This is a genomic window from Corallococcus sp. AB045, from assembly GCF_003668895.1.
Taxonomy (GTDB): Bacteria; Myxococcota; Myxococcia; order Myxococcales; family Myxococcaceae; genus Corallococcus; species Corallococcus coralloides.
On the sequence record NZ_RAWN01000002.1, the window covers coordinates 1 to 56,189 of the forward strand.

The window sequence follows — 56,189 nt, forward strand, 5'->3', positions numbered from 1 at the left end:
CGCCGGTACACCCGCGAGTTGGACGCGCACCACGACGCGTGGGAGCCGTTGCTCGAGGCCGCGCGCCAGGGCCGCGTCACCCTGCTCTACGGAGCCCGCGAGCGACAGCGGAGCACCGGAAGAACCCGCCGACCCCTGGCGCCGCTCCAGCGCCCGCGAAAATGCGTCCGCACGTGACGGCGCCCGCTCCGGCTCCGCCAGGGCCCGTGACGACGGAGCCTCGGGCAGCGGAGGCCGCCAAGGCGCGTCGAGGGCCCGCGCGTGGCAGGCGGACGAAGCCACGCCCCCGCGCGGCAGCCGTGCCGTCGCGGCCGAGCCCGAGGCGAAGGACCCCTGGACGGTGCTGGGCATCGAGCGGAGCACCCCCAAGGACGAGGCGCGCAAGGCGTTCCGCACGCTCATCGCGCAATACCACCCGGACAAGGTGGCCCACCTGGCGCCGGAGTTCCACGCGCTCGCGGAACGCCGCACGCGCGAAATCCTGGACGCGTGGGAGGCGCTGGAGCGCGACGCGGGCTAGTGCACCGTGCGGCGCGGCTTCGTTCGCGCGGAGCGCTTCAGCCGGGCTTCCAGGTAGTCCTTCAACACCACGGCGTTGTTGTGCTCGGTGTCGCGGGCTCCGTAGAGCAGGGTGACGCGGCCCTGGCGCGCGGCCTCGAGCAACGGCTCCCACGCGTCGTGGTGCGCGTCCAACTCGCGGGTGTACCGGCGCCGGAACTCGTCCCAGCGCGCCACGTCGTGGGCGAACCACCGCCGCAGCTCCGTGCTGGGCCCCACGTCACGGGGCCAGCCGTCCAGGTGGAGGTCCACCTTCTTGCGCCCCCGTGGCCACAGCCGGTCCACCAGGAAGCGGGTCCCCGCCCGAGGGTCCAGGCCGTGCTCGTCATAAACGCGCTGGAGTCGAATCATCGTCGCGAGCCTCCGAAAGGACACGCTGCCCACGCGACTCGCGTGCGGGGAGCACCCGCCGGGGCCCCGAATATCCGGTAGCTCGGGTGGTCGACCGGCAGAAGCAACTTGACGGAATCTTGGGGGCGCGCGCATCCGGTGGCTCCGGTCAGGGGCGCAGGGTAAAAAGAAAGACCTCATGGCTACTGCGGACCAGGTTAAAGCGCTCATTCGGAGCCACGCCGATGGCGACGATACGCGCTTCTACGCGATCGCCATGCAGGTGGCCGCGCAAGCGGCGCGGAGCGGCCACGGCAAGTTCGCGCAAGAGCTTCGAGAACTCGTCGATCAGGTAAAGGCGCGCGCGAAGGCGACCGAGCGCACGCGAGGGCCCAAGCCTGTTCCACTGGCCCAGCCCCGCGGCGAACTCGCGGGCCTGCTCACGGTCGGCTATCCGAAGACCCGCGTGAGCGACATGGTGCTGCCTGACCCGCTCCGCACGCGCCTCGAACGAGTGCTCACCGAGCAGCACGAACGCGCTCGCCTCCGCGAGCATGGCTTCTCGCCCATGCGGAAGCTTCTCCTCGTCGGCCCCCCGGGGACCGGCAAGACCATGACCGCCGCTGCGCTCGCGGGTGAGCTCGGTCTGCCGCTCTTCAGCATTCAGCTCGACGGGCTCATCACGAAGTACATGGGCGAGACGGCCGCGAAGCTCCGGCTCGTGTTCGACGCGATTCAGTCAACGCGTGGCGTGTACCTCTTCGACGAGTTCGACGCGCTCGGCGGCGAGCGAGGTAGCAAGAATGACGTCGGCGAGATCCGCCGCGTGCTCAACTCGTTCCTCCAGTTCCTCGAGCAGGACGACTCCGACAGCCTCGTGCTCGGCGCAACGAACCACGTCAGCTTGCTCGATCGCGCGCTCTTCCGTCGCTTTGATGCCGTCCTCGAGTACTCGCTACCCACCGAGGAAGTCGCAACTCGCGTGATGCGGGGGAGGCTGGCGCTCCTCGACACGAGCAACATCGAGTGGCACACGGCGGCGAAGGCGGCAGAAGGCTTGAGCCACGCCGAGATCGCGATGGCATGCGAGCAGGCCGCCAAGAACGCCATCCTCGACCACACGACGGCCGTGCGTGACGCCGAGCTCGTGGCCGCGCTCGAGGAACGACGCAGTACGCACGCTTAGCGGGTACCAAGGGGACTGACGCGTGTCCGCACCTCGCAACCGCAGGCACATCCTCGTCCCTGGCCCACCAACGGCTGAGGAGTACAAGCCCCACGGGCGGAAGATCTCCGTCACCAGGCCCGTGCCACCAATGAGCCGCGCGAAGCACGGCAAGGCGTTGGAGCTCGCGCTCAAGGCAGCCGTCGTCGAAGCGGACAAGCGCCGCGCCGAAGCTGGCATCGAGGTCCACGGCGCGGTGCCTGGCCTCTACGTGCAGTTCGAGAGCCAGCCCGGTGTGCCGCTCCAGGTGACATCGCTCGAGGACTCGCGGCAGGGCATCGAGGTCGTCGCTGTCAGCCACTCGAAGACCGACGAGCCCGAGCCACGCCGCGTCGAGCGCGCGACGGTGTTCGTGCCCGATGGCAAGGTGAAGCACGTCCTCGAGCGCTTCGAGAGCTACGCGAAGACAACGCCAAAGAAGGAACGCGAGCGCCGCTACGAAGACATGCTCGACCCGGTCGCGACGCTTCGCCTCGCGACCTTGCGCAGCCTGTGGACTGACGCGACCGAGGCATATCCCGACGAGAACGAGACGATCTGGTGGGAGGTCTGGCTCCGTCGCCAGGACGGCAACGAGCTCGAGCGCCTGATGGAATTCGCGGCTGCGCAGGAGATCGACGTCGCGCCCCGGCGCCTCATGTTCGACGAACGCATTGTCACGCTCGTACGCTCGACTCCCGCGCAATTCGCCGCATCGATCGACGTGCTCAACGACGTCGCCGAGGTTCGCAAGGCGAAGGAAGCCGCCACGGTATTTGTTGAGATGGGCCCCGAGGACCAGGGCCAGTGGGCGAAGGAGCTACGCGAACGCGTCACGCAGCCACCGGCTGATGCGCCAGCTGTCTGCGTGCTCGACACCGGCGTCACGCGCGCGCACCCGCTGCTCGACGCCTCCCTCGACGTCGACGACTGTCACACCTGCGAGCCTGCGTGGGGAACGCATGACCACCTCGGCCACGGCACGAAGATGGCCGGCCTCGCGCTCTACGGAGACCTCACGCCGGTCCTTGCGGGCACACAAAGCGTCGTGCTCCGGCACCGGCTTGAGTCGGTGAAGATCCTGCCTCCTGATGGGTACCCTGCGAATCCGCCCGAACTCTACGGTGCGGTCACGGCCGAAGCGGCGAGCCGCGCGGAGATCCAAGCACCCGAGCGTCAACGCACGTTCTCGATGTCCATCGCTGCCACCGACGAGCGAGACCGAGGGCAACCCACTTCGTGGTCCGCGGCGGTCGACGCGCTCGCCGCTGGCCGCTCATTCGATCCGGGCACGCAGGGGCTCGACTACCTCGACGAGGGCGACGCCGCAGCGGGACGCCTCTTCGTGCTCTGCGCCGGCAACGTTGACGAGACCGCGCTCTCCGTCGATCACCTCGAACGCAGCGACACCGATCCCATCCATGACCCAGGCCAGGCGTGGAATGCGCTCACGGTTGGCGCTTTCACCGAGAAGGCCGTCATCAACGACCCAAAGTGGGCGAGTTCGCAGCCGGTTGCGCGGCCAGGTGAGCTGTCGCCGTGGAGCACCACCGGCATGACGTTCGCCGACGCGTGGCCCATCAAGCCCGACGTCGTCTTCGAGGGCGGCAATGTCGTGAAGAACGCCAAGGGCGAGGTCGAGTTCCCATGCCCTGACCTCTCGCTGCTCTCGACGTACTTCAAGCCCGCCGCCAAGTCCTTTGTGCTGAGCTGGGCGACCAGCGCAGCGACGGCGCAGGCAGCGCGTCTCGCTGCCCTTGTCTCGGCCGAGTACCCGACGTACTGGCCAGAGACGCTGCGTGCCCTCGTGGTGCATTCGGCGGAATGGTCGGCGCAGATGCAGGCCCACCTGGTCGGCGCGACCGGCAAGCGCGCCCGCGCGAAGCTCGTCCAGCGATATGGCTTCGGCGTGCCCAGCGCCGAGCGTGCCTTGCGGAGCGCGAACGACGCGCTCACCCTCGTCGCGCAGAGCAGCATTTGCCCGTTCACCAAGGGCAAGCTACGCGAGCTGCACTTTTTCGACCTGCCCTGGCCGCGCGACGTTCTCGCGCAGCTCGCCGCGACGCCAGTGCGCCTGCGCATCACGCTTTCGTATTTCATCGAGCCGAACCCCGGCCGGCGCGGATGGAAGAAGCGGCACCGTTACGCCTCGCACGGGCTGCGCTTCGACGTGAAGGGGCCGACGGAGTCCATCGAGGAGTTCCGCAAGCGCCTCAACAAGAAGGCGCTCGAAGAGGACGAGGCCAGGCCCACCACGGGCGGCGGCTCGTCGGAGTGGTACCTCGGCGAGCAGGCCCGCAACCGAGGCTCGCTCCACTCGGACATCCTCTCGTGCAACGCCGCTGACCTGGCCGAGCGCGGCGTCATCGCCGTGTACCCGGTGAGCGGCTGGTGGAAGGACCAGCCCAAGCGCGACCGTAGCGACAAGGGCGCGCGGTATGCGCTGGTCGTTTCCATTGAGACTCCTGGCGTCGAGACCGACATCTGGACGCCGGTCGCCGTGCAGGTCGGCCTGCCCATCGCCATCGAGCCGTAGCCCGGCCACTCGGCGCATTTCGAGCACCAGGGGTCTCGCGCGCCTTGAGTTCGCACCATCCGACGCCGTACGTTGGAATCAGTTGGAAGGCTGTTCCATTCTGCCCCTCGGAGCCGACCCGGATGAGTGATGAGATTCTGACGGTCCTTGAGGTAGCCGCCTTGCTTAAAGTCGCGGACAAGACCGTCTACACGATGGCGCAGAAGGGGGAGATTCCGGCCTTCAAGGTCCGCGGCCAGTGGCGGTTCCGGCGGGTCGATATCGACGCGTGGATCCAGGCCCAGACCACCGCACCGCGTCGTCAGGGAGATGGGGATGCGTAGCCTCGCCAACCCGTCGCTCGCCGTGCGAGCTCCCTTCCTTCTCTCGTGCGCCGAAGCGGCGCCTCTCTGCGGAGACGTTTGAACATGGATCAAGCAGCACACAACAAGATCGTTTCCTTCATCTGGGGAATCGCCGACGACGTCCTCCGCGACCTCTTCGTTCGCGGCAAGTACCGCGACGTCATCCTGCCCATGTTCGTGCTTCGTCGCCTCGACGCAGTGCTTGAGCCGACGAAGAAGCAGGTCCTCGAGACGAAGGCGATTCTCGACCAAGCAGGCATCACCGAGCAGCGCGCTGCGCTCTGTAAGGCGTCTGACCAAGCGTTCTACAACACGTCGAAGTTCAGCCTGCGCGACCTGAAGTCACGCGGGAGTCAGCAGCAGCTCAAGGCCGACTTCGAGGACTACCTCGACGGGTTCTCGCAGAACGTGCAGGACATCCTGACCAACTTCGAGTTCAGGAACGTGCTCGCCCGGCTCTCGAAAAGCGACGCGCTCGGCACACTTATCGAGAAGTTCCTCGACCCCGAGATCAATTTGAGCCCGAACTCGGTGCTCAACGGCGACGGCTCGGTGAAGCACCCGGGGATGGACAACCACTCGATGGGCACCGTCTTCGAGGAGCTGGTACGCCGCTTCAACGAGGAGAACAACGAGGAGGCCGGCGAGCACTGGACGCCGCGCGATGCTGTGCGCCTGATGACCACGCTGATGTTCCGGCCCATCGCCGATCGCGTGAAGGCGGGCTCGTACCTCCTCTACGACTGCGCCTGCGGCACCGGCGGCATGCTCACCGTGGCCGAGGAGACGCTGCAGAAGCTCGCCGCCACCCACAAGCAGAAGGTTGTTACTCACCTGTACGGACAGGAAATCAACCCCGAGACGTACGCCATCTGCAAGGCGGACATGCTGCTCAAGGGCGAGGGCGAGAACGCCGACCATATAGTCGGCGGCGCAGAGTGGTCGACGCTATCGCACGACGCGTTCCCGGCGCAGGAGTTCGACTTCATGCTCGCGAACCCGCCCTACGGGAAGAGCTGGAAGAAGGACCTCGAGGCGATGGGCGGCAAGGACGGGATGCGCGACCCGCGCTTCAAGGTGATGCACCGCGGCGAGGAGCTGTCGCTCGTCACGCGTTCGAGCGACGGCCAGCTCCTTTTCCTCGCGAACATGGCCTCGAAGATGAACCACAAGTCGAAGCTCGGGAGCCGCATCGCCGAGGTTCACAACGGCTCATCGCTGTTCACCGGTGATGCGGGCTCGGGCGAGAGCAACATCCGCCGCTGGCTCTTCGAGAACGACTGGGTCGAGGCGATCATCGCTCTACCGCTCAAGCTCTTCTACAACACGGGTATCGCGACCTATGTCTGGGTGCTCTCGAACAAGAAGAACGAGCAGCGCAAGGGCAAGGTGCAGCTCATCGACGCCACGCAGTGGTTCAAGCCGCTGCGCAAGAACCTCGGCGAGAAGAGCTGCGAGCTGTCCGACGAGGACTTGCAGCGGGTGATGGCGGCGTATGACGCGTTCGCTGAGACCGAGCAGTCCAAGACCTTCGCCAACGAGGCCTTCGGCTACCGGAAGGTGACCGTTGAGCGTCCTCTGCGGTTGCACAGCCAGCTCACGACCAAGGCCATCGAGGCGCTGCGCTTCGCCTCGGGCGACGAAGACATCCGCAGCGTGCTCTACGACGAGCTGGGTGACGCGCTCTTCGACGACTTCGCCAAGGTGAAGGCCACGCTCGAGAAACGGCTCGACGAGTGGGACGCGGGCGATGGAGGCGACGAAGACGAGGGCGACGAGGAGGCCGCCAAGAAGGGGCTGTCCGAGAAGAAGAAAAAGAAGCTGCTCGAACCGAAGACCTGGGACCGCGACGGACGGCTCGTCGAGGCCGCCATGAAGCTGAAGAAGGCGCTTGGTGACGGCGTGTTCGCCGACCACAACGAGTTCCGCCGCCGTGTCGGCGACGTGCTCGACAACGCCGGCTTCAAGCTCGGCTCCGCCGACCTGAAGCAGCTCCTGCGTGCTGTGAGCTGGCGAGACGAGTCCGCACCGCCGGTAATCGCGAAGGTCCACAAGCCGGGCAAGGCCACGTCCGACCCAGTGCGCGGCCGGTTCGAGGCGACCATCGACAGCAAACGCTGCATCGTAGAGTACGAGCCCGACAGCGAGCTGCGCGACAGCGAGCAGGTGCCGCTCCTCGAGGAGGGCGGTATCGAGACGTTCCTCAAGCGCGAGGTGCTCCCGTACACGCCCGACGCGTGGGTCGACGAGGACAAGACGCAGATCGGCTACGAGATCAGCTTCGCGCGCCACTTCTACAGACCGACGAAACTACGGAAATTGGATGAGATCGGTACTGAGCTTCTCGCCGCGCAGCACGAAGCAGAAGGTCTCTTGGCTGGCCTCATCAAGCGAGGTGCGGCGTGATCGACGGTTTGAAGCCGTACCAAGCGTATCGAGATAGCAGCCTGATTGACCGCACCCGTATTCCGCACCACTGGACCACGCTGCGAGCGAAGGGCGTGTTCTATGAGGTCGATGAGAAGTCTTCGTCTGGTAAGGAGACACTGCTTTCGGTTTCGCACATCTCGGGCGTTCGCCGCCGTAGCGACATCAACGCGACTATGTTCCTCGCGAAATCGAACGTCGGGCATAAGCGGTGTCAGCCTGACGACTTGGTTGTGAACACGATGTGGGCATGGATGGGAGCGTTGGGCGTCTCCCCTTACTCGGGAATCGTTAGCCCTGCCTACGCCGTCTACCGCCAGCGCGACACCTTCTCACTGCTGCCCAAGTACACCGACCACCTGCTTCGCACTCCGAACTATATCGCGGAGTACACGTCTAGATCGACGGGGATCCACTCGTCACGTCTGCGAATGTACCCCGAGGCATTCTTTCGCGCGCCGCTGATCATCCCACCGCACGACGAGCAGGCTGCGATCGTTCGGTTCCTCGCGCATGCCAATCGACGGGTCGATGACTACGTTCGCGCGAAGAAGAAGATCATCCGCGCTGCCAGCGATGCTCGCGCATCCGTGACCGACGAGGTCATTCGGAAATACACGGCCCAGACGGCGCGACTTGCCCTTATCACGACGTTGGTCTCGCGCCCGGTTACTCGCGCTCGCGGAGCGTCCTACATCAGGCTGGGGCTGCGAAATCGCGGGCGAGGAATCTTCCACAAGCCGCCACAGCTTGGCGAACACCTCGGCGATTCCGAATTTTTCTGGGTGGAACCGGGTGACCTCATCATCAGTGGTCAGTTCGCTTGGGAAGGCGCTGTCGCGATTGCAACGGAAGCCGATGGAGGAACTGTCGTCTCCCATCGGTACCCGGTCCTTCGCGCAAGGCCTAAGGCAGCACTCACGCCATATCTCTGGGCACTACTTCGGAGTGGGTATGGCGAACTCCTTTTGGACGTGAACTCACGAGGAGCGGCGGGACGCAATCGTCCGCTGAATCACCGCGCGCTCGGCAAGGAGAAGATCCCCGTCCCCCCTCTCGAAGAGCAGCAGCGAATCGCAGAGTTCGTCGCTGCCGAAGCAGACGCACGTCGCTCAGTGGAGCGCGAGATTGCGGCAGTTCAGGAATACCGGGCCCGCTTAATCGCGGACATCGTGACCGGCCAACTCGACGTGCGCGATGTGGCAGCGGCTCTGCCTCCCGTGGATGGCGATGAACCATCCGAGTTGCTCGCTGCCGACAGCGACGACGACCAACTCAACGACGAAGACACCGAGGCCGCATGATCACGGACACCTCCGAGAAGGGCCTTGAGGGCCTCATCGTTCGTTCGATGACCGGTCGGATCGACCTGCTCTCGCCGCCGTACGTGCCAAGCGAGACCTCGACGCCGGTCGCCGGTGGTACCGGCTGGATACTCGGCGACCCTAAAAACTACGACCGTGGCGCCTGCATCGATCTGGTCCAGTTGCGTGGCTTCGTCATGGCCACGCAGCCCGCCCTCGTCGAGAAGCTCTCGCTTGAGACCGACACTCCCACGCGCCGCCAGTTCCTCGCGCGCCTTGAGAAGGAGGTCGGCAAGCGCGGCGTCATCGATGTGCTGCGCAAGGGCCTCGACCATGGCCCCGTACACGTCGATCTGTTCTACGGCACGCCCTCGCCGGGCAACGACAAAGCCGCCGAGCGCTTCGCATGCAACCGCTTCAGCGTCACGCGGCAGCTCGCCTACAGCCGAGACGAGACGCGGCGCGCGCTCGACCTTGGCCTTTTCATCAACGGCCTGCCCATCGCGACCTTCGAGCTGAAGAACAGCCTCACCAAGCAGACCGTCGAGGACGCGGTCGAGCAATATCGCCGTGACCGAGATCCGCGCGAGCCATTGTTCGCGTTCGGCCGGTGCGTCGTTCACCTTGCCGTCGATGACAGCGAGGTACGCTTCTGCACCGAGCTGAGAGGGAAGGGCTCGTGGTTCCTCCCGTTCAACAAGGGTTACAACGACGGTGCCGGCAACCCGCCGAACCCGAACGGGCTCAAGACCTCGTACCTTTGGGAAGAGGTCCTCACGCCGCGCGGGCTGACCGACATCCTTGAGAACTACGCACAGATCGTCGAGGAAACCGACCGTCGCTCGGGCAAGAAGAAGCAGAAGCAGGTCTTCCCTCGCTTCCACCAGCTCGACGTGGTCCGCAGGCTGCTCGACGACGCGCGCAAGGTCGGTGCCGGGCGGCGCTACCTCGTTCAGCACTCGGCGGGCAGCGGCAAGTCCAACTCGATCGCTTGGCTCGCGCACCAGCTCATCGCGGTGAAACAGAGCGACGGCAAGGACACCTTCGACTCGATTATCGTTGTCACCGACCGCCGCATCCTCGACGAGCAGATCCAGGCGAACATCAAGCAGTTCGCGCAGGTGAGCGCGGTGGTCGGCGCGGTCACCGGCTCCGGCGCGTCGAAGACGCAGCAACTCTCGAAGTTCCTCGAGTCGGGCAAGAAAATCATCATCAGCACCGTGCAGACGTTTCCGTTTCTCCTCAACGAGATCGGCGACGCGCATCGTGGGCGGCGCTTCGCCATCATCATCGACGAGGCGCACTCCAGCCAGGGCGGCAGGACCGCGTCGGCCATGAGCGAGGCGCTCGCGGAGACGACCGACGATCCCGAAGACGTCGTCAACGACGAGCTCCAGCGGCGCATGGGCGCGCGCAAGATGCTCACGAACGCGAGCTACTTCGCGTTCACGGCGACGCCGAAGAACAAGACATTGGAGATTTTCGGCGATGCGCTGCCGCCCGACGCCGAGGGCAAGGTCCAGCACCGCCCCTTCCACAGCTACACGATGAAGCAGGCCGTGCAGGAGGGCTTCATCCTCGACGTGCTCAAATCGTACACGCCGGTCAACAGCTACTACAAGCTGGTCAAGACCATCGAGGGCGATCCCGAGTTCGACGTGAAGAAGGCGCAGAAGAAGCTGCGCCGCTACGTCGAGAGTCATGAAACTGCGATCCGGCTGAAGGCAGAGATCATGGCCGACCACTTCCACGAGCAGGTGATCGCGCTCGGGAAGATCAAGGGGCAGGCTCGCTCGATGGTCGTGACCAACGGCATCGCGCGTGCGGTGCAGTACTACACTGCATTCAAGGACTACCTCGCCGAGCGGAAGAGCCCCTACCGCGCCATCGTCGCGTTCTCGGGAGAGCACGACTTCGGGGGCGGCAAAGTGACAGAGTCGTCCCTCAACGGATTTCCGTCATCCGAGATCCCGGACCGAATTCAAGAGGACCCGTACAGGTTCCTCATCTGCGCCGACAAGTTCCAGACTGGCTACGACGAGCCGCTGCTCCACACGATGTACGTGGACAAGGGGCTGTCGGGCATCAAGGCGGTGCAGACCCTGTCGCGCCTGAACCGCGCGCATCCCGACAAGCACGATGTCTTCGTGCTCGACTTCCAGAACGACGTTGACGGGATCACCAGGTCCTTCGCCGACTACTACCGCACGACGGTGCTCAGCGAGGAAACCGACCCCAACAAACTGCACGACCTGAAGTCCGGGCTCGATGGCTGGCAGGTCTACTCGCCGGAGCAAGTGGAGCAGGTCAGCTCGTTGTTCCTCGCCGGTGCGCAGCGAGACCAACTGGACCCAATCCTCGACGCATGCGTTGCCGTGTACCTCGCTCGGCTCGACGAGGACGGGCAGGTCGACTTCAAGGGGAAGGCCAAGGCGTTCACCCGCACGTACGACTTCCTCGCTTCGATCCTGCCGTACTCGAATCCGGGCTGGGAGAAGCTGTCGATCCTGCTGAATTTCCTTATCCCGAAGTTGCCCGCGCCGAAGGAGGAGGACCTCTCAAAGGGGATCCTTGAGTCCATCGACATGGACAGCTACCGAGTCGAAAAGCAGGCGCTGCACAAGCTCCAGTTGCCCGACGACGAGGCAGTGATCGATCCCGTTCCCGTCGCGGGAGGAGGGCGCAAGGCCGAGCCCGAGCTCGACCGGCTGTCCAACATCCTCAAGAGCTTCAACGAGCAGTTCGGGACGCTCTTCGAGGACGCCGATCGTGTCGCGCGCAGACTCCGCGAGGACATTGCACCGAAGGTCGCCGCCGACGCCGCCTACCAAAACGCCAAGCTCAACACGCCCCAGACCGCGCGCATCGAGCACGACAAGGCGCTCTCGAAGGTCATGCTTGAGTTGCTGAAAGACGACACGGAGGTCTACAAGCAGTTTGCTCAGAACCCGTCGTTCAAGCGGTTCGTGACCGACATGGTGTTCGGCCTGACCTCCGGCAGCGTGACATCGACCACGGTGAAGCGGCCCTCGTCGCGCCCGCCCGGCAAGCATCAGCCGCTCGAGGAGCGGCTCGCGCAGTCGTCGAATGCGCGCGACCGCGTCGGCGCCGTGCTCCTCGGCCAACTCCAGCGCAGTCGACGCGTCACGCTCGGCGACGCGATCCGAGCGGCCGAGAAGCTGGGCCTGAGCGACGACGACGCGCTCGCTGCCGTGGAACGCTTGGCTCGGCCGCAGACGGCGAGCCTGCAAAGGTTCTACGTGGACCGGTCGGGCGACCAAGCGCGCATCGTCAGCACAGACGAAGTGCGGAGGCGCTCCGCGGAGGCGACGGACAATCGGCGCGAGTGGACGTCGGCGGTTGAGGTCGTGTGGGCAGTGAATGAGACCGACGCGATCGCTGGAGGCTCGACGTGAAGAAGGTTGACGCGGATGCTTCCCTCGAGCGGCTCCTCGGCCTCCTGGAGGGGCACAACTCCAACTTGAGGGACCTGCTGCTCGCCAAGACCGAGCCGGAGTTCATCGTGGCCACGGAGGGGGCGATCGAGCGCGCGATGAAGAAGATCGAGAACGGCTCGAAGGAGTACTCGACGTTTAGCGAGCCCGGCCTATCCCATCTCCTGGCTGACTTTCTGAGCCTCATGGGTTGGCACGCGACCGCCGAGACGAACAACAACGGCCACGTCGACGTCGTCGTGGAGTGCGCATTCGGCAGGCACTGGAGGTACCTGGGTGAATGCAAACTCCACAAGGGCTACCAGTACCACGTCGATGGTTGCGAACAGCTACTCGGTTACTGCTCCGGCCGCGAGCCGCGCGCGTTTTGCATGGACTTCATCGACACGGCCGATGCTTTCAAGAAGATGAAGAAGCTCCGTGCCGACATGGACAAGCAGCGCCCGCTCAAGCAGAAGGCGGCAGGCGCCGATCACAACATCCTTGGTGCCTTCCTCACGAGTCACGAGCACGATAGCGGCGCGGTGGTCGAGATCCTTCACCTCGGCTGCTCGGTGCCGAAGCCCTGAAGGCCGAGAACGAGTTCACGCAGGGCTTCGTCCAGGGGCTCGGCTTCCGTTCAGGTCACCAGCGCGGGCGTCGGTGCGGCCAGCCGGAAGCGCGCGATGAGCGGCACGTGGTCGGACAGGCCGTGGAAGCGGCTGGTCAGGTCTCCGAAGGGCCGCGTCTCTTCCGTGTCCACCCAGCTCACGCCGCCACCGGAGAACAGGTGGTCCAGGTGCATGCGCATGTGCATGAAGCCCGCGGTGGGGAAGGCGCGGGACAGGGTCGGGTTGATCTGCCCCACCGACGCCTGCGCGCATGTCAGGTGCGCATCCCCCGTGAGATATCGGAACACCGGCGACGACGGCGGCGAGTTGAAGTCCCCGCACACCACGAATGGCTCCTCCTTCGCGTGCAGCCCGATGAAGCCCGTGAGCTTCTTCGCCTCGTGGAGTTGGTTGACGCCGCAGCCCATCTTGTCGCGCGTGGCCCAGAACTCGCGGGCGAACGGCGTAGGCAGGCTCAGGTGCGTGTTGAAGACGTGGAACGCGCGCTGGTCCGCGCGGCGGATGACGCGCATGTGCGCGCAGATGCGGCTCTGCTTGCGCTCCTTGAGGCCCTGCACGTGATGGTGCGTGATGTGCTCCGGCGCCTCCACGTTGTGCCGGTCCACCTGGAGCGTGCGCGTGTTGACGAGCATCGCCAGCCCCGTCGTGTACAGCGACAGCTCCCCCACCTTGTAGTGGTGCGCGCGGAAGTAGAACGCCTCGTAGGGCATCACCCTCCCCTGGAGGGCGAACGTCTCCTCCACGCGCTCCATGAAGGCTTCCAGCTGCGTCTCGCCCGGGCGTGTGGGCCGGTGGACGATGTTGCTGCGCAGCGAGGAGGTCTCCACCTCCTGGAGGCAGACGACGTCCGGCAGCGGGTCCAGGGTGGCCAGGGCGGCCGCCACCCGGCGCTTGGGGCCCAGGGTGCTCGCGAGCCCCCTCAGCATGTGGCCGAAGTAGCGGACGTTGTATGTGACGATGCGCAGCGCTGACGGCTCCATGTCCGGACGCCACCTCCCCATGCCTCGCGGCGAAAAATGGGAAGCCCCGCGACAAACGTCCAGGGCTCCCCACTCTCTTCACCATGGGATGCGTCGGCGCCATCCGCGATGTGCCAACAAGCGGACGCAGGGCTCGTCCGCCTGCCTGCTCACGGAGCGGGCTTCACCCGCACCATCGTGTCCAGCAGGTGCTCCAGCGCGCGGTCGGGGTCGTCACACAGGCCCGCGTGCACGGGGCCCGTCTGGAGCATCGTACTGCGCGGCGCCACCAGCCAGTGCCAGCGCTCCTTCTGCGGCAGCCGTCCAATGGGCCCCGCGTCCTTCCCGCCCACGCACACGCGGCGGAAGCTCTCCAGGTGGCCGCCGAGCAGCTCCACGTCCGCGTCCGGCGACAGCGCCTTCAGCCGCGCCACGTCCAGCTCCACGCGCGCGCCCAGGAAGCGGTGCTGCACGCAGAAGAGGACGACGCCCACGTTGATGAACTCCTCGCGCTCCACGCGAGGCACCAGCCGGATGATGGCGTAATCAAACGAGCTGGGCGTGGGCACGCGTCGCCTCCTCGATGAACGCCGGCGCCGCTTCCAGCCTGCGCATCAGCCACGTCACGTACGCCGCGCGGTGCTCCGCCGTGGACGCGAACGCGGGCTCCTGGCCCAGCCACGCCTCCGGAATGGACCCCACGATGCGCTCCACCACCTCCCGTGTCACGCGCTCGCGCAGCAGGTCCCCGGCCTCCGCCAGCCCGTGCGCCCACGGCAGCAGCACGTGGTCCTTGATGGGCGCGAACCGCGTCTGGCTGCGCTCCTCCCACCCGTCCCACGAGTGGTGGAAGTACATCGCCGCCCCGTGGTCGATGAGCCAGAGGTTGCGGTGCCACACCAGGAGGTTCGGGTTCTTCGGCGTGCGGTCCACGTTCGTCACGAACGCGTCGAACGCCACGATGGCGGACGCCACCTGCGCCTCCGGTACCGGCACCGCCAGCGGATCGAACGTCACCGAGCGCGGCAGGTAGTCCAGCGCCAGGTTCAACCCCGCGCTCGACTTGAGCAGCTCGCGGATTTCACTGTCCGGCTCATTGCGCCCCAGTGACACGTCCAGCTCCACGAACACCAGCTCCGGCACCCGCAGGCCCAGCACGCGAGCAATCTCCCCCGCCAACAGCTCCGCGATGAGCGCCTTGGCCCCCTGGCCCGCCCCACGGAACTTCACGACATAGAGCCCCGCGTCGTTCGCCTCCACGATGGCGGGCAAGGAGCCCCCTTCGCGCAAGGGCGTCACGTAGCGCGTGGCGGTGACCGTCCTGAGCATCACTCGTCCTCGACAGTTCCCGGGCACTCCGGGGGTGGCGGCTGTACCACGGCCCTGCCCGACGGGGGAAACACCCTACACCTGACGGCGCTTCCCCTCGCGCGCCGCCAATTCAGTTGCGCGCAATTTAATTGCGCACTACATATTCCCCATGTCGACGGATGACTTCCTCCGGCTGGACCTGCAGTTGTGCTTCCCGCTCTACGCGGCGTCGCGCGCGATGGTGCAGGCCTACACGCCGCTGCTGGCGAAGCTGGGGCTCACCTATCCGCAGTACCTGGTGATGCTGGTGCTCTGGGAGACGGATGGGGTGTCGGTGAAGGAGCTGGGGGAGAAGCTGTACCTGGACTCGGGGACGCTCACGCCGCTGCTCAAGCGGCTGGAGACGCTGGGCTTCGTACGCCGCGAGCGCTCCAAGGAAGACGCGCGGTCGGTGACGGTGTCGCTCACCGCGCCGGGAAAGGCCCTGCGCCGCAAGGCCGCGTCCATCCCGGAGGCCATCGTCTGTCGCACAGGCCTTTCACTGGAGGAGCTGGCGCGGCTGCGCCGGGACATCCAGCGGTTGTTCGAGAAGGTTTCACGCAGCGCTTGAGACACACGCGGTTTCCACTCACGACGTCACGAAGGAGCAACACCATGGCCCCGGTCCAGATCTCGCCGCTCTACTCCACCACCGCCATCACGCACGGCGGCCGCAACGGCAAGCTGCTCCTGGAGAACAGCCCGCTGAACGGCCTGGAGCTGGCCATGCCGAAGCAGCTGGGCGGCTCCGGCAAGGAGACGGCCACCAACCCCGAGCAGCTCTTCGCCGCGGGCTTCTCCTCCTGCTTCGAGAGCGCGCTGCGCCTGGTCGCGGGCAAGGCCGGCAAGAAGCTGGATGAGAAGGCCGGCGTGAAGGCCACCGTCACCATCGGCAAGACGCCCGAGGGCGGCTTCGGCCTGGCGGTGGAGCTCACGGGCATCCTCCCGGGCATCCCCCGCGAGGAGGCGCAGCAGCTGATGGAGGCGGCCCACCAAGTGTGCCCGTACTCCAACGCCACGCGCGGCAACATCGAGGTGAAGGTCTCCGTCGCGGAGTAGTCCTTCACGCACCCGGAGGCAGGGCTAGACCTTGCCTGCCTCCACCACGCGCACCGTCTCCGCGCCGTCGAAGCGCGCCTCGAAGATGGGCAGTCCGTTGGCCAGGCTCTTGAGCGTGTGGCCCAGCTGCGCGGCGGCGAGCGCGTTCATCTCCGTGCGCAGCGGCTCCACCTGGTGCGGCTCCACCTTCACCCATCTGGGAAGGCGCCGGAAGAACTCCACGTAGTGGTCGCGGTGCTTCGCCGCCACCTGCGGGTGCGCGACGAACACCTGCTTGGGCCCCACGGACGGAGACACCAGCGGGATGGACGTCATGTCCCAGAACTCCTCCTCCACGTACACCGTCAGCACCGCCGCTTCGTCGTGCTCGCCGGAGAGCGTGACGAACTCCAGCTCCGGCACGCCCTGCCAGCGCAGGTCGTGGAACGCGCGCAGGAACGCGCGCACCAGGTCCGGCCGCACGCCGTAGTCCTGGGGCCGCGTGAGCATCAGCTTCAGGTGGCCGCAGCCCAGGTGCGCGGGCTCCAGCAGCTGCTCCATCACCACGGGCCGCGCGTCCACGGGCGGGTGGTCCACGAACGCGTGCCAGCCCGCTTCGTCGTCCTGGCCCGGCTGGCGGTGGCCGGACAGGCGCGGATCCGCCGCGAGCGCGTCGACCAGCTTCCCCCACGCGAGCGTGTCCGTGTGCATGTAGAAGCGGCCGAACACCTCCAGCTCCTGGAAGAGGAGCTCCTCCACCGTCGTGTCATCGAACCGGGCGCCGGTGACGTTCTCCACGGCGGCCAGCGCCACGAGGAACTCGCCCGCGTCGCCGCCGGGCGTGCCGATGACACCCTGCTCGTCACGGCCGTCCACGCACGAGCGGCGTCCCATCATCAGCAGCGCGGACAGCCGCGCCCAGCGCACCTGGCTGGGGTCGCCCACGTGCCGCTCGATGTGCTCTTTCCGCAGCGGCCCCGTGGTGGGCCCTTCCTCCGTCGCGAAGCTGGGCGTGGTGAGGCCGCGCTCGAGGATGGTCGTGCGACGGCTGGTGGAGTAGCCCGCCGTGCGCCACCCAATCATGCCGCCGGCCAGCGCGGCCACGTACTGCATGCCCAGCGCGTGCAGGTACTGCGCGCCCAGCCCTGCCCGCCGGCCGCTGTGGGACACGAGCACCACGGGCACGTCCGGACCCAGCTGCTGGTACACCTCCGCGATGCGCTCCAGCGGCACCCAGAGCGAGCCCGGGATGTGACCCATCATCCCCGTGAGGTCCTCCTTCTCACGGATGTCGATGACGCGGATGGCCCGGCCCTGCTCGGCGACGAACTGCACCGGCACCCGGGGCGTCATCGCGCCGCTGGCGCGCAGCTCCGCCTTCCACTTGCGCTGGAAGATGACGGAATTCGCAGGAGCCGAGGGCTCAGGTGGCGGAGTCGCCATGCGTGCTCGCGGTGGAGGCTGGCAGGAGCGCCAGCAGGTTGTTCTGGATGTTCTGGCAGATGGTGTCGAGCGGCAGGTCGTTGTCGTCCGTGCCGAAGGGGTCTTCGATCTCGACGCCGATCTCCTCGATACCAAAGAAGACATACGCGACGACGAACGTGGCCACGACTGTCACCCAGCCAAAAGTGTCCACCAGCGCGAAGGGCAGGGTGAAGCAGTAGAGGATGAGCGCGCGGCGCAGGTGCACCATGTACGCGAAGGGCATGGGCGTGCGGTGGATGCGCTCACAACCTCCCAGGTAGTCGATGAGCTGGTGGACGTTCTGGTCCAGCTGCATCTGGACGTACTCGGGATAGAGGCCCTGGCGGCGGCCCTCGTCCAGCACGGCGGTCATCCGGCGGGCCACGTTGAGGGGCACGTGCTGGGCCTTGAGCACGTCCGCCACCTCTCCGGAGGGCAGGGCGTCCGTGTGGGGGCCCAGGTGCCGCTGCTGGCCGCGCAGCCACCCGGCAGTGGCGAAGGGGAACGCGGCCGTCCAGCGCACCAGCGTGGCATACAGCTCCGTGCGGCCCAGGAAGGGCTCCGACGCGCGGACTAGGTTGCGCGTCTCGTTGACGATGCCGCCCCACAGCTTCCGGCCCTCCCAGAAGCGGTCATAGGAGGCGTTGGTGCGGAACACGAGCAGGAGGCTCAGCGACATGCCCGCCAGCGTGTGCACCGTCGGGGGCACGCCCACGTTGTGCACCTGCTGGTGGAAGACCACCACGGCCGCGGCCCAGACAACGCACATCAACACTCGGCCGACGATCTCCTTCACCATCGAACCGCGCAGGTAGTGGAAGTAGCTCCACCAGCGATGCGGGTCATACTCAACCATGTAGGGGATACCCTCCGGGACGGGGGGCGCATGCTAACCACACCGCGACGCGTCGCGAGCAGTGCTTTGCGAGATTGCGGATGCCGGACGTTTCGGGTGATGGCCGGGTGTCGGGGGCTTCAGCTAAGGAGGAAGACGGTCTGTCCACTCCCTCGTCAAGGAGGCGTCTTCCATGCGCCGTCATCTCACGCCCCTGCTGGTGTTCCTCGCCGCCACGGCGAGCGGTTGCAGCTTCCTGCGCACGGACGTCCTCCTGGACACGCTCAATGCCCCGGACTCGCCGGAGCCGAAGGACCAGCCGCTCCGGGTGGCGGCGGTGGAGCGCGTGGCGGGGCTGACGCGCGCGCAGCTGACGGACTCCTATGTGGACCCGGCGCGCGCGGGCGCGTGGATGGAGGCGCTGGGCGCGTCTCCGGAGGCCGTGCTGGACATGTCGGCGTGCCTGGTCCAGCACGCGGGCAACGACACGGCGTCCTGCTATGAGAACGCCGAGCGCGCGGGCTACGTCGACCGGACGGTGAGGGCGGCGGCGTGGGGCGTGCCGCTGCCGGCGCAGTCCTTCTCCGCGGCGGCGGCCGAGGAGGAGGTGGACGCGCAGCGCTTCCTCTCGAACGCGATGGGCATCGGCCCGTCGCTCGCGGCGTTGCAGCAGTCGCTGGAGGTACCGCTGACGCGCGAGGTGCTCGCGCAGGGCATCCAGCGGGGCGCGGCATCCGCGGCGGCGTACGTGCGGGCGCGTTCGTGGCGCCGCGACCTGCAGCGGCCCAGCAACGCGGTGGTGCTGAGCGGCGGTGGGGCGAACGGAGCGTTCAGCGCGGGGGCCATGTGGCGGCTGTTGGGCATCCTGGAGCAGTGCCGGGGCAAGCCCGAGCCGGAGGGGTGCGGCGACGCGCGAATCGACCTGGCGGCGGGGACGAGCACGGGCGCGCTCATCAGCACGCTGGTGGACCTGTTCCACACGCCGGGACAGGAGGCGAACGCGCGGCGGCTCCTGCTGGGCAACTACACGTGCACGGTGGAGTCGGACCTGTACTGCGTGAACTCCACGTGGCTGTGGAACCTGGCGGATGACACGCGGGGCCTGGTGAAGTTCGACGGCGTCTACGCGAAGCTGGATCAGTTCATCCATCCGGAGATGCTGCACAACGGCACGGAGCTGGTGTCGGTGTCGGTGGACTTCCAGACAGGCGACGTGTTCGGCGTGAGCGACCAGGATCCGGCGGACTTCAAGCCGGGCGCGTCGGACAAGCAGCGCAAGGGCGGGATGGTGCACGCCATCGTGGCGTCCATCGCGGAGCCGGTGCTGTCGAACCCGGCGGTCAGGCTGCCGTCGGCGACCGGTGACCGCACGGGGACGTACTACGACGGCGGCGTGCGCTCCGGGCTCCCGCTGCTCCAGGCGGTGCAGCGTGGAGCGGAGCGTGTGCTGGTGATTTCGACGGGAGGGATGAACCCGTCACCGTCGATGGATCCGAAGAACGCGATGAGCGTGCTGATGCGCACCATCGACTTGTTCGTGGCGCAGCCGCGCGTGGCGGAGGTGCAGCAGGCGGAGCTGCTCGCGGTGACGCGCCGGCTGGGCGAGTACAACGTCTGCACGCTGCGCGGCGCGACGGAGGACTTCTGCCGCCGCAAGGGCACGGGCTTCCATCCGCGGATGGTGGGGCCGGGGGCGGGGCAGGCGGTGTGGATGGGCTCGGCGCGCTTCGACCAGGTGGCGAGCAGCTGGCGCAGCACGTGGATGTTCAAGCCGGAGACGGGGCTGGCGACGGCGAGCGGCTACTCGTTCACGCCGGAGGTGATGCAGCCGCTCTTCGTGGCGGGCGTGGAGTCCATGCAGAAGCGCTGCAAGGAAGTGCTGTCCCTCTTCGACATCCAGGGCACGCTGGCGGCGCAGGAGTGCGCGCGCCAGCTGGTGGAGGTGGCGGACGAGGCGCGCGAGGCGCTCCCGTCCGTGGCGCAGTGCCGCGCGGACAAGCCGGAGCGCCGCACGTGTGACTGACGCGCGCTACCTGCCGCCGTCGATGACCCACTTGCCCCAGCCGCCGAGCGCGGTCCCGTCCTCGGGCACGCGCTTGCCCTTCGGCGGGGCGCGGTAGACGGCATCCGCGAGCGGGAGGAAGCGGGCCTCGTCCGCGAGCCCGTTCAGCGCGGCGCCCCAGGGGTCGGCGGCGTAGGTGGTGACCTGCACGCGGCGCTCGGCGCCCTCGCCCGCGGGCGCTTCGAGGACGAAGGCGGGGATGGGGTGCTGGGCGACGGTGAACGTCTCCCGGCGCGGCGGCGCGGTGCCGGCGGCGACGGGGGGCCACTGCTGCGGCTGGCTGACGGCTTCGCTGACGGCGTGGAGGAGGGCCTCTTCCAGGGGCTGGGCTTCCGCGTCGCGGAAGTCGGCGCAGGGGGCGTCGCCGGTGGGGCCGGTCCATTCCTTGCGAAGGACGAAGCCGCGCTCGGCGCCCAGGCAGACGCGGCGCACGGAGGACGTGCCGGAGAGGTCCTGGCGCACGTCGTACCAGGTGCCCGGGCCCCAGGGCCGGTCGAGCACGGGCACGGTGCTCGCGGCATCGGAGCCTTGGCGGAAGGACACGAGCGTGAGCTGCTGGCTGCCGCTGGCGCCGAAGCCGGAGAGCGTGGTGCTGGCGTCGAGCAGCCCATGGGTGAGGTACAGCGGGCCGGGCTCATTGGCGTAGAGGCGGTTCTGGAGGGGGCCGTCGCTGGGGCGGCGGTCGTCCAGGAAGCGGCGGGCATCCCAGGTGCGTCCGGCGGCGGTGGTCTGTTCGGCGGAGCGCTGGCCGCGGTGTTCTTCCTTCCAGGGCTGCGTCTCCTCCATGCGCATGGGCAGCACGCGGGGCTGGGAGAGGCGAGGGTGGGCCAGGGGCCTGCCCTGATCATCCGTGAAGGTGACGGTGAGCCACGCCCACGGTGCCTGGACGGCGATGACCTCCAGCGTGACATGGCCGGCCACGCCCACGCCGGTGTCCGCGCCGGGGCGGCCCCGGTGGGCGGAGAAGGCGTACTCCACGCGGTCGCCCACGCGGGCGCGCTGCCACGGTGAGGGCGTGGCGGTGGTGTCGGGGGCGCCTGCGTCCAGCACGGAGGCCTCGGTCGGAGCGGAGGCGTCGGGCTGCTCGGTGGCGGTGGCGGTGGTGCCGTCGGAGGGGGAGACGGCACGGGGCTTCATGCTCTCGCAGCCCGTGGTCAGCAGGAGCGCGGAGCACAGCAGGAAGGGGGCGCGGAAGAGGGGGCGTCGCATGCGGTCGTTAGATACACGGAGCCCCGCGCGGATCCGCGTGAACGGTGTCCGCATGTGCGGCGTCAACGTGCGCTGGTCGACAGCTCGGGGGACTCCAGCCACGTGCCCCAACGGATGAGCCGGCTGTCGGAGCGGTATTCACGCGCTCCTCCATCAGACTGTCGGTACACCCCTTCCGAGAGCCGGTCGAAGCGCACCTCCATGGGTAGCCCCTGGAGAACGGGGCTCCACAGGTCCGTGGGATAGCTCCTGGACCGCATCCAGGAGGCGCCACCGTTTTGAGGAGCAGGGGCTTCTTCGAGGTACGCCACCACGGACGCTTGTCCCAGTTGGACCCGCACCTTCCTGGGGAGCGGGGCTCCGTAGTCACGAGGCTGCCAGGTGGGAATGTAGACGGAGTCGTTGACGAGGTGGATCAACGCATCCTCCAACGCAACGACCTCCGCGCCCTGGAAGTCTTCGCACCGGACTTCGTCCCGCGGTTTTTCCAAAACCTTGCGCAGCAAATAGCCCTGTTCCGCGCCAAGACAGACACGCTTCCTGACGTCACCCCAACTGGCGCGCTCCAGTGTCTCGTACCAGGTGCCCGGGCCCCAGGGGTTGCCCATGACGGGAGGGCGCCCTCCGGAGGTGCCTGAGCCCCGCTGGAATGACACGAGCGCGAGGCGGTGGTGGCTCATCGTGAAGAAGCCACCGGAGAAGGAGACTTCGAGGAGCCCTCGCGTGAGATAGAGCGGGCCTGGAGGCTCCGCGTAGATTCGATGTTGTGTAGGACCGTCCCCCATGGATTCGTCACGGGAGGTGCGCTGTGCCAGCCAACGATGACCGGCGGCGAAGGCCCGGATGCGAACGGGAACGCTTCCCTCGATGCCTGGGGGCGGATGCGCCGGGGCTTGTCCCATCCGCACGGGCAATACGTAGTCGTGGCTCAGGAACGGATGCGGATGGGGCTGTCCGTCATTGCGCGTGACCCGGATGGAGAGCCAGACCCAGGGCGACTGGACGGAAATGACCTCCACGAAGAGCTGGCCCGCTGAAGCGCTGGACCCCCGGCTGGACCCCCCCTGGGCGTAGAAGGCGTACTCCACGCGGTCACCCACGCGTGCGTCCTGCCAGGTGGTGGGAACCTGGACCGAGGTGTCCTCCGTCACATGACGCCTGGCCGTCCCGCAGCCCATGAGCAAGGCCAGGGTCCCCATGGCCCACGCGATGAATCCCTGGTGGAAAGACTGTCGTTGCATCTGGCGGATGCCCCCTGTCTGGCATTGAGCCACGGACTGGCTTCCGGCGCTACTCCACTGAGATCTCCCGGTAGACCACGTCACTGGGGCCCAGCTGGTTCACGGTGTCGACGAAGCGCTCGGAGACGACGATGCGGGTGGTCTCTTCCACTCCGAAGAGGTCGAGGTCCGTGGGGATGGATGCACTGAGCAGCCAGCGCTCCGGTGGAAGCGAGAATCCATGGCGCCCGCAGTAATCGCAGGTGGGCACCCGGTCCCGGTCCTGGATGCACGCGGGATGCAGCTTCACCAGGGGGCGCGCTTCCAGCTCGTATTGCGGCAGCTCCTTCGTGCGGCGGTTCCGCAGCTCCGCCCGGACCGGGATGATGCCTTTCAGCCTGGCCTCTTGAATCGCGGCGAGCGTGTCCTCACGCACGAGGACCTGCCACGAAGGCAGGGCGGTGACGGGTCCGAACCGGCCTATTGCCGTGCCCACCAGTGGGCCGAACATGCATCCCGGCTCAAGCTGGAGTTCTGGAGGAACAAAGGGGCGCACAAGAGCTGCGCGCCGTTGATACTCCTCGCGAGTCTGCGGCCAGCCGCTCTTCAGTTCATCCTTCTCGGGCAGGGCGGACAGGTCCACTGACGGATACGCCGTCATTCCTCCCCAGGCGTCACATCGCGGGCAGAGGATGCTTGGCAGAGCCCAGCGGCGCTCAGCGCGGTACGACCCACTCCAGTGGAAGTTATCCAGATCCCGTGGTGTGGATACCTCGAAGTAGCGCACCTGTCAGTCCTCCACCGATATGGGCGCGAGGTCCACCTGCTGCCAATAGGTCATGGTCAATCCAAAGAGACCGTACTTCTGAATCATCAGGGAGGCGTGGTCGAAGTGCTGTACCCGATCCCGTGTGCGTCCCTGGTCCTCAATGAAGTCTCGCCAGTCCTGGTTCCAGGGTCCGCCATTTGCTCCACGGTGGATGCGTTTGTGCAGGTCCGCATCAATGGCGATGACGTATTGGTGGATGTCGATGTTCTTGTTGACGAAGTGCCCTTTGAACGCCTGCGGGAAGATGTGGTGCCGCTCCTTGGGCCGTTTCGCCCACTCCTCCAGGGCCTTCTGCCGCTTCACCTCGCTGGGCAGCTTCTCGCGCGGATACCAGCGGAACACCATGACGGGCATCGCATCGCCCGGCAGTCCCTGGGCGCTGCCCCACGTCCGCTGCGGCCCACTCCCGGGCGCCACGAACACCGGCGGCGCGAGCGAGGTTCGAGCGCGCACCACGCGGCCCGGCTCCAGGTCCTCGCACCGGAACAGCGCGCAGGTTCCGTCCACGCACCAGGGCGCGAGGCACTGGTCCTCGTCCCCGTCCGCGCATTCACTTCCAGTCTCCGCCTCCGCCCACAAGGCCTCCGGCGAGAACGCCGGAGCGGATGACGTCGACGCACAGCTCCAGAGCAGCCCTACCAGCAGCCAGCACAGTCCGCGCATGCATCCCCCGGGAATGACGCTTCGTGGAGCATGCCAGGGTCGCCACCCCCACCCGGAGTGGAACCGTGTCCCCCGGCGCTGCTAGACCATGGACCCGCAGTCACACCGCACCTGGAGCCCCGCGCATGCCTTCGCCTCTGTCCATCCGCCGTGTCGTCCTCTACAAGCACGGCGTCGGCTACTTCGAGCGCCGGGGGAAGGTGACCGGCAGCGAGACCGCGCACCTGGACTTCAAGGCGCGCGACATGAACGACGTGCTCAAGTCCATGACCGTGCTGGACCTGAACGGCGGCTCCGTGTCCGCCGTGAGCTACGACTCCACCAAGCCCCTGGAGCAGCTCCTCTCCGAAGCCACCATCCGCATCCCCGAACACGGCAGCCTCACCGCGCTGCTCGGCCAGGTGAAGGGCGCCCGCGTCCGTGCCCGCGTCGGCGGCGCGCAGGTGGAAGGCGCCATCGTCGGCCTGGAGTCGCTGCCCGTCGTCCAGGGGGAAGCCAGCGTCGTGCGCCCCTTCCTCACGCTGCTCGTCGGCGCGTCGCTGCGCACCTTCGACGTGCTGGAATTGGGCGAGCTGGAGTTCCTCGACGAGGCCGTGCGCAAGGACCTGGAGTTCTACCTGGCCACCGTCATGTCCTCGTACAAGAAGGACTCCAAGCGGCTGTCCATCCTCACCGCCGGAGAGGGCTCGCGCGAGCTGTTCGTCAGCTACGTGCTGGAGTCCCCCGTGTGGAAGACCAGCTACCGCATCCTCCTGGACGAAGGACAACCGCCCCTCCTCCAGGGCTGGGCCATGGTGGACAACACCGGTGACGAGGACTGGGTGGACGTGGAGCTGTCCCTCATCGCCGGCCTGCCCGTGTCCTTCGTCCACGACCTCTACAACCCCCGCTACCTGCGCCGCCCCGTCGTGGAGGTGCGCTCGGAGACCGGCGTCGCGCCCGTCATCCCCGAGGAGGCCTACGAGAGCGCCGCCGAGCCCCTGATGGAGTCGGCGGACGACGGCTCCTTCGGCTCCGCGGACATGGCGTCCACCATCATGCCCGCCATGGCCGCGGCCCCCGCTCCCGCCCCCCGCATGATGCGGAGCAAGGGCGGCCCGATGATTGGCGGCAGCGGACGCGGCGGCATGCGCGAGGCGCTGGAGCAGAGCACCGCGGTGACGACGCTGACCAAGGAGGTGGGTGACCTCTTCGAGTACGGCGTGGACCGCCCCGTCACCGTACACCGCAACCAGAGCGCGCTCGTCCCCATCGTGCACCGCCCCTTCGAGGGCCGCCGCGTGCTGCTCTACAACCGCGCCACGCGTGAGAAGAACCCGATGGCCTGCATCGAGTTCAAGAACACCACCGGCCTCACGCTGGAGGGCGGCCCCGTCACCATCACGGAGGAAGAGACCTACGTGGGCGAGGCGATGCTCGACACGCTCAAGCCCGACGACGTGCGCTTCGTCCCCTACGCCGTGGAGCTGTCCTGCACCATGTCCGTGGAGGAGGACCAGGAGGACGGCCCGGTGTTCCGCGCGCGGCTCAACCGGGGCACCCTGGTGGTGGAGTTCTTCCACCAGCGCCGCACCAAGGTCCTCGCGCGCAACAAGGCGAAGCGCCCCCAGGTGCTCTTCGTGGAGCACCCGCGCACCGGCTGGGAACTGAAGGACACGGCCACCCCCGCGGAGACCACGGATGGCTTCTGGCGCTTCAAGCGCGAGCTGGCCCCGGGCACCTCCGACACGCTCGTCATCACCGAGCGCACCAAGGGCCACCGTCAGTACTACCTCGGCAACCTGGGGCTGGAGGAGGTCACGTTCTTCCTCGACTCGCGCTTCATCGACCCGCGCGTCGCCCAGGCGCTGCGCGACGTGGTGGCCATGCGCGAGAAGCAGTCGAACGTCGCCCGCGACCTCCAGCGCCTCAACGACGAGCGCACCCAGCTCTTCAAGGACCAGGAGCGGATCCGCTCCAACATCGACTCGCTCAAGAGCGGTGCGTCCCAGCGCGAGCTGGTGGAGCGCTTCGTCACCAAGCTCAACGCGCAGGAGGACCGGCTGGAGAGCATCGGCCGGGAGCTGGAGCGACTCGAGCAGGAGCGCACCCGCCTGCAGGCGGAGACGAACCAGCGCATCGAGTCGCTCTCCTACGAGGCGGACCTGTAGCTACTTCGCGTCCGCGCGGAACACCTCGCGGCCCGCGACCACCGTCAGCCGGACCTGCGCGGTGAGCAGGTCCGCCGGGGGCGCGTCCACGGGGTCCACCGACAGCGCCACGAAGTCCGCGTCCATGCCCGGCTTCAGCCGGCCGCGCTGGGCTTCCGCGAAGGACGCGTAGGCCGCGCCCACCGTGAAGCCCTCCAGCGCCTCTTCACCGCTGAGGCGCTGGTCCGGGTGCCACCCGCCCGGAGGCTGGCCGCTGGCATCCTGCCGCGTGCGCGCCGCGTACAGCCCCGCGAGCACGTCCGGCCGCTCCACCGGGAAGTCGCTGCCCAGCGCCAGCACGGCGCCCGCGGCCTTCAGCTTCTGCCACGCGTAGGCGTTCTGGATGCGCTCCGCGCCCACGCGCTTCTCCGCCCAGGGCATGTCGCTGGTGGCGTGCGTGGGCTGCACGCTCGCGATGAAGCCGTTCGCGCCCAGGCGCTGGATGTCCTCGGCCGTCATGATCTGCGCGTGCTCCACGCGGGGGCGCGCGGCCTTCGTCCCCGTGGCCGCCAGTTCGCGCGACAGCGTGTCCAGCAGCAGCGTGTTGGCGCGGTCGCCAATCGCATGCGTGGCCACCTGGAAGCCGCGGCCCACGAAGGCGTGCACGCGCAAGGCGTACTCCTCCGGGGACAGCAGCAGCAGGCCGCGGTGGCCGGGCTCGTCGCTGTAGGCCGCGCCCAGCGCCGCGCCCCGGCTGCCCAGCGCGCCGTCCAGGGTGAGCTTCACCGCGCGCATCGTCAGCAGCTTGCCCTGGAAGGGGCCGTCCTTCAGGTACTGCACGCGGTCATCCGTCTGGCCATCCGCCATGGCGTAGACGCGCAGGGGCAGGGTGCCCGCCTTGTCCCAGGCCTGGAACAGCTGGAACGTGCGCAGGTCCATGCCCGCGTCGTGCACGCCGGTGAGGCCCACGCGCGCGCAGTGCTCCAGCGCGGCCCGCATGCGCGCCTCGTGCTGCTCCCGCGTGGGCAGGGGCAGCGCCTTCAGCGCCAGGTCCATGGCGTTGTCGATGAGCACGCCGCTGGGCTCGCCCTCCGGCAGCCGCAGGATGCTGCCACCCTGCGGATCCTTCGTGTCGCGGGTGATGTTCGCGCGCTTCAGCGCCGCGCCGTTGAGCCACAGCGCGTGCCCGTCGATGCGCCACAGCACCACGGGCGTGTCCTTCAGGTGCTCGCCCATGTCCGCGACGGTGGGGAAGCGCGGCGTGTCCCAGTCGTTCTGGTCCCACCCCTGACCCACCAGCCAGTCACCCTGGTACGCGGTGGCCGGAGCCTTCTCCAGCCGCTGGCGCACTTCCGCCAGCGACGCGGTGCCCTCCAGCCGCACGCCCGCGAGCGCCTGGCCCAGCCCCGCCAGGTGCCCGTGCGAATCCGTGAGGCCGGGCACCACCGTCGCGTCACCCAGCTCCACCACGCGCGCGGTGGTGCCCGCCGCGGCGAGTACCTCCTCACGTGTGCCCACGGCCAGCACCTTGCCGTCCCGCACGGCGAGCGCCTGGGCGTCCGGCTTCGCGGCATCCAGCGTGCGGATGCGCCTGGCCACGTACACCGTGGGCGCGTCCGCGACCGCCTGCTCCGCGGGCGCTCCCTCTGGCACGCGCCGCGAACAGCCCGCGCCCGCACACAGGACCAGCGCCCCCAGCATCCAACCGAGACGTCCTCGCATCATCCGCGCACCCGCCATGACCGTTCGCCCGGGCAGGAAAGTCCCGGGACATCGCGCGGCACTCTGACGCACGCCCCTCGCGACGGCCAGTCCCGCGAGTCACCGGTGCCTAGCGCCCCACGCGCAGCGTGTATGTGTAATCAATGGGCGCGCCGAAGGGCGCCAGGGCCTGCACGCGCACCACGTGCGCCCCCGGGGCGAGCTGGAGCATCAGCCACCACCCGTCCGTCACGCCGCGCTGCTCGCCTCCCACGAGGCACGGGTCTGGAATCTTCCCCACGAGGCTGGGGTCCGCGTCGAAGGTGAACAGGCCGCTGGTGTGACGGTGACGGCGGGTGTCCACGCGCCGGCCATCCACGGTGACCACCAGGTCCTGCGTGCCATTGTTGAAGTCGATGGCGCCCTGGCGGAGGAAGGCCTCCAGTGACTGGCCCGGCGCCGGTTCGAAGGACGGGTCGGGGCACGGATAGTCATTGATGATGACCCACAGCGGCACCAGCACGGGCCGGTTCCGAGGGACGCGGCAGGTGCGCTGGTACGTGGTGTCCAGGTCATACGTGGGGACGAAGTAGACCGGGCCGTCCTGGTCCTCGTCGCAGTCCTGCTCCAGCCGCAGCATGGGGCTGCGGTCCGCCGGCACGCGGAAGTGCCAGCGGTACCACTCCTTCGCCCATGCGGTGATGGGCCGGCCGTACACGCGGGCACTCGGTGGCAGCACCACCGCGCCCCAGCTCCGCGCTTCCAGTGCTTCATCGGAAGAGGCGGCGGGATCCGGCGTCACCTCGTCTGGCATTGCGTCCGGCGCGCAACCCATGAGCCATCCCGTGAGCACCGCCACCGCGATGATGTGCGTCTGCATGTGTGGACCCCTCCTTGAGAAGAGGGCTCCAAACTACGGATGCACGGGCGCGCGGGATTGTACGTGCTTGCGCGGTCCACGCCCCGCGTGCGCCGCGGCCCGGTACTCGCCGGGCGTGACGCCGAGGGTGCGGCCGAAGTGCTTGATGAGGTGGCTCTGGTCCGTGAACCCGGCCGCGAGCGCCACCTCCGCCATGGGCAGCGGCCCCGCCAGCAACTCCTGCGCGAGCCGCAGCCGCAGGGCCCGCTGGAACACCTGCGGCGTCTGTCCGAACTGACGGTGGAACGCGCGCACCAGGTGCCACGGGCTGAGCCCCGCGACGCGCGCGAGCATCTCCAGGGAGAGGTTGCGCGTGGGATGTGCCTCCAGCAGCTCGCGCGCCCGCTTCACGCCCTGCGCGCACTGGGTCGCCCGCCGCCGGTGGGGCAGGCTCGCGTGCCGGCGCAGCAGCGCCACCAGCAATCCCAGCAGCCGCTCCTCGCGCTCCAGGTGGGAGACGCCGCCGCCCTTCAGCGCGTCGAAGGTGACGGTGAAGCGCTCCAGCAGGGCTGCGTCCTTAAGCACGGGAGACGTGAAGCCGGGCAGGGTGCCCGGGGGCGCCCCGGTCTCCTCCGCCGCGCGGATGAGCAGCGGGGGCGGGATGTAGAGGATGCGATACGCCCACCCGACGCTCGGGTCCGCTTCTCGGCCTTCGTGCATCTCTCCAGGAGGCACGACCAGGAAGCTGCCCACCGAGGCCACCACCCGCTGCCCTTGCAGGTACAGCGACTCCGCGCCCGCATCATAGGCGCACAGCGAGAAGGCATCGTGCGAGTGCTTGGGAAAGGTCCATCGGGTGTATGCCGCCCGGTGAAGCTCCAGCCCTGGCACCTCCGGGGCCACCCAGAAGCCGTCCCTCTGCTTCGTGCGTCGCATGGCTCCCCCCGCTGGCGTGCGCCCTTCCAGGGGAGGGAACGCACGGCGGGTGAAAGCATATCGGACGGGCCAGGACACGCGGCCCTGGAGGGCGTATGGAGCAACGGGTGAGCACTGTCACCCCTCGCGGCATCTGCTTCGACCTGGACGGCACGCTGGTGGATTCGCTGCCGGACATCATCGACAGCTTCCTCCACGGCTTCACGCACCATGGTCTGCCCGCGCCCTCCGTCTCGGAGGTGCGCGCGCTCATCGGCCAGCCGCTGGAGGCCATGTACACGCGCTTCGCGCCCGAGCACGCCACCACGCTCTGCGTGGCCTACCGCGAGCACTATCCGCTGAACTTCCACCGGCGCTCCCGGCCCTTCCCCGGCGTGGAGCGCGTCCTGCGCACGCTGCGCGAACGGGGCTACCTGCTCGCCGTCGCCACCACCAAGCGCGGCGACATGGCGCGGCGCTTCGTGGACGCGATGGGGCTGGGCGGCCTGCTGCACCACGTGCAGGGCACGGATGGCTTCCCGCACAAGCCCGCGCCGGACGTCATCCACCACGCCCTGAAGGCGCTGGGCACCGGCGGCCTGTGGATGGTGGGTGACACCACGCTGGACCTGCGCGCGGGCCAGGCCGCGGGCCTCAAGACCTACGCCGTCACCTGGGGCACGCACGCCCACGAGGAGCTGGCCACCGCCACCCCGGACGACCTCCAGCCGGACCTGGAGCGGCTGCTGCACCACCTGCCGCCGCTCGTCTGAGCCCAATGACACTCAGTGCTGCGTGCGCGGGTGCAGCGCCTGCACCTGGCGCACCTGCTGGCGGCTGTTGAGCGGCAGGGCCGGCAGCGTGAGCTGATCCAACTCACGCGGGCCGATGAGCTGCACCACGTCCTTGCGGAAGAGCAGGTCCAGCGTCCAGCCCATGGCCACGCGCACCTTCGTCTCCAGCTTCGGCAGCTTGAACAGGTAGATGGTGCGCCAGAGCACCCACGCGAAGGTGCCGGAGAACTTCAGCCCCAGGATGCGCGCCACGCCCGAGCGCTGGCCAATCGTCGCCAGCTGCCCCAGCATCCGGTAGCGGAACGGCTTCCCCGGCTGACCCTTCAGCGCCGCGCACACGTTGCGCGCCACCGTCACGCCCTGACGGAGCGCGTGCTGCGCGGTGGGCGGGCAGGGCTTGCCTCCGTTGGTGACGTCCGGCACCGACGCGCAGTCGCCCAGCGCCCACACGCCCGGGAAGCCGGGCACCTCCATGCGCTCGTTCACCTTGAGCCGCCCGCGCTCCTTCTCGCACGGCAGCGTGCACAGCAGGGACGGCGGCGTGACGCCCGCGGTCCACACCACCGTCTTGGTGGGCACCACCGTGCCGTCAGGCAGCTCCACGCCCGCCGCGGTCACGTCCCTCACGTGGACGCCGGTGCGCACCTCGATGCCGTGCTCGATGAGCTTCTTGCGCGTGTACGCGCCCAGGTCCTCACCCAGCTCCGGCAGCACCTCCTTGCCGCCATGCACCAGCATCACGCGCACGTTGGCGTGCTGGATGTTGGGATAGAAGGGCAGGGCGCCGTGGATGAAGTCGTTGATGGCGCCCGCCGTCTCCACGCCCGCGAAGCCGCCGCCCACCACCACGAAGGTGACGATGGCGTTGCGTGCGCCCGTGGCGATGCAGTCCGCGTCCGCCTCCTCCAACCGGTCGACCAGGCAGTTGCGCAGGAGCATCGCGTCGCCCAGCGTCTTCATGGTCAGCGTGTAGTCGCGCGGGCCCGGCTTGCCGAAGAAGTTCGTCTCCGAGCCCATGGCCAGCACCACGGAGTCGTACTCCAGCGTGTGACTGTGGCCGTCCAGCCCGCCGTGCGCCACCGTGACCCGCTTGGACTCCAGGTCCAGCCCGCTGACGTCGCCCTCCACGAACGTCATGCGCGGCAGCAGCTTGCGCAGCGAGATGACGATGGCGGTCGCGTTCAGGTCGCTCGCCGCCACCTCGTGGAGCATGGGCGTGAAGAGGAAGAAGTTGTCGCGGCTGACGAGCGTCACCTCCACGTCGTCCCGCTTCCCCAGCAGCCGCTCCAGGTGCAGCGCCGCGTACATCCCCGCGAAGCCGCCCCCCAGGATGAGCACCCGCTTGCGTGGCGGCGGCGCGTCCACGCAGAGCCCTTCCGACTTTCCGTCCGCTCCCATGCCCGCCTCCTCACGGCGCGAAGAACACCATCCCCCAATGTCGGGGCGCCCTGTCGCATCCGCATCCCGGGCCGGCGCGGGCCTGTCCGCCCGCTCGCCTTACTACGGGTGGTTCGGGTGCATCCGGTGCCGCCACGTCGTGCGCTGTGACGTGTAGCGGGGGTTCTCGAAGAGTTTGATCAACACCATGCCCGCCACGAACCCGCCGATGTGCGCCCATACGGCAACGCCGCCGGACACCTCCGGCCGCAGCGTCATCAATTGCGGCAGGCCGGTGATGACCTGGAGCACGAACCACCACACCAGCACGGCCCACGCGGGGATGGGGAAGACGCGGATGAGGATGAAGATGATGAACAGCATGTTCACGCGCACGCGCGGATAGAGCACCAGGTACGCGCCCAGCACGCCCGCGATGGCGCCGGACGCGCCCACCGTGGGCACCGGCGACGTGGGGTCCACCGCCACGTGCGCCGCCGCCGCCACCAGCCCGCACACCAGGTAGAAGACGAGGAAGCGCAAGCGCCCCATGCTGTCCTCGATGTTGTTTCCGAAGACCCAGAAGAACAGCACGTTGCCCAAGAGGTGCCCCCAGCCGCCGTGCAGGAACATGGACGTGAGCGGCGTGAGGCGGTTGATGGCCTCGTTGTCCACCACGCACGCCAGCCCGTCCCCCAGCGGCACCGCCTGTCCCAGCGGCGCGCGGCCGGTGAGCTCCCCGGGCACCATGCCCAGCTCGCAGATGCTGGTGGCCAGCGCCACCACGTTGAAGCCCGCGCCCTGGAAGAACACCCAGGTGAGCCCCAGGGTCGCGAGCAGGAGGTACGTCATCACCGGGGTGCGCAGGGTCGGGTTGTCGTCGCTGATGGGAATCATGTCCGCCCGCCAGCATGGCCCCGCCCCCGGCCCCCCGGACGGCCTCGTGCGCGCGGATGTGCGACGCCGGACGCATCACCGGAAGGCGGCCGGGCTCTAGCCAAATGAAGGTTGCCTGCTGGGGGTAACCCTCTTTCGGACGGGCCCGGACTTGGCTTCCAGGCCCGCGCCGGGCGAAATTCCGCAGCCGTCTTCCCTTTCATGGAGTCCGGAGCAATGAATCCCTCGAAATCGTCCCGCGCCTCGGCGCTGCTCGTGGTGTCCGCCCTCGCCCTCGCTTTCAGCAGCGGCTGCGCCGCGCGCCGTCAGCAGTCGTACCTGGAGGACAAGGCCATGGGCCACGTCTACCGCAAGCCCATCGCGGAGGTGTGGCCGGCGGCCCTGGCCCTGGTCAAGGAGAAGGGCTTCTCCGTGACGAACGCGCAGACCGGCTTCGAGACCACGACGGAGTGGCTGATGACCAGCGCTCCCTCCTCGCTGGGCACCTCCTACGCGCGCTACCTGGTGCGCGGCTTCGAGCGGGGGCCCGGCCAGTGCGCGGTGGAGTTCCGCCGCCAGGACCGCTCCGAGTCCCGCGCCGCCGACAGCACCGACGGGCGCGCCAATGAGCAGAGGGAGGGCGTGAACGGCGCCGGCAACTCCCAGATGCGGCGCGACTCCGAGCTGGAGTGGGAGCTGCTCCAGAAGGTGGACCCCGACGCCGCCTCCGCCCTCAAGGCCGAGGCGAAGAAGATCGAGTAGTCCCGCCGCACCGTGGGAAGGCCCGCCGCCCGCGCGACACCGGACGTCAGTCGCGCAGCGGCAGCTCCACGGTGAGGCCGTCGAAAGCCACCTCCACCGGCCCCTTGAACGCCTCACGCGCCTGCGTGAGCAGCCGTCCGGGGTCGGTGTCGTGGCGGCTGGACAGGTGGGTGAGGATGAGCCGCTTCGCTCCCGCCTCCCGCGCCACCTGGGCCGCCTCCCGCGCGGTGGAGTGCCGCGTCTCCTGCGCGCGCGCCTGCTCGTCGTCGGAGAAGGTGGACTCGTGCACCAGCAGGTCCGCGTCCTTCGCCGCCTGCACCAGCGCCGGGCACGGCCGCGTGTCACCGGAAATCACCAGCCGCCGCCCGGACCGCGACTCGCCCAGCACGTCCTCCGGCTTCACCACGCGCCCATCCGGCAGCGTGATGGACTCGCCCTTCTGCAGCTTGCCGAAGGACGGTCCCTCCGGCACGCCCAGCTCCCGCGCCTTCTCCAGGTGGAATCTCCCCGGGCGGCCGTCCTCCGCCAGCACGTAGCCCAGCGCGTGGATGCGGTGGTCCACGCCCACCGCCTGCACGGTGTAGCCATTGCGGCGCACCGTGTCCCCGTCCTTCAGTTCGTGGATCTCCACCGGGAAGGCCAGCGACTCCAGCCCCAGGTGCACGGCCTGGTGCAGCAGCCGGCGCGCGGGAGGAGGCCCGTACAGGTGCATGGGCGCGGTGCGGCCCATCATCCCCAGCGTGCGCAAGAAGCCGATGATTCCCAGGTAGTGGTCGGCGTGGAAGTGCGTGAAGAACGCCGCGTCCACGGTGAAGCCCGTGCCGAAGCGCACCATCTGCCGCTGGGTGCCCTCACCACAGTCGAACAGGAGCAGGTCCGCGTCCGCCTTCACCGCCAGGCCGGAGAGGCCTCGATGCAGCGTGGGCTGTGCGGCGGAGGTGCCGAGGAAGGTGAGCCTCAGTAGGGACATGCCAGCGCTTCCCACGTCGAGAGTGGCCTCCTCGCACGCGCGGAGTCTGTCCCGGCGCGCGCGTTCCCGGGGCATTTACCAGGGTGCGAGGGGGCGTGCTATGCAGCCGGCCCTTTCGGACCCTCCCCCATGCCTGATTCCTTGACGGTCGGCCCCACGGCCGACCCCCGCCGGGTGAAAGCCCAGGACGGCCGCCTGCTCACCGTTCCTGACGGCTGGGCCCTCCTTCCCCCCGGCGACGCCGGCCTCACCCGCCGCGTGAAGGCCGCCGGCCCCTCCTGGACCGTGGTGGAGAAGGTGGGCCGCAAGCTCTTCTCCCGGGGCGTGTGGGCGCCGGAGGCCCACATCGTCCACGCCCGCGCCGCCCTGGACGATGAGCGCGCCACCCCCGCCTACGCCAAGAAGCTGGCCCAGGGCCGCGAGCGCCGCGCCAAGGAGCAGGCCGAGTACGAGGTCGACTTCGCCAACGCCGTCCTGCGCTTCCTCGCCTTCAGCCCCGCGTGGCTCCCCCACGCCAAGCGCCTGGCCGTGATGGTCGCCGGCCACGCCACCCCCGTGGGCAGCGGCACCGTCGCCCGCACGGAGCGCATCCCCATTGAGAGGCGCGCGGAGGCCGCCGTCATCGCCTGGATGCGCCACCAGACCACCGGCTACGACGACATGCGCATCCAGCGCGTGAAGGGCGCCCGCCGCGAGGTGCGCCGCGAGCTGGCGGAGGTGTCCCGCGCCATCCTGGACCTGCACCGCCGGGACGCCCCCCACGCCCCGCCCGCATGTCCGCTCTGCTCCGCACTCCTGCGCCCCCCGCCGACACGCCCCTCGGATTCCTGACCCGGCGGTCAGCAACGACTGTTCTATTTCTGACCGGCGGGTTAGGAATGCGTCCGCCATGCCCCGCCCCGCCGACCCGAAAGCCCGCAGCGCGCTCATCGCGTCCGCGCGGGCGGAGTTCGCGAAGCGGGGCGTGAAGGGCGCGCGCATCAGCGACATCACCGCCGCCAGCGGCCTGTCCAAGGGCGCCTTCTACCTGCACTTCCCCTCGAAGGAGGCCCTCTTCGCGGCGCTGGTGGAGGGCTTCCTGGAGGAGCTGGAGCGGCTGGCCACGAAGCGCATGTCCTGCATGGACCGCTTCCGCGCCGACCACAGCGGCCTGCCGGGCCCCGGGGACGTCGCCGTGCGCTCGGAGCGCTACCGCGACTTCCTGCGCATGGAGGCCGCGCTCGACGTGGAGATGCTGGAGCTCATGTGGGAGCAGCGTGAGCTGGTCACCGCGCTCATCGTGGGCAGCCAGGGCACCGCCTTCGAGTCCGTCATGTGGGACGTGGTGGACCGCGAGGTGGAGCGCATCGCCCGGGAGTTCCACCACCTGCGCGGCCAGCATCCGGACACCCCGGACGTGGACCCCAGCCTCTTTGGCTCCTTCATCGTGGGCACCTATCTGCTGCTGGCCCGGCGCATGGGGCGGCTGACGCAGAAGCCGGACCTGGCCGTCTGGGCCGTGGGCCTCCAGCGTCTGATGCACGAAGGCTCGCTGCCCCGCGAGGCCGTGCCCGCGACGCCCGCCGCCCTTGCCCGTCCCTCTTCGCCTCCTTCCACGCGCCGGCGCCACGCCCGCGCGGCCCACCCGCACCGCCCGCCAAGGAAACGCCCGTGAAACCGTCCACGAAGCCCTCTGCCTCCCGCGCCCTCACCGCCCTGGGAATGGCCGCCGCGCTCGCGCTCTCCGGTTGTGACAAGGCGGATGCGTCCTCGCCGCCCGCCGCCGCCGCCGCCGCTGGCCAGGACAAGCCGGCGCCGGCCGTGAAGGTCGTCTCCGCGCGCGGCGTGCAGGCCTCGCAGTCGGAAGAGGTGACGGGCACGCTGTACCCCGCCCAGGGCCTCCAGGTCGGCTTCGAGGTGGGCGGCCGCCTGGAGACGGTGCGCATCCACAAGGGCCAGGCCGTGAAGAAGGGCGACACGCTCGCCCAGCTCAACTCCGAAATCGTGGACGCGCAGGTGGCCGGCGCGGAGGCCGCCGTCGCCGCCGCGGAGGCCGGCGCCTCCATGGCGCAGGACGCGGCCGAGCGCACGGAGAAGCTCAGCACCGGCGGTGGTGTCAGCGACCAGCAGCACAAGAACGCCGTGGCCGCCGCCGCGCAGGCCCAGGCGCAGGTGATGGCCGCGAAGGCGCAGCTGGCGCAGGCCCGCGCGTCGCGCCGCCGGCACGACCTGAAGGCGCCCTTCGCGGGCACGCTCATCGAGTCCCCGGACCAGACGGGCGCCACGGTGGGGCCGGGCTCGCCCCTCTTCACGCTGGAGCAGCTGGACACGCTCGTCTTCCGCACCACCGTGGCGGAAGGGGCGCGCGCGCTGCTCAAGCCCGGCACGAAGGTGCGCGTGGCGGCGCTGGGCAACGGCGCGTCCACCGACGAGGCCGTGGTGCGCACCATCCTGCCCTCCGCGGACCCCACCACCCGCCGCATCCCGGTGGAGATCGCCGTGCCCAACGCGGACGGCCGCTTCGTGGCCCACACCCTGGCGCGCGCCATGCTGAAGCTGGGCGAGACCCAGGAGGCGCAGCTGTTGCCCACGACGGCGCTGTCCTCCTCCAACGGGGACCACGTCCTGGTCGTCAGTGACGGCTCGCTCCAGCGCGTGGACGTGCAGGTGCTGGAGCGCCGCGACCGCGAGGTGGTGGTGCGCGCCGCGGCCGTCCTCCAGCAGGTGGTGGACTTCCCCACGCCCTCCCTGACCCCCGGCACCCGCGTCTCCGTGAAGTAGCCGCAAGCCGCCCCTTTTCGCCGCGGCCTTCCTTCGCGCGCGGCGTGCGTGAGCTCTTCCAATGATTCTCAGTGACGTTTCCATCCGACGGCCGGTGTTCACGGCCATGGTGTCCCTGCTGCTCATCGTGCTGGGCGTGATGGGCCTCAAGCGCCTGGGCACCGACCTCTACCCGGACGTCAGCTTCCCCGTGGTGGTGGTCAACACCCTCTACAAGGGCGCGGGCCCGGGCGAAATCGAGACCCAGGTCATCAAGCCCCTGGAGGACGCGGTCGCCGGCATCAGCGGCGTGGATAAAATCCACTCCTTCAGCCGTGAGAACGTGGGCACCGTGGTGGTGTCCTTCACGCTGGGCACCGCCCTGGACACCGCCGTCCAGGACGTGCGCGACAAGGTGGGCCAGGCCGTCAACAAGCTGCCCACGGACGCGGACGCGCCCATCGTCAGCCGCGTGGACCTGTCCGCCGCGCCCATCCTCACCTACGCCATCTCCGCGGACATGAAGTCCCAGGCGCTGCGCAAGCTGCTGGATGACCGCATCAAGCCCGCGCTCGCGCAGCTGGCCGGCGTGGCGGAGGTGCGCATCACCGGTGGCGACACGCGCGAAATCCAGGTCGACATCGACTTGGACAAGGCCCGCGCGGTGGGCATCGCGCCGTCGCAGGTGTCCCAGCGCATCGCCATGGAGAACCTCAACCTGCCCGCGGGCCGTCTGCAATTGGGGCCCAACGAGCTGACCGTGCGCGCCATGGGCGAGTTCCGCAGCGTGGAGGATTTGCAGAAGCTGCCCATCGCCCGCAGCAGCACCGGCGCGCAGGTGCGCCTGGAGGAAATCGCCACCGTCACGGACGGCGTCGCCGAGCGCCGCACCACCGCGCGCCTCAACGCCCGCGACGCCGTGGTGCTCGAAATCGTGAAGCAGCCGGGCTCCAACACCGTGAGCGTCAGCGACGCGGTGAAGAAGACGCTCGCGGACATGACGCCGGTGGTGGGGCAGGGCTTCCAGGCCACGCTGCTCATCGACCAGTCGGACCTCATCCGCGCCAACACCCACGAGGTGTGGGTCGCCCTCATCTTCGGCGGCCTGATGGCGGTCCTCATCATCCTGATGTTCTTGTTGGACCCGCGCGGCACGTTCATCTCCGCGCTCGCGCTGCCCACGTCCGTCATCGGCACGTTCTTCGTGATGTATGTGCTGGGCTACTCGCTCAACCAGATGACGCTCTTGTCGCTGTCCCTGGCCATCGGTCTGCTCATTGACGACGCGGTGGTGGTGCGTGAGGCCATCACCCACCGGCTGGAGCAGGGCGAGGACCCGATGAGCGCCGCGTCCAACGGCACCCGGGACGTGGGCCTGGCGGTGCTCGCGACCACGCTGGCCCTGGTGGCGGTGTTCATCCCCGTGGCCTTCATGCCCGGCATCGTGGGTCAGTTCTTCAAGCAGTTCGGCATCACCATCTCCGTGGCGGTGCTCATCTCGCTGTTCATCTCCTTCACGCTGGACCCCATGCTGTCCGCGCGCTTCGCCAAGGCGCACAAGCCAGGGGAGCCGCGGCACGAGCCCGCCGTCTTCCGCGCGCTGCGCCGCTTCCTGGAGGCCACGGAGTCCACCTACGCCCGCATCCTGGGCTGGGTGCTGCGCCACAAGTGGACCACCGCCGGCCTCACCGTGCTGGCGCTGTTCCTGTCCTTCGGCGCTGCCAGCCGCCTGGGCGTGGAGTTCATGAGCGCGGAGGACCGCTCGCAGCTCATCGTCGAATTGCAGCTGCCGGACTCCGCCAACCTGGCTCAGACCACGGAGCGCGCCGCGGAAGCGGAGGTGCTGCTCAAGAAGATCCCCGAAGTCACGGACATCTACACGACGGTCGGCCCCAACGGAGACGTCTACAAGGCGCGCCTGCGCGTGCTCACCGTGGGCAAGGACCAGCGCACCAAGAGCATCCCCGTCCTCAAGGAGGAGGCCCGCGCGCTGCTGGTCCCCAACCTGGTCTCCACCGCCATCACCCTGTCGGACCCGCCGTCCATCGAAGGCCTGGGGGACTGGTACCCCATCATGGTGCGCGTGGTGGGCCCGGACCTGAAGCGCGTCAACGAGGAGGCCGAGCGCGTCGCCAGCATCCTGCGCACCCTGGGCACCTCCGACGTGCGCGTGGACTCCAACCCGGCCAAGCCGGAGCTCCAGATTCAAATCGACCGCGCGCGCGCCGCGGACATGGACCTGTCCGCCGGGGCGCTCGCCACGCAGCTGCGGCTGGCCATCGACGGTGACGTGACGGCCAAGCTGCGCGAGGGCACGGACGAGACGGACATCCGCGTGCGCCTGCGCGAGCAGGACCGCGCCACGCCGGAGCGCGTGCGCCAGCTGATGATCGCCACGCCCCGCGGCCTGCACCAGGTGACGGACGTGGCGGAGGTGTCGCTCAAGGACGGCCCCAGCGTCATCGAGCACGAGAACCGCGAGCGCCAGGTGGCCGTCGTGTCCCAGCTGGCCAAGGGCGCCGCGCTGGGGGACGTGGCCACGAAGCTCAAGGCCGCCATCGCCCAGAAGCCGCTGCCGCCCGGTTACGCCATCGTCTACGACGGCCAGATGAAGAGCCTGGATGAGCAGAACGACGCGTTCGGCATCGCGTTCCTGCTGGCCTTCGTCTTCATCTACATGGTGCTCGCCAGCCAGTTCGAGTCCTTCAAGCACCCCTTCACCATCATGGTGTCGCTGCCGCTGGCGCTCGTGGGCGCGCTGCTGGGACTCGTCGTCACGAACTACCACCTCAGCATGGGCGCCATGATTGGCGTCATCCTGCTGATGGGCCTCGTCACGAAGAACGCCATCCTCCTCATCGACGGCGCGCTCCAGCACCTGCGCGAGGGTGACTCCGTGGACGAGGCCCTGCTCAAGGCCGGCCCCCGCCGCCTGCGCCCCATCCTCATGACGAGCGCGGCCATGGCCATTGGCATGGTGCCCACCGCCGTGGGCACGGGCATCGGCTCCGAGTTCCGCGCCCCCATGGCCATCTCCGTCATCGGCGGCGTCATCACCTCCACCTTCCTCACGCTGCTGGTGGTGCCGGTGGTGTTCGCGGCGATGGAGAAGCTGTCCTTCCGCAAGAAGCAGCCCCGCGCGCAGGGCCCGAACGCCACGCTCTCCGTGGACGCGCCCGCGGCGCACGACCGCGCGGCCTGAGGCCTCAGGGCATGAAACAAAAGGCGCGGGTGACGGTGCCGTCACCCGCGCCTTTCATTTGAAACAAGGGGGATGAAACAAATCCCGGGTGGGCCTCTTCCGCTTCGGGCCACCGGCTCCGGGCCTTGCCGGAGACGGGGCGTTCGCGGGCGTCCTGCCCGGGAGGACAGCTCTAGCGCACGGCCGACATGCCGTCGCCGTTGAGCAGGCGCACGCGCGCCTTGGCGAGCTGGTTCTGCGCTTCCTCCAGCGACACACAATCCACGGTGATGTCGTCGTTGGGGGATGCTTCCGACGCCACGCGGGCCGTCTGCAGGCGCGCGATGGTGGAGTCCGACACGTGCGCGCACATCGCGCAGCCATTCTTGCGCCCGTGGTCGACGATCTCGGAGAACAGCTTCGCGGATTCCGGCTCCAGCGGGCGCAGACCCCGCATGTCGGCCAGAACCAGGTGCCGCCCTCCGCCGTAGCTGTCCGTGGCCTTCTTGTAGACGGCCACGTACTCCTTCATTTCGTTCGGCCGCATGAAACCGCTCATGCGGGCAGTGATGGTCCGACGGCTGACATCGTTGGTGACTTCGAACATAGGTGCGCCCTCCCTCGCAGGATCAAAGCCTAACAGACGTCTTTCGGACTTTCACCAGCCCCCCCTTGATTCCTTGGAGGGTGTAAGGTTTGAAAGGAATTGCGTGTTATTCCTTCTGGGTAGGTTGTAAAAATGAAGAAGCCCGGCCCGCGTGAGCGGAACCGGGCTTCCGTGCTCTGGGGTTGACCCGGAGCGGGTTGAGATCAACCCACTGAGCGGACGTTCTGCGCCTGCAGGCCCTTGGGGCCACGCGTCACCTCGAACTCCACCTTCTGACCTTCCTGTAGGGTGCGGAAGCCGTCCATGTTGATGGCGCTGTGGTGGCAGAACACGTCCTCACCACCGCCGTCCTGAGTGAGGAAGCCAAAGCCCTTCGCATCGTTGAACCACTTCACCGTACCAGTAGCCATGAATCGTCTTCTCTTTGTTGGGTGGGGCGTGGCACCCACCGCCCGGGAGCGGTCGGTCCTCTCGAAATGTGAGGGCCTGAGTGCGAACGACAGTCTGCCCGGCGGGGAGGGGTGGGTGGAAGCCCCCTTGCTGAGCAGCCAACAGTTCGTGGGGTAGTCAGCCCCCCCACCGTTGTTGGCACAGGCAGGCGGGCGTGGAGCAGGGGCGGCTCCAGCGCCTGGGTTTGGAGGCGTGGCTACCGTTCCGGGCAAGGCCACGACGGCCGGGAGAGGAGTCACGTCATGTACGAGGTCCGAGGCCCCGAGACCCTGCTGCCCCCAGTTCCTCCGCGCGCGGAGGGCGCCGCGCGCCGCGAGTGGCGCCGGATGAGGGACCACAGCGCGGCGGCGGGCATCCTGTCGCGTCCGCTGTTCGGCCGGCTGCCGCTGCGCCGTTGGCTGTCGCAGGACCTGCACTCGGTGCTGGACTACGTGGGCGGTGCGGCGCTGGTGGCGGTGGGGAGCGCGTCCGGTGACAGCAAGGCGAAGGCGGCCGGCTGGGCGCTGGGCGGGGCCGCGGTGGGCGTGTCGCTGTTCACGGACTACCGGCTGAGCCTCACGAAGCTCATCCCCATCGAGGCGCACGAGCTGGCGGACTACGCCTATGGCCTGGGCGCGGTGCTGGCGCCCTTCGTGCTGGGGTACGCGAAGCGTTCGCCAGTGGCGGCGGCGCTGCACGTGCTGCTGGGCGTGAAGGTGCTGGCCGCGTCGCTCGTCACGGACTACCGCTGCCAGACGGGCATGCACCTGGGCGGCGAGCTGGCCACGGACCCCGAGGGCATCGGGGCCTGAAGTCAGGGATGGAGCTTGAGCAGGAAGCCGTCCTGCAGCGGCCGTGACGGTCCGTCCTCCGGCACGGACCGGTTGAAGCCTCCGGCGAGCAGCACGCCCCCGGACGCGTCCACGCTCACGGCCTTGGCCTGGGCCACGGTGCCGGGGCTCGCGAACCCGCGCACCCAGAGCGACGTGCCCTCTTCCGGCAACAGCTTCGCGACGTACAGGCCCGGAGGCAGGCTGCCCCCACCCAGGGCGAGACCGCCGTCATGGCCGCCCGCCACCGTCAACTGGCCCGCGTCGTCGGTGGCCACCATCGGCGCGCCGGTGGGGAAGGTGCGCGCCCACTGCTGGCCGCCGTTCGCGTCGTAGGCCAGGAGGAAGCCGTCGCGCGAGTCCGCGCGGTGGAAGGTCTTCTGGAAGTACAGCCGGCCGCTGAAGCCTCCACCCACGAAGACGCGGTCCGCTCCCACGGCCACGGACACCGCGGCGCCATCCGTGCCGCGCACGTCGTGACTCCAGACGTGGTCGCCGTCCCGGCTGAGCTTCACCACGAAGGGCGTGTGCTGGCGCACGGTGACGAACGTGGCGTCTCCAAACGACACCGCCCCCGCGTAGCCGCCCACCACGTGCACGTCGCCAAAGACATCCACCGCCACCGCCCGCGCGGAGACCTCGCCCTCGCTTGAAGGCATCCACACGCGGCTCCAACGCTGCTCGCCCTTGGAGCCCACGCTCAACGCGAAGCCCGCGTGCCTGCCATGGGGCGTGCGCTTCAATCCCTCTCCCAGGTCGCGCGCGCCGGCGAAGTCCCCCACCAGCACCGCGCCCCCGTGCTGGTCGGACGTGACGCCGTTCACCGCCACCGGGCCCTCACCCGGCAGCGAGCGCACCCAATCCAGCGCGCCACCGCCGTCCAGCCGGGCCAGGAACGGCCCCTCCGGCAGCGTGGCGCCTTCGCGGGTGAAGCCCGCGGACATGCCCGTGAGGAAGATGTTGTCGGAGGCGTCCACCGCCAGGCCACCCACGCGGGCCCGCGCCTCATGCCCGGGCGTCCAGCCTCGCGCCCACTTCAGCGTGCCTTCCGACGAATACCGCGCCACCAGCAGGTGTGGCGCCACGACGTTGCGATTGAAGGGCAGGGGACCCGCCCCCAGGTCGATGGGTTCTTGATAGGTCGCCGCCACCAGGACGTCCCCGTTGGAGGTCACCACCGCGTGCGGAGCCTGTGGGTCCCCAACCATCAGGGTCCGCGACCACACGTGTGCCTCCACGCCCTCTGGCGCTACCTGTCCACCCACCTCGCCGAGCACCGGGATGCGCGGTGCCGTGGCTCGGGCTTCCTCGCACCCCACGAGAAAGAGTCCCCCCACGAACACCGCCATCCGAATCCACGCCACCGCCGCCCTTCAACCGCGCCCAATCCCTACTGCAAGCGCGCGGCCAACGTGTCCTGGCAAAGGAGTCCCCTCGGCGGAAGCCTCGGGGAGCCCGATAGAAGGGCAGAGGCCGTGTCCGTCAGCCGGTAATTCCTGCCGACCGGAGGGAGGGGAGGCGGTAAAGAAAGACGCCCGCACGGGTCTCCCCGGCGGGCGTCGATGTATGTGTTATGTGTTGGACGGGATGAAGGCCTACAGCACCTTCACCTGCACTTCCTTGAGCACCTGGTCGCCGCGCATGACGGTCACGGTCCACGCGCCGGCCTTGGGCAGCCGCACGCCGGTCCACTGACGCGCGCGCCAGCCCTCGCCCTTCACCTTCACGTCCTTCGTCTCGCGCACGGTGGCGCCCTGCTTCACCTGCACCGTGATGTCGTCGATGGAGTCGCCCTGGGGCACCAGGTAGCTCTGCCACAGCATCACGTTGGTGTTCGCCTTGACGCCCTCGGGGCCCACCTCGGCGGTGCACTCGTACTTGTTGGGGCCGTCCTTGGCCACCTCCGTGCAGAGCTTGGCCTCCACCAGCACGGGACCCTGGCCCTGGCCCTTGTAGAAGTAGTTCCAGGTCTCGCGCACCGCGTCCGCGCTGGGGGCCTTCACCGACTCCGCCGCCGGCGCCGCCGCCTCCTGCGCTCCCGCCACCGCCGCCACACCCAGCACCGCGCACAGCACGCTTCCGTTGAACAGGCTCTTCATGACTTGGGGTCCCCTCGTTGATGTTGAAGGCGGCCGGCCCACGTCCGGCCCCTTGGTGTGCTTGTCTACCATGAAACATCCCACGCCATTCCCCGAGTCCCGGATACCGGGCTTTCGCACCGGGGACGCCGCGCCGCGCTATCCGAACAGGAAGAAGCCCAGCGTCACCAACGGCAGGTACGCGAGGAAGGCCACCAGCAGGAAGCCGAGGATGTCCTTGAACTCCAACCGCGCCACGGCCAGGAGCGGCAGCGCCCAGAAGGGCTGGATGAGGTCGGTGGCCATGTCGCCCCACGCGTACGCCAGCACCACCTTCTCCGGCGCCACACCCAGCCGTCCCGCCGCGTCCAGCAGGTAGGGCGCTTCAATGGCCCACTTGGATCCACCAGAGGGCACGAAGTAGTTCACCACGCCGCTGTACAGATACACGATGGCGGGGAAGGTCTGCTGCGTGGACAGCGACACGAACAGCTCCCCGATGCGGTCCGTGAGCCCCGTGGCCTTGAAGATGCCGTAGATGCCCGCGTACAGCGGGAACTGCAGCACGATGCCGTGCAGCACGCTCGCTGCCTCCTCGCTCGCCTTGAGCAGCCGCGCGGGCGTGCCGTGCAGCAGCACCGCCAACGTGAGGAAGGTGAAGTTCACCACGTTGAGGTTGAGCGCCTTCCAGCCGCCGTGGAGCCACAGGTGCCGCGCGAACCACAGCAGGCCCAGCACGCCGAAGAGGGCGTTGAGCAGCCACGCGTGGTCCAGCCACTCCGCGGGGCTCAGGCGCCCTTTGGGCTTCTCCGGCGGGACGAAGTCGCCCAGCTTCTCCAGCACCGCGGGCTCCACGCGCACGGTGCGCTCGGGGGACGGGTGCAGCGCCCACGCCAGCGCCGTGAGCAGCGCCACCGCGGCCAGCGTGAGGCCCACGTTGAAGGGGGAGAACAGCGTCCGGTCGATGGGGATGACCCCCAGCTGCTTCTCCAGGAAGTGCCCCGGCGTCGCCACCAGCAGCGGCGCGGAGGCGGACAGGCCCGCGTGCCACGTGGCGCCCAGGCCGAAGTAGGCGCACGCCACCAGCAGCCGGTAGTCCACGTCCGGGCGCCTGCGCGCGATGAAGCGCACCAGCATGGCGCTGGCGACCAGCGACAGGCCCCAGTTGAAATACGCGAGCGCCATGGACACCGCCGCCATCAGGGCGGTGGCGCTCCGGGGGCTCTTCGGCAGGCGGGCCACCCACTCCAGCAGCGCCTTCACCGGCGCGGTGAGAGCGAGCAGGTAGCCGGTGAACATCACCAGCGCCATCTGCATGGAGAAGGTGAGCAACTCCCAGAAGCCTCCGCCCCACGCGTCCAGCACCACCGGCGGCGCGGCGCCCACCCAGCCCATGGCCAGCGCCATGGTGAGCAGGGTGAGCAGCACCGCGATGGCGAAGGCGCTGGGGACGAAGCGCGCGGAGAAGCGGCCCAGGCCTTCGGCGAACCGGACGAGGGTTTCCACGGTGAGAGGGCTCCAGGCGTTCAGGGGGCCCCGGTGTGAAACTCCCAGGGCGACACCCCGGGTTTTACGGTATGAGCGGTCGTTATGTCCCCTAGCGAGCAGCACCCGCCCGTCTTCGAGCGCATCGCGACAGGCGTTCCCGGACTGGATGCCATCCTGGGCGGTGGCCTGGTGGCCTCAGGTGTCTACATCGTGGTGGGGGAGCCCGGCGCGGGGAAGACCATCTTCGCCAACCAGCTGTGTTACTCGCAGGCGCGCCAGGGCACGCGCTGTCTGTACGTGACGCTCCTGGCCGAGTCGCACTCGCGCATGCTGGCGAACCTGCGCAGCATGGCGTTCTTCGACGCCTCCCAGCTGCCCCAGCGCATCTACTACGTCAGCGGCTTCCGCATGCTGGAGGAGCAGGGGCTGCCGGGCCTGCTGGAGCTCCTGCGCCGGGAGATGCGCAACCACGGCGCGGGCATCCTGGTGCTGGACGGCCTGGTGCAGGCGCAGGAGGCCGCGGGCAGCAGCCGCGACTTCAAGAAGTTCATCCACGAGCTCCAGGTGTCCGCCGGCTTGTCGCGCTTCACCGCGCTCCTGCTCACCAGCAGCGTGGGCCCCACCGTGCACCCGGAATACACCATGGTGGACGGCATCCTGGAGCTGCGCGAGCGCACGGCGGCCATGCGTTCGTGGCGCGAACTGCAGGTGCGCAAGTTCCGGGGCAGCGCCAGCCTCAATGGCTCGCACCACTTCCGCATCTCCGAGGCGGGCCTGGAGGTGTTCCCCCGCCTGGAGACGATGGTCAGCCGCGCGCAGCCGCCGGACTGGGGCACACAGCGCGTGCGCTTCGGCGTGCCCACGCTGGACGCCATGATTCCGGAGGGCTTCGCCGCGGCGTCCACCACGCTGGTGATGGGGCCTCCGGGCTGCGGCAAGACGCTCCTCGGCGTCAGCCACCTGGCCGAAGGGCTGCGCCTGGGCGAGCCCTGCCTGATGGTGAGCTTCTACGAGGGCCCGGACCGGCTGATGCACAAGGCGGCCAACGTGGGGCTGTCGCTGGCCGGCGCGGTGAAGGACGGCCGGCTGGTGCTCCAGTGGAACATGCCCGCCGAGTGCAACCTGGACCTGGTGGCGCACACGCTGCTGGAGGACGTGCGCAGACGCGGCGTGAAGCGCCTGTTCGTGGACGGCCTGAGCGCCATGGTGGAGACCACGAACGAGCCGGCGCGCATCAGCCCCTTCTTCGCCGCGCTCACGCAGGAATTGCGACGCCACGGGGTGACGACCGTCTTCACGCTGGAGACGCCACGCCTCTTCGGCCCGGACATGGATGTTCCCCTGGGGACCGGCCTGTCCGGCGTGGCGGAGAACCTGCTGTTCATGCGCCACCTGGAACTCAATGGCCGCCTGCGGCGGCTGCTCTCCATCTTCAAGCTGCGCGACGCGGACTATGATCCGACGCTGCGCGAGTTCCTCATCACCTCCCAGGGAATCGAGATCCAGCCGCCCTTCCAGCCGTCGCCCGAGTTGCTGCTCACCGGTATCGCCCGCTTCCCGGGCAACCACTCCTGACCCCCAGAGGCTCCGTGGTTCCCGCGACCGAGACCGTGCTGGTGGTGGATGACGAACAGGGCATCCTGGAGGCGCTCGCGGACCTCCTCCGAGAGGAGGGCTACCGCGTGCTCACTGCGTCCCATGGCCGCGAGGCCCTGGAGCGCATGGCGGATGTGACGCCGGACCTGGTGCTGACGGACTGGATGATGCCCGTGCTGGATGGCCCCGCGCTCATCGCGCGCATCCAGCAGGACCCGGTCCTGCGCCAGATTCCCGTGCTGGGCATGAGCGCCGTGGACGTCAGCGGCCTCAAGCGCCTGCACCCGGGCATGGAGTTCCTCCAGAAGCCGTTCGACATCCGGGCCCTGATGAAGCTGGTCCGCAGGTCCCTGGACGCGAACCCCCGCGTCCGGGGAGGGTGAAGCGCACCGCCCGCGTGCCCGGAGGGTCCGCCATGTTCCACCTGCTCAAGCTGGGTCCCGTGCCGCTCTCCGTGGGCACCACCGGCGTCTACCTGCGCATCGGCGAGACGGGCGAGCCGTCCGCCCCCGTCTTCGAACAGACGGACCTGGCCGGCGTGCGCGCCCTCATCGCCGGCCTGGAGCCGTCCCAGGTGTCGTGCGAGCCCGCCCTGGCGGACGCCGCCGCCGAGCTGGGCCTGGCCGTGGCGCCACCGTCCCTGGCGGCGCTCTCCGCCCGGGCGGCCATCGCCACCTTCCTCGCGTGGGGCCAGATGGGCGTGTCCGGGCTGGGCAGCGACAAGGCGCTGCTCTTCGTCCAGGCCGCCACCGAGTTCTGGGACGCGAAGCCCTGGACGCACTGGGACGACAGCCAGGCCTTCACCGTGGACGTGACGGGCGCGCACGAGCACACCTACGAGGGCTGCGTCTTCCACGGCGAGGACGAGGGTCCCTCGGGCCTGGCCCTCTACCTGTCCCCCGGTTCGCTGGGGCGGCTGCTGGAGCTCCAGGTGCATGGCGCCGACAAGGAGGCGCAGGCCCTGCCCGCCATCACCGTGTCGCTGGAGGCCCGCCCCACGTACGCCGTGGACGCGCTGTCCGCCGCGGGCCGCGCGCCCCGGCTGCCCCTGCCCGTGAAGGCCGGTCCCCAGGGGCTGTCCGTGCCCTCCAGCCTGGAGTCCCTCATCCTGGTGGCCGCCCTGCGCGCCGTGGCCCGCCTGTCGCCGTCCCAGCCAGAGGCCCTGAGCAGCATGGTGGCCGGCGACGCCCGCATGGACGTCCGCGTCCGCGCCCCTGCCCCTCGCGTTCGCAACTAGGCGGAATCAGGCACCCCCTGGCGTGACGCGCCCTGACCAGGCAGGCGGCCGGGCTCGTGTGTAACTGTGAACAACCGCTCCCAATAGAAAGGTTGATTCACAAAGTATCTGGGTCCATAGGTGGAGACGTGACTGACGCCGGCCTCTCATCACGGGTCCAGCGCTTCCTCACGACGCACATCGATTCCATCGAGAAGCTGGAGGTGCTCCTCCTGCTTCGCGCCCGGACGGAGCGGGCCTGGACGGCGCCGGCGGTAGCCCTGGAACTGCGCATCACCGAAGCCTCCGCGGCCCGCCGCATGGCGGAGCTGCGGACGGGAGGGCTGCTTCTCCAGGATGGGGGGGCGGAGGACGCCTACCGCTTCAGCCCCGGCCGCTCGGAGGACGTGCAGGCCACGGCGGAGCTGGCGATGGCGTACTCGGCGCGCCGCGTGAGTGTGATTTCGTTCATCTTCTCACGCCCCATGGACCGGGTGAGGGGCTTCGCGGACGCATTCGTGATCAAGAAGGACAAGGACGGCGACGGACATGGCTGAGGCGGTCTACATCCTGTGCGCGTTGACGAGCCTGGCGTGCGCGGTGTTGCTGCTGCGGGCCTGGCGGCGCACGCGGATGAAGCTGCTGCTCTACAGCGGCCTGTGCTTCACGCTCTTCACGCTGAACAACGTGCTGCTCTTCGTGGACCTGGTGCTCATCCCCGAAGGGGACCTGTCGCTGGAGCGCACCGTCACATCGCTGGTGGGGGCCGGCGTGCTGCTCTTTGGCCTCATCTGGGACGTGTCCTGACGCAATGGGGGGGACGCCATGATGAAGATCCTGCTCGATGGCGCGGTGTTGATGGCGTACCTGGCGTGCGCTCTCTTCTTCCTGCGCTTCTACCTCCAGTCGAAGGACCGGCTGTTCGCGCTGTTCTCCCTGGCCTTCACGCTGATGGGTGTCCACAACCTGCTGGGCGCGCTGCTGGCGCCGACGCTGGACGCCGAGCGCATCCACTACCTGTATGTCGTCCGCCTGATGGCCTACCTGCTCATCCTGGGAGCCATCTGGGACAAGAACCGCGCGGGGCGCCAGGCGCGGTGAGATGCTGTTCTCCTCCTGGGCCTGACGGGAGGATTGCTTCATGACCACGACATCGCTTCCCCGCTTCACCCCGCGCCGCGCGCTCGGGCGCACGGGCTTCACCGCGACGGCGGTGGGCATTGGCGACCTGGCGGACCGCACGGTGCCTCGCGAGGAGCTGGTCGCCACGCTCGCGCGGGCGCTGGACGCGGGGCTCAACGTCATCGACACGGCGCCTGGCTACGAGGACGGCCTGAGCGAGGAGGTGGTGGGCGAGGCGCTGCGCGGCCGGCGTGAGGGCGTGTTCGTCATCGACAAGGTGGACGAGCTGGCCGCTCCGGTGGCGCCGCAAGTGGAGGCGTCCCTGCGGCGGCTGGGCCTACCGTCGGTGGACCTGTTCGCGCTGCACGCGGTGAAGTCGCTGGCGCAGTGGGAGGAGCTGGCCCGGCCGGGTGGCGCGCTGGAGCAGCTGGAGGCGTGCGTGGCGAAGGGGCAGGCGCGCTTCAAGGGCATCTCCTGCCACCACCCGGACGCGCTGGTGGCGGCGGTGCGCTCCGGGCGGTGCGACGTGGTGATGTTCCCACTGGGGCCGTTCGTGGACGCGCGCTACGTGGAAGAGGTGCTGCCCCTGGCGCGAGCGCACGGTGTGGGCGTGGTGTCCTTCAAGACGTTCGGCGCGGGCAAGCTCCTGGGAGACACGGAGGGCTACGGCCGGCCGCTCCAGGCGCGCCCGCGCGGCAAGGTCGGCTCCGGTGGAGAGGCGCGCGACACGCCGATGCTGCCGCACCTGTCGGTGGCGGAGTGCGTGCAGTACACGCTCACGTTGGATCCGGACGTGATGTTGATGGGGATGGGCTTCCCGAACGAACAGGACGCCGCGCTGCGGGCGGCCTCGGCCTTCCAACCGCTGGACGTCGTGGGCATGCAGGCGGTGCGGGAGCGGGCGCACACCGCCATCCAGGGGAAGGGGGCGGTGTGGTGGAACCCTCCTTCACCGGACGTCGCGGCGGGCTGAGGCACCGCGCGAGGGCAGGCAGGCCGGGCGGGTTGCCTGCCGGACACTCGCCAGGAGTCCGGTGGCCCGGGAGGCTTGTGGCCGGTCGGGGGTCGTCATTATCGGAGCGTCCCCTTGGTGAGGCGTCATGCCCATGACGCCGTGGCCCGCGCTCCATGCCCGAACCGTCCATCGAGCCTTCGACCGAGCCTGCCGTCGAGCCACCTCCGCCGTCCGCCGTGACGACGAACGACGCGGCGGTTCCCGTGTCCGCGTCCGGTGGCGTGGACGCCGGAGGCAAGGCCGTCGCCTCCGCCGTCTCGCCGGAGCCCGCGTCGCCGGTGGCCATGGAGGAGGGCCGCTTCGCGTTCCTGGCCCGCGCGGGCGAGGTGCTGGCGTCATCGCTGGATGAGCCCACGGTGCTGCGCGAGCTGCCGGAGTTGGTGGTGCCGGACCTGGCGGACTGGTGCGCGGTGGATGTCGTCACGCCTTCGCACAAGGTGGTGCGAAGGGCCGCGACACACCGCGACCCCGCGCTCGTGCCCACCGTGTATGCCATTGCCGAGCGCTGGGCCCTCCAGGAGAACGGCTCCCAGACCATGGCCCATGTGCTGCGCACCGGCGAGCCCCGCCTCATCCCGGACGTGCCCGAACAGGCCTTCCTGGAGGCGGCCCGGGGGAACGCGGCCCTGGAGGAGACGTGGCGCCTGGGGTGCCGCTCCGTGATGGTGGTGCCGCTGGTGGCGCGCGGGCGGGTCCTGGGATGTATGTCATTGATGTCCGGCACGGCCGGCCGCTATGGCGAATGCGACCTGGAGCTGGCGCGCGAGCTGGCCCGCCGGGCGGCGCTGTCGCTGGACAACGCGTGCCTGTATGGCGAGGCCCGTCAGGCCCAGGCGCGCACGGCCCGGCTGCAGGCGGTGACGGCGGCCCTGTCCCGCGCGGCCACCGAGGACGCGGTGGCGCAGGTGCTGGCGCGCGAGGTGTGGGAGGCGAGCGGTGCCACGCGCGTCGCGGTGCTGGCGCTGGAGGAGGACGGCCTCATGCGCCCGCTGCGCGTATTGGGCTACCCGGAGGACGCGCTGGCCTCGTTCACCCGGCCGCCGGATGGAGTGGCCCCGGACATCCGGCGCGAGGCGGGGTGGTTCGGTTCGCTGGAGGAGTTCATCGCGCGCTACCCGGAGAACGCGGAGCTCGCGCGCCGCCAGGGAGCGGGGGCCCGCGCGGTGGTGCCGCTGTGGGGTGAGACGCGCGTGCGGGGCCTGCTGCTGCTCGCGTGGCCGGAGCCGCGCGTCTTCCCGGACGCGGAGCGCGCGTTCCTGGAGGCGCTGGCGCACCAGTGCGCGCAGGCGCTGGAGCGGGCCGCGCTCTACGAAGCGCTGCGCGAGCGCACGGAGAGGCTGCGGCAGGCGCTGGTGACGGGAGACATGGGGACCTGGCGCCTGGACCTGGTGCGCGGCAAGGAGCTGCGCGACGCGGCGCTCAACCACATGCTGGGCCTGCCGGCGGTGGACTCGGCGGTGCCGGTGGGGGACATGCTGGAACAGCTGCACCCGGAGGACCGGCCGCACGTGGAGGCGGAGTTCCACCGCTACCAGCGCGAGTCGCCGGGCTTCTTCGAGCTGGAGTTCCGCGTGATTCGCCGCGACGGCGGCGTGCGCTGGCTGCACAGCGTGGGGCAGTCCTTCGCCGGGCCGGACGGGAAGGTGACGGAGCTCACCGGCGCCATGGCGGACGTCACCCGGCGCAAGGAGGCCGAGGAACGGCTGCAGCTGCTGCTGGACGCAAGCCGCGTGCTGGCGCTGCGCCTGGACGACGTGGAGGAGGCGCTGCCGGAGGTGGCGCGGCTGGTGGTGGACCACGTGGCTACCGGCTGCCTGGTGGACCTGGCCGCGCCGGACGGCACCCTGCGGCGGGTGACGGCGGCCCACCGCGTGCCCGAGCACGACGCGCGGCTCCACGCGGCCCTGGGAGGCACGGACCGGGGGCCCGCGCACCCGGCGCTCCAGTGCTTCCGCACCGGAGAGGTCTGCTTCCTGTCGCGCCTGGACTTCACGCGCTGCGACGCCGTCTCCACGAGCGCCGCGCACCGCTCGCTGGTGGACAGCCTGGCGCCCACGTCCGTGCTGTCGGTGCCGCTGCGCGCGCGGGGCCGCACGCTGGGCGTCATCACGCTGTTCACCGCCGGGCCCCAGCGCACGCTGGTGGCCGCGGACGTGACGATGGCGGAGGAGCTGGCGCTGCGCTTGAGCGTGGCGCTGGAGAACGCGCGCCTGTTCCACGACGCCCAGTCCGCGGTGCGGCTGCGAGACGAATTCCTCTCCGTGGCGAGCCACGAATTGAAGACGCCGCTCACCAGCCTCATCCTCCAGCACAACCTCATTGGCCGGGCGCTGGAGACGGCGGGCCCGCCCGGGCCCGTGGCGGGGAGGCTCAACACCGCGCAGCGGCAGGTGCTCCGGCTGACGGCGCTGGTGGACAACCTGCTGGACGTGAGCCGGCTGTCCCTGGGCAAGCTGTCGCTGGAGCGCGCGGAAGTGGACCTGGTGCAGCTGACGCGCGACGCGGTGGAGCGGCTGGAGGACGTGTTCGCCCAGGCGCGGTGTCCGCTCGAGCTGGAGCTGCCGCGCACACTGACGGGCCAGTGGGACGCGCTGCGGTTGGACCAGGTGCTGGTGAACCTGCTCACGAACGCCGCGAAGTACGGCGCGGGCCACCCGGTGTCGGTGCGCGCGGGCGTGGATGCGCGCGACGAGGCCTGGGTGGAGGTGCGCGACCAGGGCATCGGCATCGAAGCGGACGCGCTGCCGCGCCTCTTTGGCCGCTTCGAGCGCGCCGTAAGCGAGCGGCACTACGGCGGCATGGGCCTGGGGCTCTACATCAGCCGCCAGATTGTGGAGGCGCTGGGCGGCCGCATCGACGTGGACAGCCAGCCGGGGCAGGGCGCCACCTTCACGCTGCGGCTGCCCCGGAACACGGTCGAAGCGCCGCCCCCGCCTCCCCCGGAGCTGTGAGGGAGGCGAAGGGCGCGGCCTTCAGTGCTGGGGCCCCTTGGGCGGGGGCCCTTCCTGTTCGAGCGCGCGGTACTCGTCGTCGGTGAACAGGCGTGAGCGGATGAGGAAGCGCACGCCTTCGGGGGCTTCGACGGAGAAGCCGCTGCCGCGGCCGGGCACCACGTCCACGGTGAGGTGGGTGTGGCGCCAGAGCTCGAACTGCGGGCCGGACATGTAGAAGGGCGTGCGGACGATGTCACCCAGGTACACGTCCTCCTGTCCCACGCGGAAGTCGCCGCGCGGGAAGCACATGGGCGCGCTGCCGTCGCAGCAGCCGCCGGACTGGTGGAAGAGGAGCGGACCGTGAAGGCCCTGCATCTTGCGGAGCAGGGCCTCGGCGGCCGGCGTGACCTCGACGCGCGGCACGGGCATGGGGCGGCCTAGAAGAAGCCCATGGGCTTCGGGTCGTAGCTGACGAGCAGGTTCTTCGTCTGCTGGTAGTGATTGAGCATCATCTTGTGCGTCTCACGCCCGATGCCGGACTGCTTGTAGCCGCCGAACGCCGCGTGCGCGGGGTACAGGTGGTAGCAGTTCACCCAGACGCGGCCCGCCTGGATGCCGCGGCCCATGCGGTACGCGGTGCTGTTGTCACGCGTCCACACGCCGGCGCCCAGTCCGTAGAGTGTGTCATTGGCCATCGCGAGCGCGTCCTCGGCGTCCTTGAACTTCGCCACCGCGACGACGGGGCCGAAGATCTCCTCCTGGAACACGCGCATCTTGTTGTGGCCCTCGAAGATGGTGGGCTCCACGTAGTAGCCCTCCGCCAGCGCGCCGGACAGCGACTTGCGGCCGCCGCCGGTCAGCACCTTGGCGCCCTCCTTCTTGCCGATGTCCAGGTAGCTGAGGATCTTCTCCAGCTGATCATTGGACGCCTGCGCGCCAATCTGCGTGGTGACGTCCAGGGGGTTGCCCTGCACGATGCGCTTCGTGCGCTCCACGGCCTTGGCGATGAACTCGTCGTAGAAGCGCTCGGCGACCAGCGAGCGGGACGGGCAGGTGCAGACCTCGCCCTGGTTGAGGGCGAACATGGCGAAGCCCTCCAGTGCCTTCTGGGCGAAGTCGTCGTCCTTGGCGAAGACGTCCTCGAAGAAGATGTTGGGGGACTTGCCGCCCAGCTCCAGGGTGACGGGGATGATGTTCTCGGAGGCGTACTGCATGATGAGGCGGCCGGTGGTCGTCTCACCCGTGAAGGCAATCTTCGAGATGCGCTTGTTGCTGGCGAGCGGCTTGCCGGCCTCGATGCCGAAGCCGTTCACGATGTTGAGCACGCCGGGGGGGAGCAGGTCGCCCACCAGCTCCGCGAACTTGAGGATGGTGACGGGGGTCTGCTCCGCGGGCTTGAGGACCACGCAGTTGCCGGCGGCGAGCGCGGGGGCCAGCTTCCACGCGGCCATGAGCAGCGGGAAGTTCCACGGGATGATCTGCCCCACGACGCCGAGCGGCTCCGTGAAGTGGTAGGCGACGGTGTTGTCATCCAGCTGGCTGAGCGACCCTTCCTGCGCGCGGATACAACCGGCGAAGTAGCGGAAGTGGTCGATGGCGAGCGGCAGGTCCGCGGCGAGCGTCTCGCGGATGGGCTTGCCGTTGTCCCACGTCTCGGAGACGGCGAGCATCTCCAGGTTCTGCTCCATGCGGTCGGCGATCTTCAGCAGGATGTTGGCCCGCTCGCCGGCGGCGGTGCGGCCCCACGCGTCCTTCGCCTTGTGCGCGGCGTCGAGCGCCTTCTCGATGTCCTCCGCCGTGGAGCGGGGAATCTCGCAGAAGGGGCGGCCGGTGACGGGGCTGATGTTCTCGAAGTACTGGCCCTTCACGGGCGGGACGAACTCACCGCCGATGTAGTTGCCGTAACGGCTCTTGTACTCGACCTTGCTGCCCTTCTGACCCGGAGCTTCATAGACCTTCGACATGGGGACTCCCTGCGTTGGGTTTTGACGCACTCCTACGGGGGTTTGACGCGGAACAGACCATAGACAGGTGACGCTTCGCGTTACGTGCAGGAAGTCGGATGTAAATGTTTGTTAATGGTTGATCGCGGAATCGGGTGCGAAGTCACTCGGGCGTGATGCGAGCGAGCGGGCAGGGTGCCCTTGCTGCCGTCAGGCATGTCTTCCACCTCA

Annotated in this window: 51 protein-coding genes; 28 read left to right on the forward strand and 23 right to left on the reverse strand. The window is 69.0% G+C overall.

Going from position 1 to position 56,189, the window contains the following annotated elements:
• Window positions 1-48: 48 nt before the first annotated feature.
• The gene (locus tag D7Y21_RS43765; RefSeq protein WP_372239383.1) at window positions 49-177 is read left to right on the forward strand and encodes a hypothetical protein; all 129 of its coding nucleotides are present in this window, start codon (window positions 49-51) and stop codon (window positions 175-177) included.
• 163 nt (window positions 178-340) lie between these two features.
• Window positions 341-520: a DnaJ domain-containing protein gene (locus D7Y21_RS00510; RefSeq protein ID WP_233611882.1), complete on the forward strand. Its 180-nt coding sequence runs from the start codon at window positions 341-343 to the stop codon at window positions 518-520.
• Here D7Y21_RS00510 and D7Y21_RS00515 read toward each other — a convergent pair.
• A complete protein-coding gene (locus tag D7Y21_RS00515) occupies window positions 517-909 on the reverse strand; it encodes a DUF488 domain-containing protein (RefSeq protein WP_121710545.1) in 393 nt (130 codons plus the stop codon). The genes D7Y21_RS00510 and D7Y21_RS00515 overlap by 4 nt on opposite strands.
• Before the next feature lie 178 nt (window positions 910-1,087).
• Between D7Y21_RS00515 and D7Y21_RS00520 the strand changes: the two genes are divergently transcribed.
• The 7 genes from D7Y21_RS00520 (at window position 1,088) to D7Y21_RS00550 (ending at window position 12,727) form a co-directional block, all read left to right on the forward strand.
• Window positions 1,088-2,074 (forward strand): AAA family ATPase, encoded by a 987-nt coding sequence (locus D7Y21_RS00520; RefSeq protein ID WP_121710547.1) that lies wholly within the window; start codon window positions 1,088-1,090, stop codon window positions 2,072-2,074.
• A gap of 130 nt (window positions 2,075-2,204) precedes the next feature.
• Window positions 2,205-4,628: a S8 family peptidase gene (locus D7Y21_RS00525; protein WP_199735337.1), complete on the forward strand. Its 2,424-nt coding sequence runs from the start codon at window positions 2,205-2,207 to the stop codon at window positions 4,626-4,628.
• 122 nt (window positions 4,629-4,750) lie between these two features.
• Window positions 4,751-4,951 (forward strand): helix-turn-helix domain-containing protein, encoded by a 201-nt coding sequence (locus tag D7Y21_RS00530; protein ID WP_121710551.1) that lies wholly within the window; start codon window positions 4,751-4,753, stop codon window positions 4,949-4,951.
• 84 nt (window positions 4,952-5,035) lie between these two features.
• Window positions 5,036-7,378 carry a class I SAM-dependent DNA methyltransferase gene (locus D7Y21_RS00535; RefSeq protein WP_121710640.1) on the forward strand — a complete coding sequence of 781 codons (2,343 nt, stop codon included), beginning with the start codon at window positions 5,036-5,038 and terminating at the stop codon, window positions 7,376-7,378.
• A complete protein-coding gene (locus tag D7Y21_RS00540) occupies window positions 7,375-8,703 on the forward strand; it encodes a restriction endonuclease subunit S (protein ID WP_121710553.1) in 1,329 nt (442 codons plus the stop codon). The genes D7Y21_RS00535 and D7Y21_RS00540 overlap by 4 nt, the downstream gene beginning before the upstream one ends.
• Window positions 8,700-12,119, forward strand: a complete 3,420-nt coding sequence (locus D7Y21_RS00545) for a type I restriction endonuclease subunit R (RefSeq protein ID WP_121710555.1) — start codon at window positions 8,700-8,702, stop codon at window positions 12,117-12,119. The genes D7Y21_RS00540 and D7Y21_RS00545 overlap by 4 nt, the downstream gene beginning before the upstream one ends.
• On the forward strand, window positions 12,116-12,727 hold the full coding sequence (locus tag D7Y21_RS00550; protein WP_121710557.1) for a hypothetical protein: 612 nt from the start codon (window positions 12,116-12,118) through the stop codon (window positions 12,725-12,727). The genes D7Y21_RS00545 and D7Y21_RS00550 overlap by 4 nt, the downstream gene beginning before the upstream one ends.
• A 50-nt stretch (window positions 12,728-12,777) precedes the next feature.
• Here the strand turns inward: D7Y21_RS00550 and D7Y21_RS00555 are convergent, their stop codons facing one another.
• From D7Y21_RS00555 to D7Y21_RS00565, 3 genes are all read right to left on the reverse strand, one after another.
• The gene (locus D7Y21_RS00555) at window positions 12,778-13,749 is read right to left on the reverse strand and encodes an endonuclease/exonuclease/phosphatase family protein (protein WP_121710559.1); all 972 of its coding nucleotides are present in this window, start codon (window positions 13,747-13,749) and stop codon (window positions 12,778-12,780) included.
• A gap of 149 nt (window positions 13,750-13,898) precedes the next feature.
• Window positions 13,899-14,297, reverse strand: coding sequence for a DUF3037 domain-containing protein (locus D7Y21_RS00560; protein ID WP_120562436.1), 399 nt, complete (start codon window positions 14,295-14,297; stop codon window positions 13,899-13,901).
• Entirely contained in the window at window positions 14,275-15,057 is a 783-nt protein-coding gene (locus D7Y21_RS00565) for a HipA family kinase (protein WP_121710561.1), read from the reverse strand. The genes D7Y21_RS00560 and D7Y21_RS00565 overlap by 23 nt, the downstream gene beginning before the upstream one ends.
• 151 nt (window positions 15,058-15,208) lie before the next feature.
• Between D7Y21_RS00565 and D7Y21_RS00570 the strand changes: the two genes are divergently transcribed.
• Both D7Y21_RS00570 and D7Y21_RS00575 read left to right on the forward strand, forming a co-directional pair.
• Complete coding sequence (locus tag D7Y21_RS00570; RefSeq protein ID WP_120562434.1) at window positions 15,209-15,649, forward strand: MarR family winged helix-turn-helix transcriptional regulator; 441 nt, start codon at window positions 15,209-15,211, stop codon at window positions 15,647-15,649.
• A gap of 44 nt (window positions 15,650-15,693) precedes the next feature.
• A complete protein-coding gene (locus D7Y21_RS00575; RefSeq protein ID WP_120562433.1) occupies window positions 15,694-16,137 on the forward strand; it encodes an organic hydroperoxide resistance protein in 444 nt (147 codons plus the stop codon).
• A 24-nt stretch (window positions 16,138-16,161) separates the two neighbouring features.
• Here D7Y21_RS00575 and D7Y21_RS00580 read toward each other — a convergent pair whose 3' ends face one another.
• On the reverse strand, window positions 16,162-17,559 hold the full coding sequence (locus D7Y21_RS00580) for a rhodanese-like domain-containing protein (protein WP_121710563.1): 1,398 nt from the start codon (window positions 17,557-17,559) through the stop codon (window positions 16,162-16,164).
• A complete protein-coding gene (locus tag D7Y21_RS00585) occupies window positions 17,540-18,436 on the reverse strand; it encodes a bestrophin family protein (protein ID WP_120562431.1) in 897 nt (298 codons plus the stop codon). Before D7Y21_RS00585 ends, D7Y21_RS00580 begins: the two co-directional genes overlap by 20 nt.
• Before the next feature lie 172 nt (window positions 18,437-18,608).
• On the opposite strand from D7Y21_RS00585, the gene D7Y21_RS00590 reads away from it, so the two are divergent.
• Window positions 18,609-20,438, forward strand: coding sequence for a patatin-like phospholipase family protein (locus D7Y21_RS00590; protein ID WP_121710565.1), 1,830 nt, complete (start codon window positions 18,609-18,611; stop codon window positions 20,436-20,438).
• Window positions 20,439-20,444: 6 nt separating this feature from the next.
• On the opposite strand, the gene D7Y21_RS00595 is transcribed toward D7Y21_RS00590, so the two are convergent.
• The 4 genes from D7Y21_RS00595 to D7Y21_RS00610 all read right to left on the reverse strand — a co-directional run bounded on the left by D7Y21_RS00595 (window position 20,445) and on the right by D7Y21_RS00610 (window position 24,398).
• Window positions 20,445-21,686, reverse strand: a complete 1,242-nt coding sequence (locus tag D7Y21_RS00595; protein ID WP_121710568.1) for a DUF6068 family protein — start codon at window positions 21,684-21,686, stop codon at window positions 20,445-20,447.
• 62 nt (window positions 21,687-21,748) lie between these two features.
• Entirely contained in the window at window positions 21,749-22,927 is a 1,179-nt protein-coding gene (locus D7Y21_RS00600; protein ID WP_147469156.1) for a DUF6068 family protein, read from the reverse strand.
• A 49-nt stretch (window positions 22,928-22,976) separates the two neighbouring features.
• Entirely contained in the window at window positions 22,977-23,693 is a 717-nt protein-coding gene (locus D7Y21_RS00605) for a double-CXXCG motif protein (protein ID WP_120562427.1), read from the reverse strand.
• 3 nt (window positions 23,694-23,696) lie between these two features.
• Window positions 23,697-24,398, reverse strand: coding sequence for a TIGR02269 family lipoprotein (locus D7Y21_RS00610; protein WP_121710572.1), 702 nt, complete (start codon window positions 24,396-24,398; stop codon window positions 23,697-23,699).
• Between the two features lie 125 nt (window positions 24,399-24,523).
• On the opposite strand from D7Y21_RS00610, the gene D7Y21_RS00615 reads away from it, so the two are divergent.
• Complete coding sequence (locus D7Y21_RS00615) at window positions 24,524-26,548, forward strand: hypothetical protein (protein WP_120562425.1); 2,025 nt, start codon at window positions 24,524-24,526, stop codon at window positions 26,546-26,548.
• On the opposite strand, the gene D7Y21_RS00620 is transcribed toward D7Y21_RS00615, so the two are convergent.
• From D7Y21_RS00620 to D7Y21_RS00630, 3 genes are all read right to left on the reverse strand, one after another.
• Window positions 26,549-28,252: an amidohydrolase gene (locus tag D7Y21_RS00620; protein ID WP_370037910.1), complete on the reverse strand. Its 1,704-nt coding sequence runs from the start codon at window positions 28,250-28,252 to the stop codon at window positions 26,549-26,551.
• Window positions 28,253-28,358: 106 nt separating this feature from the next.
• The gene (locus D7Y21_RS00625; protein WP_121710576.1) at window positions 28,359-29,108 is read right to left on the reverse strand and encodes a hypothetical protein; all 750 of its coding nucleotides are present in this window, start codon (window positions 29,106-29,108) and stop codon (window positions 28,359-28,361) included.
• Window positions 29,109-29,141: 33 nt separating this feature from the next.
• Window positions 29,142-30,023, reverse strand: coding sequence for an AraC family transcriptional regulator (locus tag D7Y21_RS00630; RefSeq protein WP_121710578.1), 882 nt, complete (start codon window positions 30,021-30,023; stop codon window positions 29,142-29,144).
• Window positions 30,024-30,118: 95 nt separating this feature from the next.
• Here D7Y21_RS00630 and D7Y21_RS00635 point away from each other — a divergent pair, with 95 nt between their 5' ends.
• A complete protein-coding gene (locus tag D7Y21_RS00635) occupies window positions 30,119-30,775 on the forward strand; it encodes an HAD family hydrolase (protein WP_370037912.1) in 657 nt (218 codons plus the stop codon).
• 12 nt (window positions 30,776-30,787) lie between these two features.
• Here D7Y21_RS00635 and D7Y21_RS00640 read toward each other — a convergent pair whose 3' ends face one another.
• Window positions 30,788-32,194, reverse strand: coding sequence for an NAD(P)/FAD-dependent oxidoreductase (locus D7Y21_RS00640; RefSeq protein ID WP_121710579.1), 1,407 nt, complete (start codon window positions 32,192-32,194; stop codon window positions 30,788-30,790).
• 102 nt (window positions 32,195-32,296) lie between these two features.
• Window positions 32,297-33,070, reverse strand: a complete 774-nt coding sequence (locus D7Y21_RS00645; RefSeq protein ID WP_120562420.1) for a rhomboid family intramembrane serine protease — start codon at window positions 33,068-33,070, stop codon at window positions 32,297-32,299.
• Window positions 33,071-33,286: 216 nt separating this feature from the next.
• Here D7Y21_RS00645 and D7Y21_RS00650 point away from each other — a divergent pair, with 216 nt between their 5' ends.
• Entirely contained in the window at window positions 33,287-33,811 is a 525-nt protein-coding gene (locus D7Y21_RS00650) for a hypothetical protein (protein ID WP_120562419.1), read from the forward strand.
• 46 nt (window positions 33,812-33,857) lie between these two features.
• On the opposite strand, the gene rnz is transcribed toward D7Y21_RS00650, so the two are convergent.
• Window positions 33,858-34,781, reverse strand: a complete 924-nt coding sequence (gene rnz, locus D7Y21_RS00655; RefSeq protein ID WP_120562418.1) for a ribonuclease Z — start codon at window positions 34,779-34,781, stop codon at window positions 33,858-33,860.
• A gap of 129 nt (window positions 34,782-34,910) precedes the next feature.
• On the opposite strand from rnz, the gene D7Y21_RS00660 reads away from it, so the two are divergent.
• From D7Y21_RS00660 to D7Y21_RS00675, 4 genes are all read left to right on the forward strand, one after another.
• The gene (locus tag D7Y21_RS00660; RefSeq protein WP_120562417.1) at window positions 34,911-35,612 is read left to right on the forward strand and encodes a DUF2293 domain-containing protein; all 702 of its coding nucleotides are present in this window, start codon (window positions 34,911-34,913) and stop codon (window positions 35,610-35,612) included.
• A 58-nt stretch (window positions 35,613-35,670) separates the two neighbouring features.
• Window positions 35,671-36,435, forward strand: coding sequence for a TetR/AcrR family transcriptional regulator (locus D7Y21_RS00665; protein WP_120562416.1), 765 nt, complete (start codon window positions 35,671-35,673; stop codon window positions 36,433-36,435).
• On the forward strand, window positions 36,432-37,541 hold the full coding sequence (locus D7Y21_RS00670) for an efflux RND transporter periplasmic adaptor subunit (RefSeq protein ID WP_121710581.1): 1,110 nt from the start codon (window positions 36,432-36,434) through the stop codon (window positions 37,539-37,541). Before D7Y21_RS00665 ends, D7Y21_RS00670 begins: the two co-directional genes overlap by 4 nt.
• 61 nt (window positions 37,542-37,602) lie before the next feature.
• Window positions 37,603-40,722: an efflux RND transporter permease subunit gene (locus D7Y21_RS00675; protein WP_120562414.1), complete on the forward strand. Its 3,120-nt coding sequence runs from the start codon at window positions 37,603-37,605 to the stop codon at window positions 40,720-40,722.
• Window positions 40,723-40,894: 172 nt separating this feature from the next.
• On the opposite strand, the gene D7Y21_RS00680 is transcribed toward D7Y21_RS00675, so the two are convergent.
• Window positions 40,895-41,248 carry a hypothetical protein gene (locus D7Y21_RS00680; RefSeq protein ID WP_233591470.1) on the reverse strand — a complete coding sequence of 118 codons (354 nt, stop codon included), beginning with the start codon at window positions 41,246-41,248 and terminating at the stop codon, window positions 40,895-40,897.
• A 263-nt stretch (window positions 41,249-41,511) separates the two neighbouring features.
• Complete coding sequence (locus D7Y21_RS00685) at window positions 41,512-41,718, reverse strand: cold-shock protein (protein ID WP_120562412.1); 207 nt, start codon at window positions 41,716-41,718, stop codon at window positions 41,512-41,514.
• Window positions 41,719-42,000: 282 nt separating this feature from the next.
• On the opposite strand from D7Y21_RS00685, the gene D7Y21_RS00690 reads away from it, so the two are divergent.
• Window positions 42,001-42,549, forward strand: a complete 549-nt coding sequence (locus tag D7Y21_RS00690) for a hypothetical protein (protein WP_120562411.1) — start codon at window positions 42,001-42,003, stop codon at window positions 42,547-42,549.
• A 2-nt stretch (window positions 42,550-42,551) separates the two neighbouring features.
• On the opposite strand, the gene D7Y21_RS00695 is transcribed toward D7Y21_RS00690, so the two are convergent.
• From D7Y21_RS00695 to D7Y21_RS00705, 3 genes are all read right to left on the reverse strand, one after another.
• Window positions 42,552-43,931, reverse strand: a complete 1,380-nt coding sequence (locus D7Y21_RS00695; protein WP_233611884.1) for a hypothetical protein — start codon at window positions 43,929-43,931, stop codon at window positions 42,552-42,554.
• A gap of 231 nt (window positions 43,932-44,162) precedes the next feature.
• Entirely contained in the window at window positions 44,163-44,666 is a 504-nt protein-coding gene (locus D7Y21_RS00700) for a hypothetical protein (protein ID WP_120562409.1), read from the reverse strand.
• 138 nt (window positions 44,667-44,804) lie between these two features.
• The gene (locus D7Y21_RS00705; protein WP_121710586.1) at window positions 44,805-46,151 is read right to left on the reverse strand and encodes a short-chain fatty acid transporter; all 1,347 of its coding nucleotides are present in this window, start codon (window positions 46,149-46,151) and stop codon (window positions 44,805-44,807) included.
• An 84-nt stretch (window positions 46,152-46,235) separates the two neighbouring features.
• Between D7Y21_RS00705 and D7Y21_RS00710 the strand changes: the two genes are divergently transcribed.
• The 8 genes from D7Y21_RS00710 to D7Y21_RS00745 all read left to right on the forward strand — a co-directional run bounded on the left by D7Y21_RS00710 (window position 46,236) and on the right by D7Y21_RS00745 (window position 54,033).
• Window positions 46,236-47,708: an ATPase domain-containing protein gene (locus D7Y21_RS00710; protein ID WP_120562407.1), complete on the forward strand. Its 1,473-nt coding sequence runs from the start codon at window positions 46,236-46,238 to the stop codon at window positions 47,706-47,708.
• A 14-nt stretch (window positions 47,709-47,722) separates the two neighbouring features.
• A complete protein-coding gene (locus D7Y21_RS00715) occupies window positions 47,723-48,112 on the forward strand; it encodes a response regulator (RefSeq protein ID WP_120562406.1) in 390 nt (129 codons plus the stop codon).
• Between the two features lie 32 nt (window positions 48,113-48,144).
• On the forward strand, window positions 48,145-48,966 hold the full coding sequence (locus tag D7Y21_RS00720; protein ID WP_120562405.1) for a hypothetical protein: 822 nt from the start codon (window positions 48,145-48,147) through the stop codon (window positions 48,964-48,966).
• 128 nt (window positions 48,967-49,094) lie between these two features.
• Window positions 49,095-49,502 carry a hypothetical protein gene (locus D7Y21_RS00725; protein WP_121710588.1) on the forward strand — a complete coding sequence of 136 codons (408 nt, stop codon included), beginning with the start codon at window positions 49,095-49,097 and terminating at the stop codon, window positions 49,500-49,502.
• Window positions 49,495-49,752: a DUF5985 family protein gene (locus tag D7Y21_RS00730; RefSeq protein ID WP_120562403.1), complete on the forward strand. Its 258-nt coding sequence runs from the start codon at window positions 49,495-49,497 to the stop codon at window positions 49,750-49,752. Before D7Y21_RS00725 ends, D7Y21_RS00730 begins: the two co-directional genes overlap by 8 nt.
• A gap of 18 nt (window positions 49,753-49,770) precedes the next feature.
• A complete protein-coding gene (locus tag D7Y21_RS00735) occupies window positions 49,771-50,046 on the forward strand; it encodes a DUF5985 family protein (protein WP_233611885.1) in 276 nt (91 codons plus the stop codon).
• Between the two features lie 40 nt (window positions 50,047-50,086).
• Complete coding sequence (locus D7Y21_RS00740) at window positions 50,087-51,040, forward strand: aldo/keto reductase (protein ID WP_121710590.1); 954 nt, start codon at window positions 50,087-50,089, stop codon at window positions 51,038-51,040.
• Between the two features lie 155 nt (window positions 51,041-51,195).
• Window positions 51,196-54,033 (forward strand): GAF domain-containing protein, encoded by a 2,838-nt coding sequence (locus D7Y21_RS00745; protein ID WP_121710592.1) that lies wholly within the window; start codon window positions 51,196-51,198, stop codon window positions 54,031-54,033.
• A 21-nt stretch (window positions 54,034-54,054) separates the two neighbouring features.
• On the opposite strand, the gene D7Y21_RS00750 is transcribed toward D7Y21_RS00745, so the two are convergent.
• Both D7Y21_RS00750 and adh read right to left on the reverse strand, forming a co-directional pair.
• On the reverse strand, window positions 54,055-54,444 hold the full coding sequence (locus tag D7Y21_RS00750) for a DUF779 domain-containing protein (RefSeq protein ID WP_120562400.1): 390 nt from the start codon (window positions 54,442-54,444) through the stop codon (window positions 54,055-54,057).
• Between the two features lie 8 nt (window positions 54,445-54,452).
• Entirely contained in the window at window positions 54,453-55,979 is a 1,527-nt protein-coding gene (gene adh / locus D7Y21_RS00755) for an aldehyde dehydrogenase (RefSeq protein ID WP_121710594.1), read from the reverse strand.
• Between the last annotated feature and the right edge of the window lie 210 nt (window positions 55,980-56,189).

Excerpts from the sequence above, each read along its gene's own strand:
- D7Y21_RS00515 (WP_121710545.1), bottom strand. The coding sequence starts at position 909 with ATGATTCGACTCCAGCGCGTTTATGACGAGCACGGCCTGGACCCTCGG.
- D7Y21_RS00520 (WP_121710547.1), top strand. The coding sequence starts at position 1,088 with ATGGCTACTGCGGACCAGGTTAAAGCGCTCATTCGGAGCCACGCCGAT.
- D7Y21_RS00525 (WP_199735337.1), top strand. The coding sequence starts at position 2,205 with ATGAGCCGCGCGAAGCACGGCAAGGCGTTGGAGCTCGCGCTCAAGGCA.
- D7Y21_RS00530 (WP_121710551.1), top strand. The coding sequence starts at position 4,751 with ATGAGTGATGAGATTCTGACGGTCCTTGAGGTAGCCGCCTTGCTTAAA.
- D7Y21_RS00535 (WP_121710640.1), top strand. The coding sequence starts at position 5,036 with ATGGATCAAGCAGCACACAACAAGATCGTTTCCTTCATCTGGGGAATC.
- D7Y21_RS00545 (WP_121710555.1), top strand. The coding sequence starts at position 8,700 with ATGATCACGGACACCTCCGAGAAGGGCCTTGAGGGCCTCATCGTTCGT.
- D7Y21_RS00555 (WP_121710559.1), bottom strand. The coding sequence starts at position 13,749 with ATGGAGCCGTCAGCGCTGCGCATCGTCACATACAACGTCCGCTACTTC.
- D7Y21_RS00565 (WP_121710561.1), bottom strand. The coding sequence starts at position 15,057 with ATGCTCAGGACGGTCACCGCCACGCGCTACGTGACGCCCTTGCGCGAA.
- D7Y21_RS00570 (WP_120562434.1), top strand. The coding sequence starts at position 15,209 with ATGTCGACGGATGACTTCCTCCGGCTGGACCTGCAGTTGTGCTTCCCG.
- D7Y21_RS00575 (WP_120562433.1), top strand. The coding sequence starts at position 15,694 with ATGGCCCCGGTCCAGATCTCGCCGCTCTACTCCACCACCGCCATCACG.
- D7Y21_RS00580 (WP_121710563.1), bottom strand. The coding sequence starts at position 17,559 with ATGGCGACTCCGCCACCTGAGCCCTCGGCTCCTGCGAATTCCGTCATC.
- D7Y21_RS00585 (WP_120562431.1), bottom strand. The coding sequence starts at position 18,436 with ATGGTTGAGTATGACCCGCATCGCTGGTGGAGCTACTTCCACTACCTG.
- D7Y21_RS00590 (WP_121710565.1), top strand. The coding sequence starts at position 18,609 with ATGCGCCGTCATCTCACGCCCCTGCTGGTGTTCCTCGCCGCCACGGCG.
- D7Y21_RS00595 (WP_121710568.1), bottom strand. The coding sequence starts at position 21,686 with ATGCGACGCCCCCTCTTCCGCGCCCCCTTCCTGCTGTGCTCCGCGCTC.
- D7Y21_RS00600 (WP_147469156.1), bottom strand. The coding sequence starts at position 22,927 with ATGCAACGACAGTCTTTCCACCAGGGATTCATCGCGTGGGCCATGGGG.
- D7Y21_RS00610 (WP_121710572.1), bottom strand. The coding sequence starts at position 24,398 with ATGCGCGGACTGTGCTGGCTGCTGGTAGGGCTGCTCTGGAGCTGTGCG.
- D7Y21_RS00615 (WP_120562425.1), top strand. The coding sequence starts at position 24,524 with ATGCCTTCGCCTCTGTCCATCCGCCGTGTCGTCCTCTACAAGCACGGC.
- D7Y21_RS00620 (WP_370037910.1), bottom strand. The coding sequence starts at position 28,252 with ATGATGCGAGGACGTCTCGGTTGGATGCTGGGGGCGCTGGTCCTGTGT.
- D7Y21_RS00625 (WP_121710576.1), bottom strand. The coding sequence starts at position 29,108 with ATGCAGACGCACATCATCGCGGTGGCGGTGCTCACGGGATGGCTCATG.
- D7Y21_RS00630 (WP_121710578.1), bottom strand. The coding sequence starts at position 30,023 with ATGCGACGCACGAAGCAGAGGGACGGCTTCTGGGTGGCCCCGGAGGTG.
- D7Y21_RS00635 (WP_370037912.1), top strand. The coding sequence starts at position 30,119 with ATGGAGCAACGGGTGAGCACTGTCACCCCTCGCGGCATCTGCTTCGAC.
- D7Y21_RS00640 (WP_121710579.1), bottom strand. The coding sequence starts at position 32,194 with ATGGGAGCGGACGGAAAGTCGGAAGGGCTCTGCGTGGACGCGCCGCCG.
- D7Y21_RS00645 (WP_120562420.1), bottom strand. The coding sequence starts at position 33,070 with ATGATTCCCATCAGCGACGACAACCCGACCCTGCGCACCCCGGTGATG.
- D7Y21_RS00650 (WP_120562419.1), top strand. The coding sequence starts at position 33,287 with ATGAATCCCTCGAAATCGTCCCGCGCCTCGGCGCTGCTCGTGGTGTCC.
- rnz (WP_120562418.1), bottom strand. The coding sequence starts at position 34,781 with ATGTCCCTACTGAGGCTCACCTTCCTCGGCACCTCCGCCGCACAGCCC.
- D7Y21_RS00660 (WP_120562417.1), top strand. The coding sequence starts at position 34,911 with ATGCCTGATTCCTTGACGGTCGGCCCCACGGCCGACCCCCGCCGGGTG.
- D7Y21_RS00665 (WP_120562416.1), top strand. The coding sequence starts at position 35,671 with ATGCCCCGCCCCGCCGACCCGAAAGCCCGCAGCGCGCTCATCGCGTCC.
- D7Y21_RS00675 (WP_120562414.1), top strand. The coding sequence starts at position 37,603 with ATGATTCTCAGTGACGTTTCCATCCGACGGCCGGTGTTCACGGCCATG.
- D7Y21_RS00680 (WP_233591470.1), bottom strand. The coding sequence starts at position 41,248 with ATGCGGCCGAACGAAATGAAGGAGTACGTGGCCGTCTACAAGAAGGCC.
- D7Y21_RS00685 (WP_120562412.1), bottom strand. The coding sequence starts at position 41,718 with ATGGCTACTGGTACGGTGAAGTGGTTCAACGATGCGAAGGGCTTTGGC.
- D7Y21_RS00690 (WP_120562411.1), top strand. The coding sequence starts at position 42,001 with ATGTACGAGGTCCGAGGCCCCGAGACCCTGCTGCCCCCAGTTCCTCCG.
- D7Y21_RS00700 (WP_120562409.1), bottom strand. The coding sequence starts at position 44,666 with ATGAAGAGCCTGTTCAACGGAAGCGTGCTGTGCGCGGTGCTGGGTGTG.
- D7Y21_RS00710 (WP_120562407.1), top strand. The coding sequence starts at position 46,236 with ATGTCCCCTAGCGAGCAGCACCCGCCCGTCTTCGAGCGCATCGCGACA.
- D7Y21_RS00720 (WP_120562405.1), top strand. The coding sequence starts at position 48,145 with ATGTTCCACCTGCTCAAGCTGGGTCCCGTGCCGCTCTCCGTGGGCACC.
- D7Y21_RS00730 (WP_120562403.1), top strand. The coding sequence starts at position 49,495 with ATGGCTGAGGCGGTCTACATCCTGTGCGCGTTGACGAGCCTGGCGTGC.
- D7Y21_RS00735 (WP_233611885.1), top strand. The coding sequence starts at position 49,771 with ATGATGAAGATCCTGCTCGATGGCGCGGTGTTGATGGCGTACCTGGCG.
- D7Y21_RS00740 (WP_121710590.1), top strand. The coding sequence starts at position 50,087 with ATGACCACGACATCGCTTCCCCGCTTCACCCCGCGCCGCGCGCTCGGG.
- D7Y21_RS00745 (WP_121710592.1), top strand. The coding sequence starts at position 51,196 with ATGCCCGAACCGTCCATCGAGCCTTCGACCGAGCCTGCCGTCGAGCCA.
- D7Y21_RS00750 (WP_120562400.1), bottom strand. The coding sequence starts at position 54,444 with ATGCCCGTGCCGCGCGTCGAGGTCACGCCGGCCGCCGAGGCCCTGCTC.
- adh (WP_121710594.1), bottom strand. The coding sequence starts at position 55,979 with ATGTCGAAGGTCTATGAAGCTCCGGGTCAGAAGGGCAGCAAGGTCGAG.